Below are 55716 nucleotides of genomic sequence, written 5' to 3'. Positions count from 1 at the left end.
TCGTCGCCGAGCCGCTCTATCATTTGTTGTCGAGGTAAGCGGCGCTTATGCCCAAGGTCAAAGTTGACGGGATAGAGGTCGACGTCCCCGCCGGCGCCACGGTGCTCCAGGCGTGCGAGGCGGCCGGCAAGGAAATCCCGCGTTTCTGCTATCACGAGCGGCTGTCGATCGCCGGCAATTGCCGGATGTGCCTGGTCGAGGTGAAGCCGGGGCCGCCCAAGCCCCAGGCGTCGTGCGCGCTTCCCGCTGCCGACAATCAGGAGATTTTCACCAACACGCCGATGGTGAAGAACGCGCGCGAAGGCGTGATGGAATTCCTGCTGATCAACCACCCGCTCGATTGCCCGATCTGCGATCAGGGCGGCGAGTGCGACCTGCAGGATCAGTCGATCGCCTATGGGCGCGGCAACTCGCGCTACACCGAGAACAAGCGTGCGGTGACCGAGAAATATATGGGTCCGATCGTCAAGACGGTGATGACCCGCTGCATCCAGTGCACGCGCTGCATCCGCTTTGCCGAGGAAGTCGCCGGCGTCGAAGAGATCGGTGCGATCTATCGCGGCGAGGACATGCAGATCACCTCCTACCTCGAGCAGGCGGTGACGAGCGAGCTCAGCGGCAACGTGGTCGACCTGTGCCCGGTCGGCGCGCTGACGTCGAAGCCCTATGCCTTCGAGGCGCGGCCCTGGGAGCTCAAGAAGACGCTGGCGATCGACGTGATGGACGCGGTCGGCACCAACATCCGCCTCGACAGCCGCGGCCGCCAGGTGTTGCGCGCGCTGCCGCGCGTCAATGACGACGTCAACGAGGAATGGGCGACCGACAAGACTCGCCACGCGGTCGACGGCCTGGTCCGTCAGCGCCTCGACAAGCCCTATGTTCGCAAGCAGGGCAAGCTGGTCGCGGCGACCTGGGACGAGGCGTTCGCGGCGATCGCGGCAGTCAAGGCCGGCAAGAGCGTGGCGGCGATCGCCGGTGACCTGGTCGATTGCGAGACGATGTTCGCGGCCAAGGCGCTGGTCAGGGCGATGGGCGGCTCGCTGCTCGAAGGCCGCCAGACCGGCATGGATTACGACGTGTCGAACCTGGCCGCGGTCAATTTCAACACGACGATCGCGGGTGCCGAGACGGCCGACGCGGTGTTGCTGGTCGGCACCAATCTGCGCTGGGAAGCGCCGTTGGTGAACACCCGTATTCGCAAAGCCATCAAGAAGGGCGCCAAGGTCTTCGCGATTGGGCCCGAGACCGACCTGACCTACAAGCTCGAGTGGCTGGGCAACGATCTGTCGCTGCTCGGCAAGCTGCCCAAGGCCGCGGCTGATGCGTTCAAGGACGCGCAGCGCCCGATGATCATCGTCGGCGGTGCCGCGCTCAAGAATGGCCATGGTGCCGCGCTCGCGCTCGCCAGGACGCTTGGCGTGGTGAAGGACGGCTGGAACGGCTTCAACGTCCTCCATTTCTCCGCGGCGCGAATGGGCGGGCTGATGCTCGGCTATGCGCAAAAGGGCGGGATCGCTGACGTGGTCGCGGCAAATCCGAAGCTGGTCTTCTTGCTTGGTGCCGATGAGGTCGATTTCTCCAAGCTTTCGAAGAGCTTCAAGGTCTATATCGGCCATCATGGCGACAAGGGCGCGGCGGCGGCGGATGTCGTCCTGCCGGGCGCGAGCTATGCCGAAAAGGCCGGCACCTATGTCAATCTCGAAGGCCGCGTGCAGCGTGGCGAGCGGGCGGTGTTCCCGCCGGGCGATGCGCGTGAGGATTGGACCATCCTGCGCGCGCTGTCGGAAAAGCTCGGCCAGACGTTGCCGTTCGACACTTTCGAGGAATTGCGCGCGCAAATGGCGCTAGACGTTCCCGCGCTCGGCCAGACCGGTCTCGCCAGCTTCGACTGGAACCCGCCGTCGCTCGACGCCAAGGGATCGGGCGAAGTCGCCTATCCGATCAAGGACTTCTACCTGACCAACGCGATCTGCCGCGCCAGCCCGACGATGCAGCGATGCTCGTCGGAGTTGCTCCACGGCCAAGCCTTTGCGGAGGCGGCGGAGTGATGGATGCACGATATAATTGGCGCCGTTCTGGAATTTCTGGGCGATGCGGCAACGGCCGAGACGTCGAAGGGCGCGCCGCGCTGGATGCGTCGGCTGCATTGGGCCGTGCTGATCTTTTTGACGCTCTTTGCGCTTCTGGTCATTGGTCTGATTATCTTGTCGGGGTGACGGCATGACCTCCTGGTTCACCTATCTCGGCATGGACTATGGCTGGGCCTGGTTCGTCGCCACGATCATCGACATCCTGGTGATCGCGCTCCCGCTGATGCTCGCGGTGGCGATGATCATCTATGCCGACCGCAAGATCTGGGCGGCGATGGCGCTGCGCCGCGGTCCGAACGTGGTCGGCCCGCTGGGTCTGCTGCAGTCGTTCGCGGACGGCCTGAAGGTCTTCCTGCAGGAAACGATCATTCCCTCGGCGGCGAACAAGGGCCTGTTCCTGCTCGCGCCGATCATCACCTTCACGGTCGCCTTGATCGTCTGGGCGGTGGTGCCGTTCCAGGCCGGCGTGGTGCTCGCCAATATCAATGTCGGGCTGCTCTACGTCCTCGCGGCGTCGAGCCTGGGCGTCTACGGCATCATCATCGCCGGCTGGGCGTCGAACTCGAAATATCCCTTCTACTCGGCGCTCCGTGCCGCCGCGCAGATGGTGAGCTACGAAGTGTCGATCGGCTTCGTGCTGATCTCGGTCGTGCTGTGGGCGAACAGCTTCAACCTGACCGCGATCGTCGAGGCGCAGAAGGGCTTCGCCTGGGGCTGGGTGAACGGCAATTTCATCAACCCGCTGCTGTTCCCGATGTCGGTCGTGTTCTTCATCTCGTCGCTGGCTGAAACGCAGCGCGCGCCATTCGACCTGACCGAAGCGGAATCGGAGCTCGTCGCGGGCTATCAGACCGAATATTCGTCGATGAGCTTCGCGCTCTATTGGCTCGGCGAATATGCCAATGTGATCCTGATGTGCGCGCTCAACGCCATCCTGTTCTGGGGTGGCTATCTGCCGCCGCTCAACATCGGCTGGATGTACGCGGTGCCGGGGATCATCTGGCTGTTCATCAAGATCCTGGCGTTCTTCTTCCTATTCAGCTGGGTGAAGGCGACGGTGCCCAGGTACCGTTACGACCAGCTGATGCGGCTGGGCTGGAAGATCTTCCTGCCGCTGTCGCTGTTCTGGGTATTCCTCGTGTCGGGCTATCTGATGTTGACGCGTGTGGGGATTGGGTCGTGAGTGCCCTGTTTGCCCTGGCATTAGGTGGTCTAATGCAAGCGGGAACAGCCCCGCCGTCCCCTTCGCAGCGGTTCACGCTTGTCTGTGTGTTTCAAGAGGCAAGTTATGATGCGGCCAGTCGCGAGATTCGTCCGAACGCCAATGCTGAACAGCGGTCTATTACTGTTGCCTTCGATAAAGGTGCTTCGGCACAAATCGATCCCGCTAGCATAACGGTCGATGGCGATTCATCGGTGGTAGGGAAAGGCACGGCGAAGGAATTCACGTTTGCCAACGACATGAAGTTTGGGGTATTTTTTACTTATTCTGATGGCTCATTGCTGGGCTTGGTCGGGTCACCGACCCCACAAAAGAATTTCCGTACGACCGTCGTCCGTAAAGCAAGTGACGGACAAACGACCTATCCCATGGCTGGTCTTTGCGGTCTGACCCGTGGAGGCGATCAAACGTCTACGGGCGAAAGTACAAATAAGCTCGAAACGGAGCGCTCCAAATGAGCATCGCCCAGATCATCAAGTCGTTCACGCTGTGGGAGTTCGTCAAAGCCCACATCCTGACCTTCCGCTACATGTGGAAGCCCAAGGCGACGATCAATTATCCGTTCGAAAAGAACCCGATTTCGCCGCGTTTCCGCGGGGAACATGCGCTGCGCCGCTATCCCAATGGCGAAGAGCGCTGCATCGCGTGCAAATTGTGCGAGGCGATCTGTCCGGCGCTGGCGATCACGATCGAGGCCGAACCGCGCGACGACGGGAGCCGCCGCACGACGCGCTACGATATCGACATGACCAAGTGCATCTATTGCGGGCTGTGCCAGGAAGCCTGCCCGGTCGATGCCATCGTCGAGGGACCGAATTTCGAATTCGCCACCGAAACGCGCGAGGAGCTGATCTACGACAAGGCCAAGCTGCTCGACAACGGCGACCGCTGGGAGCGTGCGATCGCCGCGAACCTTGCCGCCGATGCACCGTACCGTTAAGCGCGCCGCAACAGTGGGACGCACCATGATTCACCCCCTTTCGGTCATCCCAGCGGAAGCTGGGATCTCAAGCGGCTCTTGTCCCGCGATTCTGCACGAGGCCCCAGCTTTCGCTGGGGCGACGGTGGAATAATGATCGCTGCAATCGCCTTTTACCTGTTCGCCGCCGTGGTGCTGCTGTCGGGTGCGATGACGATCACGTCGCGCAACCCGGTGCATTCGGTGCTGTGGCTGATCCTCGCGTTCTTCAACGCCGCGGGCCTGATGCTGCTGTGCGGCGCCGAGTTCATCGCCATGCTGTTGATCATCGTCTATGTCGGCGCGGTCGCGGTGCTGTTCCTGTTCGTCGTGATGATGCTCGACATCGACTTCGCCGAACTGCGCGCCGGTTTTGTGCGCTACGCGATGATCGGCCTTGCCTTTGCGGTTTTGCTGGCGGCTGAAGTAGTTATCGCCCTCCTGGGGTGGTCGGCCGGGGGCCTCAAGCTCGACCAGCGCATCGCGCCGACGCCCGACAAGATGTCCAATATCGAAGCGATCGGGCATCTGCTCTATTCGCATTATCTGTTCGTGTTCGAAGGCGCCGGCCTGGTGCTGCTCGTCGCGATGATCGGCGCGATCGTGCTGACGCATCGGGCGCGCGGCGGGGTCAAGGGCCAGAAGATCAGCCGTCAGGTCGCGCGCCGGCCGCAGGACGCGACGCGCAACATGCAGCCGCCGGTCGGCCAGGGGGTGGAATTGTGATCGGCCTCACGCATTATCTGGTCGTGGCCGCCATCCTGTTCGGGATGGGCGTGCTCGGCCTCATCGCCAACCGCAAGAATCTGATCATCATGCTGATGTCGATCGAGCTGATCCTGCTCGCGGTGAACCTCAACTTCGTCGCCTTCTCGGCCTATCTGCACGATCTGGTCGGTCAGGTGTTCGCGATGTTCGTGCTGACCGTCGCCGCGGGCGAAGCGGCCATCGGGCTCGCCATTCTGGTGATCTATTTCCGCGGGCGCGGGACCATCGCGGTCGACGATGCCAACCGGATGAAGGGGTGAGCGCGTGATCACGATCCAGCTCATCGTTTTCCTGCCGCTGCTGGCTGCCATCATTGCCGGCCTCGGCAATCGCGCGATCGGCAACGTGCCGGCCAAGGTGCTGACCACCGGCGCGTTGTTCGCGTCGTGCGCGCTCAGCTGGCCGATCTTCATCCACTATCTGACCGGCGGCGATCCCTATCCGGTGACCCAGGTGTTCACCTGGATGAAGTCGGGCGATCTCGACGTCTCCTGGGCTCTGCGCGTCGACGCGCTGACCGCGGTGATGCTGGTGGTGATCACCAGCGTCTCGGCGCTCGTCCACCTCTATTCCTGGGGGTATATGGACGAGGATCCCGATCAGCCGCGGTTCTTCGCCTATCTGTCGCTGTTCACCTTCGCGATGCTGATGCTGGTGACCGCCAACAACTTGGTCCAGATGTTCTTCGGCTGGGAAGGCGTCGGCCTCGCCAGCTATCTACTGATCGGCTTCTGGTTCAAGAAGCCGAGCGCCAATGCCGCGGCGATCAAGGCGTTCGTCGTCAACCGCGTCGGCGACCTCGGCTTCATGCTCGGCATTTTCGGCACGTTCCTGGTATTCGGCACCGTATCGATCCCGGAGATACTGGCCCAAGCGCCGCACATGGCGGGCTCGACGATCGGCTTTCTGGGCTATCGCTTCGACACGATGACGGTGCTGTGCCTGTGCCTGTTCGTCGGCGCGATGGGCAAATCGGCGCAGCTCGGCCTCCACACCTGGTTGCCCGACGCGATGGAAGGCCCGACCCCGGTGTCGGCGCTGATCCATGCCGCGACCATGGTGACCGCTGGCGTATTCATGGTCTGCCGCTTGTCGCCCATGTTCGAGACCAGCGAGGTCGCGCTCGACTTCGTCGTCTTCATCGGCGCTGCGACCTGCATCTTCGCGGCGACGATCGGCACGTGCCAGAACGACATCAAGCGCGTGATCGCCTATTCGACCTGCTCGCAGCTCGGCTACATGTTCTTTGCAGCCGGCAGCGGCGCGTACGGCGCGGCGATGTTCCACCTGTTCACGCACGCTTTCTTCAAGGCGCTGCTGTTCCTCGGCGCCGGCTCGGTGATCCATGCGATGCACCACGAGCAGGACATGCGTTTCTATGGGGGCCTTCGGAAGAAGATCCCGATCACTTTCTGGGTGATGCTGCTGGGCACGCTGGCGATCACCGGCGTCGGTATCCCGGGCATTTTCGGGATGCAGCCGATCGGGTTCGCCGGCTTCCATTCGAAGGACGGCATTCTCGAACTGGCTTATGCTTCGGGCCGCGGCACCGGCGCTTTCTGGGTCGGTATCCTGGCGGCGCTGCTGACCAGTTTCTATTCGTGGCGGCTCATGTTCCTGACCTTCTGGGGCAAACCGCGCTGGGCGCAGTCGGAGCATATCCAGCATTCGCTGCATGACGATCACGGCCACGGCCATGATGATCATGCCCATGCTCACGATGCTCATCACGACCATGCGCATGGCGACGGCACCGGCGGCTATCATCCGCACGAGAGCCCGTGGTCGATGCTGATCCCGCTGATTCTGCTGGCGACGGGCGCGGTGCTGGCGGGATTCGTCTTCCACGGCTGGTTCATCGAGCCGGATTCGGGCGAGCGGTTCTGGCGCGGCGCGATCGCGTTCAACGAGCATCTCTACCATTCGGCGCACGAAGTACCGGTATGGGTGAAGCTGTCGGCCTCGTTCGTGATGCTGCTCGGCCTCTTCGGTGCCTGGCTTGCCTATATCGTGCGCACCGATATCCCCGCGCGCTTCACGAGCACGTTCCGGCTGCTGTACGATTTCGTCTACAACAAATGGTATTTCGACGAGCTCTATAACCTGCTGTTCGTCCGTCCTGCTTTCGCGTTCGGCCGCCTGTTCTGGAAGGCCGGTGACGAGGGCCTGATCGACCGCTTCGGACCCAACGGCTCCGCCTGGGTCGTTGCCTTGGGCAGCCGCGTCACGGGCCGCCTGCAAACCGGATATGTCTACACTTATGCCTTCGTCATGCTGATCGGCCTGACCGCCGCCGTTACCTGGGCGATCGCGCAATGAGCGCTTGCATGTCCCATCTCTCCTCCGTTCGCCCTGAGCTTGTCGAAGGGCGTGAGACCCACCGTGCTTCGACAGGCTCAGCACGAACGGTGGGGGGCGCCCGATGAGCGGCATTCTTTCGCTGATGCTCGCCATTCCCGCCGTCGCGGCGGTGGCGTGCCTGTTCCTGAGCGCCAACGGAGCGCGCTGGCTGGCCTTGATCGCGACCCTGCTCGACCTGGTGCTCGGCGCGGTATTGTGGAGCCAGTTCCAGATCGGCGGCCCGCAATGGCAATTCGTCGAGAATGTGCCGTTGTTCGGCACGTTCAACTGGGCACTCGGCATCGACGGCTTCGCGCTGCTGCTGATCGAGCTGTCGGTGTTCCTGATGCCGATCTGCATCGGGGCGAGCTGGGAAGCGATCCAGAAGCGCGTGCCCGAGTACATGGCGGCGTTCCTGCTTACCGAAGTGCTGATGATCGGCACCTTCGCGGCACAGGACCTGTTCCTGTTCTACATCTTCTTCGAAGGTGGCCTGATCCCGATGTTCCTGATCATCGGTATCTGGGGCGGCGCCAATCGCATCTACGCCTCGTACAAATTCTTCCTCTACACGCTGCTCGGCTCGCTGCTGATGCTGGTGGCGATGCTGTGGATGGTCAACGAGGCGCACACGACCAGCATTCCGCTGCTGCTCAATCACGACTTCCCGGCCCATGCCCAGACCTGGTTGTGGCTTGCCTTCTTCGCGTCATTCGCGGTCAAGATGCCGATGTGGCCGGTCCATACCTGGCTTCCCGACGCGCACGTCCAGGCGCCGACCGCCGGGTCGGTCATCCTGGCCGGTGTGCTGCTGAAGCTCGGCGGTTACGGTTTCCTGCGCTTCTCGGTGCCGATGTTCCCGGAAGCGTCGTCGCAACTGACCTGGCTGGTGTTCGGCCTGTCGGCGGTAGCGGTGATCTATACCTCGCTGGTCGCGCTGGTGCAGTCCGACATGAAGAAGCTGATCGCTTATTCGTCGGTCGCGCACATGGCGATCGTGACGATCGGTCTGTTCGCCTTCAACCAGCAGGGCATCGAAGGCGGGATGATGGTGATGCTGGGCCATGGCCTGGTGTCGGGCGCGTTGTTCCTGTGCGTCGGCGTGATCTATGATCGGCTGCATACCCGCGAGATCGCGCGCTATGGCGGGCTCGCCAACAACATGCCGCGCTACGCGGTCCTGTTCATGCTGTTCACCATGGCGTCGGTCGGTCTTCCGGGCACGAGCAACTTCGTCGGCGAATTCCTCAGCCTGGCCGGCACCTACAAGGTGTCGACGACGATTACCTTGCTGTGCACCACCGGCATCATCCTGGGCGCGGCCTACATGCTGTACCTCTATCGCCGCGTCGTGTTCGGCGAGATCAAGTTCGATGACGTTCGGGCGATGACCGATCTGTCGCCGCGCGAACTAGCGTTGCTGGTGCCGATCGCCGCGGCGGTGTTGTGGATGGGCGTCTATCCCGAAAGCTTCCTCGCGCCGATGCGCGGCGACGTGAAGATCCTGCTCCAGCGGATCGACCGCGCCAAACCGGCCGGCGACGCCCTGCCGACGCCGCCCAAAAATCCTCAGGTCAAGGCCGGGGAGGGCCACGCGTAATGGATTGGATCGCTTCGCTTCAGGCGACGCTTCCCGAATTGGTCCTGTCGGTCGGCGCCCTGGCGCTGATGCTGGTTGCCGCCTGGGGCGGGCAGGGCTCGACCCGTGCGGTCAGCTGGACCGCGGTGGCGGTGCTGCTCGGCGCGGGCATCGCCCTCGCCGGGCCGGCTTCCTATGCCGGGGTGGTGTTCGACGGCCTGTATCGCGCCGATGCCTTTGCCGCGTTCGCCAAGGTGTTGATCTACGTCGCCGCCGCCGTCTCGATCGTGATCGCGCCGCGTTTCTTCGCGCGCGGCGACGGCGACAGTCTCCATCCCGAATATCCGGTGCTGATCCTGTTGTCGGCGGCGGGCATGGGGATGATGGTCTCGGCGGGCGACTTGCTGACGCTCTATGTCGGTCTCGAACTGCAGAGCCTCGCGGCCTATGTGCTCGCCAGCTTCATGCGCCGCGACCAGCGCTCGGCCGAAGCCGGCCTCAAATATTTCGTACTGGGCGCGCTCGCGTCGGGCATCCTGCTCTACGGCATCAGCCTGGTCTACGGTTTCTCGGGCACGACTCTCTTCACCGACATCGCCACCGCTTATGGCGCGGGTAAGTCGCTCGGTCTGACCTTCGGCTTGGTGTTCGTGTTTGCCGGCCTGGCGTTCAAGATGTCGGCGGTGCCGTTCCATATGTGGACGCCGGACGTTTACGAAGGCGCTCCCACCCCGGTAACCGCCTTCTTCGCCTCGGCGCCCAAGGTCGCCGCAGTGGCGCTCGCGGTTCGTGTGGCGATCGAGGCTATGGGCCCGGCGGTAGCCGAGTGGCGCCAGATCGTCATCTTTGCCAGCCTCGCCTCGATCATCTTCGGCGCGGTCGCCGCCATCGGTCAGAAGAACGTCAAGCGACTGCTGGCCTATTCGTCGATCAACAATGTCGGCTTCCTGCTCGTCGGCCTGGCCGCCGGGACTCAGGAAGGCGTGTCGTCGGTGCTGATCTACCTGACGATCTATGTCGCGATGACCTTGGGGGGCTTCCTGATCGTGCTCCAGATGCGCGACGCGGAAGGCAATCCGGTCGAGACGATCGACAGCTTGTCGGGCATGTCGGAAACGCGGCCCGGGCTTGCGGCGGCGATGGCGGTGTTCATGTTCTCGCTTGCCGGCATCCCGCCATTGCTCGGCTTCTTCGCCAAGCTGGCGGTATTCCAGGCAGCAGTCGATGCCGGCCTGTTCCCGCTCGCGGTTGTCGGCTTCGTCGCTTCGGTGATCGGCGCCTATTATTATCTCCGGATCGTCAAGGTAATGTATTTCGACAGCCCGGCGCCGGCATTCCAGCGCAGCAACGCGCTGGTCGAATATGGTCTGATCACCGTGCTGGCGCTCTTCATCTCGCCGGTTGGTTGGTTCGCGCTCAAGCCGCTGGGTGTCGCGACGATGGCGGCGGCGAAGGCGTTGTTCTGATCGCCGAGACCAGCGGCCGTATCCGCACCGTCGCTGAAACCGGCTCGACCAACGCCGACATGATCGCGCTGGCCGCGTCCGGGATGGACGAGGGCGTGTGGCTGCGGGCCGAGCGTCAGACCGGAGGGCGCGGCCGGCTGGGGCGTTCCTGGGTCTCACCGCCGGGCAATCTCTACGCCAGCACGCTCGTCCGCATTCGTCCGAGCGATCCGCCGGCGGCGACGCTCGCCTTGGTCGCGGCGGTTGCGCTCGAAGAAACCGTCTCGGCCTATGCCCCGGGCATGGCGCTGCTTAAATGGCCCAACGATGTGTTGATCGATGGCGCCAAAGTGTCGGGCATCCTGCTCGAGCGCGCGGGCGACGCCGTGGTGATCGGGATCGGGGTCAATCTGGCACATCACCCGACCGATATCGAGCGGCGGGCTACCAGCCTCGCTGCTCATAATTTCGTCGTCGCGCCGGAAGACTTTATCGAGACGCTGGCCGAGGCGTTCGCCCGCTGGGTCGAATGCTGGCGCGGCCCGGGCATGGATACGATCCGCCGCCGCTGGGTCGCCCACGCACATCCGATTGGCACGCCGCTCAACGCTCGTTTGCCCGATGAGGTGGCGTTCGATGGCTTGTTTGACGGGCTCGATCCCGACGGCGCGCTCATCCTTCGCTTGGCGGACGGCACGCGGCGTGTCATTCACGCGGGCGACGTGTTCCTGCTCTAGAGAGAGGCAAATCCATGCTGCTCGCGATTGACGCCGGCAACACCAATGTCGTTTTCGCGCTGCTCGACGGGCGCGAGGTGAAGGGACGATGGCGTATCGCCACCGACCCGCGCCGCACGGCGGACGAATATGCGGTGTGGCTGACACAACTGTTGAGCATCGAAGGCTATGACCGCAGCCAGGTCGATGGCGTGATCATCTCGACCGTCGTGCCGCGCGCGACGCACAATCTGCAGTGGCTGGCGGAGAAATATTTCAAGACGGACGCACTGATCGCCGGGCAGAAGCCGGTCGAATGGGGCATGGCGATCGACGTGCAGGAGCCGCAGAGCCTGGGCGCGGATCGCGCGGTCAACGCCATCGCCGCGCATGCGCTGCACGAAGGCGACCTGATCGTGATCGATTTCGGCACCGCCAGCACGATCGACTGGATCGACTTTCGGGGCGCCTATAAGGGTGGGATCATCGCTCCGGGGATCAATCTGTCGCTCGACGCGCTGGTCAGCGCCGCCGCCAAGCTGCCGCGGATCGCGATCGAGGCGCCGACCGATCCGACCGTGATCGGACGCGATACGGTCAGCCAGATGAACATCGGCATCTATTGGGGCTATATCGCGATGATCGAAGGGCTGGTCGCGCGGATGAAGGCGGAGATTGGCCGCCCGGCTAAAGTGATCGCGACGGGCGGTCTCGCGGTATTGTTCGAACAGCATACGGGCGTGTTCGACGCAATTGAGCCCGATCTGACCATCCAGGGGCTGGCCATGATGTGGGAACGGGCGCAGCGATAGCGGTCACCCCAGCGGAAGCTGGGGTCTCATGCGGCACGTTTCGCTCCATTGAGAAAGATCCCAGCTTTCGCTGGGGTGACGTTTAGGAATTGAAGTGACACCAGGTAAAGAACTGCTCTTCGTCGCGCTCGGCGGGTCGGGTGAAATCGGCATGAACGTCAACCTCTACGGTTGTCAGGGCAAATGGCTGATGGTCGACATGGGGGTGACCTTCGCCGACCCCGCATATCCGGGCGTCGAGATCATCCTGCCCGACCTGCAGTTCATCGAGGAACAACGCGCCAATCTGGTCGGTATCGTCCTGACCCATGGGCATGAGGACCATATCGGCGCCTTGCCCTATCTCGCCGACGATCTCCGCGCGCCGCTCTTCGCCAGCAAGTTCACCGCTGGCCTGATCCGCGGCAAGCTCGAGGAAGAAGGCGTCCAGGACCGCGTCGAGCTCAACGTGGTCGAGCCGAACAAGGTAATCGAGCTCGGGCCGTTCAAGTTCCGTTTCGTGCCGCTGGCGCATTCGATTCCCGAGGCAAGCGCGCTGCTGATCGAGAGTCCCTATGGCAAGGTCTTCCACACCGGCGACTGGAAGCTCGACAGCAGTGATGCGGTGCTCGGCACGCCGTCGACTCCCGAACAACTCACCGCGGTTGGCGACGAAGGCGTATTCGCGCTCGTCTGCGATTCGACCAACGTGTTCAATCCGCAAGCATCGGGTTCGGAAGCGAGCGTTCGCGACGGGCTGATCGGCGCGGTGAAGAAAGCGAAGGGCAGGGTGGTCGTCACCACCTTCGCGTCCAACGCGGCGCGCCTCCAAACGCTGGGTGAAGTGGCCAAGGCAACGAAGCGCAAGATCTGCGTTACCGGCCGCTCGCTGGATCGCATCCTGATGGTTGCGCGCGCCAACGGCTATCTCAAGAGCTTCCCCGATCCGATCTCGCCAGAAGCGGCGATGTCGATGCCGGGGCGCGATGTCCTGGTCGTGGCGACTGGCGGGCAAGGCGAACCGCGTGCGGCGCTCGGGCGCATCGCCGACGGCACGCACCCGATCAAGCTGGTTGCCGGCGACACTGTCGTCTTCTCGTCCAAGCAGATCCCGGGCAACGAACTCGCGATCGGCCGCATCCAGAACCAGCTCGCTGCCGCGGGCGTCGAAATGGTCACCGAGCGGCAGGAGCATGTCCACGTTTCCGGCCATCCGGGACGCCCCGAACTTGAGGCGATGTACGGCTGGATCCGTCCGCAATTGTTGGTGCCGGTCCATGGCGAGATGCGGCACATGATGGAGCAGGCGCGGTTCGGTCTGTCGAAGGGCATTCCCCAGGCGCTGGTACAGAGCGACGGCGACATCGTCCGCCTCGCGCCCGGCAAACCCGAAAAGCTCGGCCATGCGCCGGTTGGGCGCCTGATGCTGGATGGCGACGTCATCCTTCCCGCCGACGGTGCGACGATGAACGAGCGCCGCCGGGTCGCGACTTATGGCCAGATGTCGGTCGCGGTGGCGATCGATGGCAACAACCGCCTGGTCGGCGTGCCGCGGGTCGGCCTGCAGGGCATTCCGGTCGAAGAGGACCGCGAGGCATTCATCGACGAGGCGATCGATGCCGCCGCGGAGGTGGTGAAAAAGCATCGCGGCGATTTGCAGGTGTTGCGCGAAAGCCTGCGTCTCGGCGTCCGCCGCGTGGCGACTCGCTGGACCGGCAAGAAGCCGGTGGTTGATGTATTGGTCATCGAGGCCTGACATGCGTTGGACGTCACTGCTCGCAATCTATTTCCTGTGCTGGGCCTTTTCGGTCTTCCTCGTCCTGCCGTTTGGCGTGCGCACCACGCATGAGGTGGGAGGGGAATTTATCCCCGGCCAAGCCGAAAGCGCGCCCCACGAATTCAATATCAAGCGCGTCGCGATCCGCGTGACGATTGTCGCGACCATCGTCTGGGCCGCGTTCGTGCTGAATTATATCTACGGCTGGGTGACGCCCAACATGCTCGACTTTGTCGATGCGTCGAACAGCGTGGGTTGAAGCGACTCAGGTTCTGAGCCGCTCGATCGCCTGGGCCAGCGCGACATAAAGCTTGCCCATGTCCGACGACAGCAACGTCACCCCGATCGCCGCGCCGTCGCGTTGCGCCAGGATGGCGCGCAGCATCGCTTCGAAATCGTGGATGTAGCGATTTACCTGCTCGCGCACGGCGTCGTCATTGTCATAAGCCTCGAGCACCGCGCGCATTTCACCGGCGTCGAGCAGCTTGACCGCGCGCCGCGCGAACGCACCGCGATTACCCTTGAGATAGGCCAACCAGGACGAATCGGGGACTTCCGACGAATAGATGCTGGTGAGGTCGATCGCCGCCGAGTTGAGTGATTCGATCAACAGCGACACGCGCCGCGCGAAGCCGTTTGCTTCCTCGGTGTCCGCCAGCCGAGCCTCGATCAGGCTCGACGCCTCGGCGATCGCGAGCATCTGGCGATTGAGCTTGTCCGATGCGTCGGTCGCCGATGCCGCGGCCGTTTCGGTGGCTCTCGCGATCGTCGCCAAACCGCGCTCGACTGCTTGCGATGCCGCCGCCTCCAGCGCATCGGCGGCGTCGGGGGCGATCCTTGCCATCGCCTCGCGCGCATGCTCGGCGGCGGCATTGGCGGTGTCGCGAATGCGCATCAGCGTCTCGAGCAATTGCGGTGCCGCCTCTCCGGCGAAACGGTGCGCGGCGCCGCTGGTGTCGTCGATCGATCGGGTCAGCGCGTCGACCTGTTCCTGTCCCGCGGCAAGAGTCGCGGCAACGTGATTGGCCACTGCTTCGATGCCGGCGATGCGATCGGCCAGTGCGGTGGTGCTGTCGGTCGCGGTACGGTCGAGCGCGGCCTGGTTGGTGGAAAGCATCGCGAGCATGGCGTCGCCCTGCGCGGCGATGCCCTTGCGTGCCTCATCCACCGCGCTGGCGGTGCGATCGAGCAGGCCGTCGACCGCTTCGGACATCGCACTGGTGACCTGTTCGAGGCGGGTGCCCGCGGTTTCGCTGGTCGCTTCCATTCGCGCGATATGGGCGGACAGGCGTTCCGCGGCGCCGCTGGTATGATTGTCGACCTCGCGCGCACGCTCGCCGAGCGCGACGACCTGAGCATCGAGCGCCGCCGCGCGCTCGCTTGCCGTCAGGCCGATTTTTTCGACCTGATCGGCGAGTGTGGCAGTCTGGTCATGGGCGTGGGGAAGCGTCGCCAGCATGATCTGGAGATTGGCTTCCAGATTGGCCGCCGCCTTGTCGATGCGGGCAGCGTCGGTTTCGGCTTTCGAAAAGTGGCTGTCGAGCACCGACGATGCCTCGCTCAGGCGGTCCGACGCCGCGCTGGCCGTCGCCATCATCACCGTGACCTGATCGGCCAGCTTCTCGCGATTGGAGTCGATCGTGTGCGCCATGACGTCGATAACGGCCTGGAGATGCTCTGCCTCGGCGCGCATCGATCGTGCGGTGTCGTTGAATCGGCGTGCTTCGATCCGGCTCGACCGCCGCGCGACCAGCCACAGGACGGCGATGAGCGCCAACGGCGCGGTCAGCCCGGTAGCCAATTCAGCCAATACGGTCGGCGTGGGCGCGGCCTGCATGGCGGGCCACGCATACCAGGCGAAGAAGCCGATCCACGCTGCAGCCGACGCGAACGCCAGGCCAGCCAGGATGCGCCATTTCGTCGCGCCCGACCGCTCCTCAAGCTCCTCAGGTTGTTCGAAAACCTCGCCTTCGTAAGGCTCGGTCAGCTGCAACGGCTCATCCGCCGCGGCGTATTGAACGTCGCTGACGTGCAAGTCGATGATCTTAGACCCCCCGTTCATGACGCTTTGTTTACCATAAAACCGACCATTTCAAAGCGATTGCGCAACGTTCCGTTAAAGCCCTTAGGGCTAGGCTTGGGTCATGGCCTATGATCCCGGTGCAATCGATGCGACCCTCGCTGCGGCAGTCGGTGACGAACCGGGGCTGATTGCCGAACTGCGCGCAGCGTTCGTCGACAGCGCGGAAAAGACGATCGACGCAATCCAGGCAGCCGAAAACGACGAAGCCTGGCGCCTCGCTGCGGCGCGTCTCAAGGGATTGGCGGCAAGTTTCGGCGCGGTGCGTCTCATGAGCCTCGCGTCGGAAGCCGCGGGCACGCCCGGCAATGCCGATGTAGTGCGTACGCTGCGGCGCGCGGTGGCGCGGCTCTAGCCATACGGCCCGCCGGGGAATTCGGCGAGCAATCACGATCCTTGCGATAGGCGAGTGCGGGGCTTAACAGCCCCGGATGCTTGCCGGGCTCCTGTTCGCCACAGCCGACGCGTCCGACCGTCACGATACGCTGGCGGCGACGCTGCCGGTCGGGGGCGTGACGCTGATCGAATTCCAGGCGCGGCTGTTGATCGCCGCGGGGGCGTCGCAGATCATCGTCGTCGTTTCGCGCCTGACTCCCGAATTGCTCGGCGCGATCAATCGTCTCAGCCGACGCGGCATCGCGGTTGATGCGGTGCGCGGCCCGGCCGAGGTGCTCGCCAAGCTGCATCCTCTCGCGCGCGTGATGTGGCTGGCGGATGGGCTGATGACGACCAGCGTGATGATCGAAGCGATGCGCGATCGCGATCACGACACGTTGCTGGTCGCACAGACCGGGGACGAGCTCGAACGGATCGGTCCCGGGGCGGTATGGGCGGGAATCGCCACGATCGATCCCCAGCGCATCGCCGATGTCGTCAAGTTGCCGGCGGACTATGATTTCGCCTCGTCGCTGTTGCGGGTGATTGCCCAGCGCGGCGCCGAGCACCTGCCGCTGCCCGAAACCGCAGTGCGCGAAGGCCATGGCGTCCAGCGCGATTCGCACGCGCTGGCGGCGAAAGGCCGAGCCGCGCTGGTGGCGGCGCTGGGCACGCGAACCAATTGGGTCGATCGCTTCCTAGTCGCGCCGCTCGCCAAATTGGCGCTGCCGCCGCTGGTCGCGCGCGGCGTGCCTCCGATCGCGCTGGCAGGATTGGGTGGCATGTTCGGCGTAAGCGGGCTTGCCGCGATCGCGATTGGCTGGCTGGCGCCGGGTATGGCGGCGATCGTGTTGGCGCTCGCCTTTCTAGCGCTGGCCGATGTTCTGGCTTGGCTACGCGACGAGCGGGCGCTCGGCAGGGCATTGCGCTGGAGCACGCCGGCAGCGGTCGCGCTGGCGACGTTGCTGTTGGGTCAGCGGGTCGGGTTTCTTGCCGCCAGCGCGACGCCGCCGCTGCTGGCCTTGACGACGGTTCTGGCTGGAGCGCTGGCGGAACGTGCGGCGGGGGCGGTCACCCGGCCGTGGTGGTGGGCAGTTCCGGCCGCCTATCCGCTGATCCTGCTGCCGGCGGTGCTGATCGGATATCCGGTCTGGGGATTGGCAGCGGCGGCCAGCTATGCCGCCGTGACATTGGGCTTTGGCGTGGAAGCGTTGCGCGCGCGCATCGGTGGCTAGTTTGGTTTCAGCAAAGCTGAAACGGTTTGCGGTACCGGCTCGCACCCCCACCCGGCCTCCCATAGAATACGCTGTTGGGAGGCCGGGTGGGGGAGCGGGCCGGTACCGATTCAGCGAAGCTGACAAAGACTCCCGAAATCGGTGAGTTCTGGCTAACCTCGCTTTAACGACACAATCGTACAGCAGAACAATGTCGATCGACCAAGGCGATTGGGACGATGGCGCCCGTGCGAGCGCCAGCACGCTGCTTGCGCGCGCGGCGGCAGCGGTGCGTCATGTCGATCGCCGTCTGGCCGAAGCGATTGACGACTTCTTTCTCGCCGACGATTCGCGGCTCGACGACCGGACGCGCGCGGCGCTTGCGGCGACGCTGACCGCGATGGTCGCGGTTGTCGAACACGATCTCCGCCAGCGAGCCGCTACACATTTGTCCGGCGCGGATCCCGCATTGATCCGGCGGATCGAAAGCGGTGCACCGGTGCTCGACCGCCTGGTCGGCAGCGGTTTGTTGCGCGATCTCGACCTGATGCGCGAATTGATCGCGCGAACCCGGCAGGATCTGCTCGTCGACCTGTTGCCTGCGTTACCGCCCGACGAGATCGGCTCGGCCAGCCTGCTCGCGCGGTTGGCCGGAAGCGCCGACGCCTGGGTCGCGGACGCGGCCCTGGCCATGATGGCCGCCGAAAGCCGACGCCGCGGGCTGATCGACAGCAATCGGCTGGAGCGAACCGAGCTCCCGGCCGAGCTGCACCACAGATTGGTCTGGTGGGTAGCGGCGGCGATTCGCGAACAATTAGGGCCGAGCGTGGCAGATCGCATGATCGTCGAGGCGGCGCTACGCGCACTCGCCGACCATGACGAAGGTGATCGGCTGGAAAGCGCTGCGATGCGGCTTGCCGCCACGATCGATCCGCAACCCGCGGAACTGGCGACGGTGCTGAGACACGCGCTGGGGGATCGGCGCGTGGCGTTGGTCATCGCATTGCTCGGGCATGCCCTCGGCATCGATTACGCGACGATGCGGCAGATCGTACTGGATGGGGGCGCGCAATTATGGCTGGCGCTGCGCGGGGCTGGCCTCGACCGTGCGACGGTCGCCCGCATCGGGCTCAGCCTGTGCGAAGCCGATCCGCGGCACGATGTCGAAGCCTTTGCCGACCAACTGGAAGCGATCGCCGCTGTCACGCCCGACGAGGCGCGCGGCGCGCTTGCGCCGCTCCGGCTCCATCCCGATTTTCGTGCGGCCATGGCCGAGCTGGAGAAGCGTCGATGAGCGCGGTCGACGCGGCTTTGCCGCCTGTTCACGGCTTCGTTTACCGTGATGGCCGCCTGGTCGATGCCGGGCCGCGGCTCGACGACCTCAACACGCGCGCCGGCGGCGCAATCGGCGAGCCCTTTGCGGTGCCGCAGGTCGCCGTGCTCGCGCGGCTGGCGCAACGGCTGGGGATCACGGTCGCGCGTCACGTATCGGTCGCCGACGGACCTGATGAGGTCGAATTGTGGGTTCGCGCCGATCCGGTCGAGGACGGCGTGCGTCTGGAACTGAGTGGCTGGAAGTTGCGCGCGCCGTGGACGCCGCCCGTAGACCTAGCCCGACGCGACCGCGATTTGTTGCTGCAAGGCGCCGATTGGTGGTGGGAAACCGACGCGACCTTGCGGTTGACGGCGGTCGGCCCCGGGGCCGCACAGCACGGGGTGGCACCCGAAAGCGCGCTCGGCAAGCCGCTAGCATCGTTGTTCGCGCTAGAGATGGATGCGGAAGGCGCGATGCCGATGCTCGGCGTTTTGACCGTGCACCAGCCGTTCGAGAGGCAGGCGGCGACGGTGCGCGCGACGGGTCAGGCTGTGACCTTGTCCGCGAATCCCATGCTCAACGCGGAGGGCCTGTTCGCGGGCTATGTCGGTGCGGTCAGGGCCGAAACGCGTGAACTGCCGCAAGCGGCGGACAATCGTCCCAGCGATCCGCTCGACGCGTTCAGCGCCCGACTCGATCGCGCGTTGCGCGCACCACTGGGACGCATCATCGCCAATGCTGACAGCATCCACGCTCAGACGGAGGGGCCGATCCGGCGCGATTATGCCGATTATGCGTCGGACATCGCCGGCGCCGGCCGCCATCTGCTCGGGCTGGTCGACGATCTGGTCGATCTGCAAGCGGTCGAACGGCCCGACTTCGCCCCCTCGGCGGAACAGATCGACCTCGCCGATATCGGTCGCCGCGCCGCCGGCTTGCTCGGTGTCCGAGCGGCGGAACGCGGCGTCAAGATCGACGCGCCGCAGGACATCGACCGAGCGCCCGCGACCGGCGAGTTCAAGCGCGTGCTGCAGATCCTGGTCAATCTGATCGGCAATGCGGTGCGCTATTCGCCCGATGGTGGCATGGTCTGGATCCGCACGCATCGCGACCGCGGCACGGCGGTGATCATCGTCGCCGATCAAGGCAAGGGCATCGCGCCCGAGGATCAGGCGCGCATCTTCGAAAAATTCGAACGCGTCGATCCGAGCGAACCCGGCGGTAGCGGCCTCGGTCTCTACATCGCCCGCCGGCTGGCACGCGCGATGGGCGGCGACCTGACGGTCGATTCCGCGCTGGGGCAGGGTGCGCGTTTCATGCTGACCCTACCAGGAGTTGGGGTCTGACGCGCGAACGATTTGGCTCGCACGAAGCCACGAAGGCGCAAAGAAGAATGGTTTCGCGCAGAGGCGCAGAGAGCGCGGAGATTATGCGCGCGAACGCGCGCTTCCGTTTTACTTCACAGAAATGAAAGGCTGCTGACGCGGCCGAGCGATACGCCTCAGCGCCCTCTGCGCCTCTGCGCGAACCGAATCTTCGTGCCTTTGTGTCTTTGTGCGAGGACTTTTACCGACAAACTCCGGCGCATGACCCCAACAGTAGCGACTCTAGCGTCGCCCGATCCATACCAGCACGATGCCGCCGGCGGCGAGCAGTGCGCCCCACAGCGCCCAAATGCGCATGTCGAGCATGAAGCTCGATGCCGGCCAGTGGACCAGGCCGAGGCCCTGGCCCATCCATAGCAACCCCATCGCGATGCAAAGCGCACCGACGATCTGGAGCAGCAAGCGCATCAGCGCTGGCCGATCGGGGTGTAATCGCGCTGCGTCGGGCCGGTGTAGAGCTGGCGCGGGCGGCCGATCTTCTGCGCCGGATCGCTGATCATCTCGTTCCACTGCGCGACCCAGCCTACGGTGCGGGCTAGCGCGAACAAAGCGGTGAACATCGTCGTCGGGAAACCGATCGCCGACAGGATCACGCCCGAATAGAAATCGACGTTCGGGAACAGCTTCTTCTCGACGAAATAGGGGTCGTTGAGCGCCATATGCTCGAGCTGCAGCGCGACCTCGAACACCGGATCGCTGACCTTGAGCGCATCGAACACCTCACGCACGGTCTGCTGCATCACCGTCGCGCGGGGATCGTAATTCTTGTAGACGCGGTGGCCGAAGCCCATCAGGCGGAACGGGTCGTTCTTGTCCTTGGCACGGGCGATGAATTCGGGAATGCGATCGGGCGTCCCGATCTCGCGCAGCATGTTGAGCGCAGCCTCGTTGGCGCCGCCATGCGCCGGGCCCCACAGACAGGCGATGCCGGCCGCGATGCACGCGAACGGATTGGCGCCCGACGACCCGGCGAGGCGGACGGTCGAGGTCGAGGCATTCTGCTCGTGGTCGGCATGGAGGATGAAGATGCGGTCGAGCGCACGCTCGACGATCGGGTTCACATGATAGGGCTCGGCCGGCACGCCGAACGTCATGCGGAGGAAATTGCCGGTATAGCTCAGCGAGTTGTCGGGGTAGAGGAACGGCTGTCCGACGCTGTATTTGTACGCCATCGCGGCGATCGTCGGCATCTTGGCGATCAGCCGGTGCGACGCGATCATCCGCTGGCGCGGATCGTTGATGTCGGTCGAATCGTGGTAGAAAGCCGACAGCGCACCAACCACGCCGCACATGATCGCCATCGGATGCGCGTCGCGACGGAAGCCGCGATAGAAAGTCGCGAGCTGCTCGTGCAGCATCGTGTGGCGCGTGATCGTGTGGGTGAATTCGTCGAGCTCGCCCTTCGACGGCAGCTCGCCGTTCAACAGCAGGTAGCTGACTTCCATGAAGCTCGATTGCTCGGCGAGCTGGCCGATCGGATAGCCGCGGTGGAGCAGCACGCCCTCATCGCCATCGATATAGGTCAGCGCCGATTCGCAGCTGGCGGTCGACGTGAAGCCCGGGTCATAGGTGAACATCCCCGTTTCGCTGTACAGCTTGCGGATATCGACCACCTGGGGGCCGACCGACCCGGACATCACCGGATAGTCGTGATTCCCGAACTTGAGGGTGTTCGTGTCGGCCATATAACATTCCTTCGAATTCAGGCTGCCATCCGGTCGGATATGCGGCCCAGGCTTTCTTCGCGGCCGAGGACGGCGAGTACGTCGAAAATGCCGGGGGAAGTGCGCTTGCCGGTCAGCGCCGCGCGAAGCGGCTGCGCGACCTGGCCGAGCTTGACCCCGGCGTCTTCGGCGACGTGCCGAACCGCGTTTTCGAGCGCCTCCGTATCCCAGTTCGCGACGGCGTCAAGCGCCGCGTGGACGCGCCCGAGGAGCGCAGGGGCGTCGCCCGCCAGCAGCATTGCTGCATCTGCGTCCATCGGCAACGGGCGGGCGTGGAAAAGGAACATGCTGCCCTCGGCCAGCTCAACCAGATTCGCGGCGCGCGGCTTGAGGAACGGCATGGTGCGGCGCAACAGTTCGTGCTGTGGCGGGGTCAAGTCCAGGGGGATTCGCTGGACCACGAGATTGGTGAGGCGATCGTCATCGGCTTCCCGAATGTAATGACCGTTCAGGTTCTCGAGCTTCTTCAAATCGAACCGGCTTGGTGATTTTCCGACGCCGTCCAGATCGAACCATTCGATCGCCTGCTCACGGCTGATGATCTCGTCGTCGCCATGGCCCCAGCCGAGCCGCAATAGGTAATTGTCGACCGCCTCGGGCAGCAGGCCCATTTCGTCGCGATAGGCATCGACGCCCAACGCGCCGTGGCGCTTGGAAAGCTTCGCGCCATCGGCACCATGGATCAGTGGGATATGGGCGTAAATCGGCTCCGGCCAGCCCATCGCGCGATAGATGGGCAGCTGGCGGAACGCGTTGTTGAGGTGATCGTCACCGCGAATGACGTGGGTCACGCCCATGTCATGATCGTCGACCACGACGGCCAGCATATAGGTAGGTGTCCCGTCCGATCGCAGCAGGACGAGATCATCGATTTCGCTGTTCTGGACGGTGACCTCGCCCTGGACGCGATCATGGATCGTCGTCGCGCCTTCGGTCGGCGCCTTCAGCCGGATGACATGGGGTGCGTCGGGGTCGTTGGGGACACGATCGCGCCATGGCGAGCGAATGCGTAGCGGCTTCTTCGCGGCATCGGCCTCGGCGCGCATTTGCGCGAGTTCGTCCTGCGTCAAATAGCAGCGATAGGCGGCGCCTCTCTCCACCATCTCATAAGCGACCTCGGCATGGCGAGCGGCGCGTGAGAATTGATAGATTTCGGGCCCGTCCCATTCTAGGTCGAGCCAGCGCATTCCCGCCAAAATGGCGTCAATCGCGGGCTGCGTCGATCGCGCGCGATCGGTATCCTCGATGCGCAGGAGGAACTTGCCCCCGTGGTGTCGCGCGAACAGCAGATTGAACAACGCAGTGCGCGCGCCGCCAATATGCAGAAAGCCGGTCGGCGAAGGCGCGAACCGGGTGACGACGTTGGTGACGGGTGCGCCGGTTGCGGGCGCCCCGGAGTCAGAACTGGCGCTCAACCGCGCATGCTCCCAGGCTGGATGACTGATGGCGACCGTCGCCGCCGCGCGCCCTAGCACGCGGTTCCGGCCGCTTCAAACGCTGGCGGCACGATGTACGCGTGCACGCCTTGCACTCGAACATGGGTTGGAGGCGGAGCGCGATCAACTCCCGTTATGGCTGCCGGTAGCATTGGGCGGCGGCATCGCATTGTGGTTCGTGCTCGACGACCCGATGCAATGGATCGCCGCGATGCTCGCGATGGCCGGCATCGCGCTCGCGGCGATCGCGATCGGGCGAGGCGGGCGCGCCAGCCGTGCGGTGGCATTGGCCGCCGCCCTGGCGGCAATGGGACTTGGGCTGGCGTGGTTGCGTGCGTCCTATGTCGCGCAACCTGTCCTCGCGCGGCCGGCGATCGTCATGCTGACCGCAAGGGTCGAAAGTATCGAGCCGCTGCCGGCGCGGGACCTCGTGCGGGTGAGCTTGACGCCAATCTCGGCACAGGCGGTCGCTAGCCCGAAACGTCTGAATTGCGCCAAGGAACGCGGCTCGCCTTATGGCGCCGGAGGGCGGCGATGCGACGATCGACCCAGGCCGCCACTCGTGCTGCCGCCGCACGTGCGAGTGAATATCGCGAACACGGACGCGCCCGCCGGGCTTGGGCCGGGCGCGATCATCAAGCTGCAGACCCGGCTGATGCCGCCCAATGAGGCGACGGTGCCTGGCGCCTACGATTTTCGGCAAGTGGCGTGGTTCGCCGGGCTTGGCGCGACCGGCAAGGGAAATGCGCCGGTCAAGGTGATCGAGCCCGGCAAGGAATCGAATGGCCTCCGCGCGGCGCTGGCGGCGCATATCCAGAGCAAGGTCGAGGGCAGCGCGGGCGGGATCGCCGCCGCACTGGCGGCGGGCGACGAGGGCGCGATTTCGCTGGAGGATGCCGACGCTATGCGGCGGTCCGGGCTCGCTCATCTCTTGTCGGTAAGCGGGCTGCATATCACCGCCGTCGTCGTTGCGACGATCTGGGCGGTCACGCGGTTGCTCGCCTTGTGGCCATGGCTGGCACTGCGGGTGCGGATTCCGGTGATCGCGGCAGGGGCGGGCGCGGTTGCGGCGATCGGCTACACCTTGCTCACGGGCAGCCAGGTGCCGACCGCGCGCTCATGTATCGCGGCATTATTGGTATTGGCGGCGCTCGCGATGGGGCGCGAGGCGATCACCTTGCGGCTAGTGGCGGCGGGCGCCTTCATCGTGCTGCTGATCTGGCCCGAGGCGCTGGCGGGGCCGAGTTTCCAACTCAGCTTCGCGGCGGTCGGATCGCTCATCGCGTTCCACGAGCAACCGCGCATCAAGCAATTGTTCGAGAAACGCGACGAGGCATGGTGGCGTCGCGTCACGCGCGAAATCGGCTCGTTGCTGCTTACCGGCCTGGTCGTCGAAGCGGCACTGGCCCCGATCGCGCTCTATCACTTTCATAAGGAGGGCATGTACGGCGTCGTCGCCAATATCGTCGCGATCCCGCTGACCACCTTCGTCATCATGCCGGCCGAGGCACTGGCGTTGGCAGGCGACGCGATCGGTTTGGGTGCGCCCTTCTGGTGGGTGACCATGCACGCGCTCAACCTGTTGCTGTGGATCGCGCGTGCCGCGGCCAAAGCGCCGGGGTCGGTGGCGATGCTGCCCGGCATGCCGGCGGGCGCGTTCGGGCTGATGATCCTCGGATTGCTGTGGCTCATGCTGTGGCGCTCGCGGATGCGTTTTGCCGGACTCGTGCCGATGGCGATGGGCGTGGCCTGGGCCCTGGCGATCCCGGCCCCGGATTTGCTGATCTCGGGCGATGGCCAGCATCTCGCCGTGCGGACGCCCGACGGCGGAGTCGCGATCCTGCGCGACAAGGCAGGCGACTATACCCGTGACACGATGACCCAGAATGCCGGGGTGGATGGGGAGGCGCTGCTGCTGTCTGATCAGCCCTTCGCCAAATGCACGCCCGACGCGTGCCTCGCTTTGGTGCAATCGGGAGGACGGATATTCCGCGTGCTGGCGACGCGAAGCCTGTACCAATTGCCATCGGACCAACTGATCGCCGCATGCCGCGCGGCGGACATCGTCGTCAGCGACCGGCGGCTGCCGTCAGCGTGCCGACCGACTTGGCTGAAGCTCGATGCGCCGTTCCTGCGCCGTACGGGTGGAATGGCGATCAGCCTGGCGAGCGGACGGATCGTCACCGTCCGCCAGCCAGGCGATCGTCACCCCTGGGTAATGTCGGGTCCGCGCTCTAATCGTAGCGGCGCAACAGACCGGCTAGGCGGCCCTGGATACGCACCTGCTGGGGAGCGTAACGCTGCGGATCATAGGCCCGATTGGCCGGATCGAGCCGCACCATAGCGCCTTCGCGGCGGAAATATTTGAGCGTCGCTTCGCTTTCCTCGATCAGCGCCACGACGATCTCGCCGTCACGCGCCACATCGGTGCGGCGGATCAGCGCGTAATCGCCGTCGAGAATGCCCGCCTCGACCATCGAATCACCGGCGACTTCCAGTGCATAATGCTCGCCGCTGCCAAGCAAGGCAGCGGGGACGGGGAGCATCGACGATCCTTCGAACGCCTCGATCGGCACGCCGGCGGCGATCCGGCCGTGCAGCGGGATCTCGATCACGTCGTTGGCCGGTTCGGGGGCTGGGCGGAAATTGTTCGGTTTGGGCTGTGCGGCCGCCGGACGCTTGCTGTCGGCACGCTCGGGCATCTTCAGCACCTCGAGTGCGCGCGCGCGATTGGGCAGGCGCCGCAGGAACTGCCGCTCCTCAAGCGCCGAGATCAGGCGATGAACGCCGGACTTCGACTTGAGGTCGAGCGCCTCCTTCATCTCCTCGAACGACGGCGACACACCGGTTTCGTTCAAGCGATCGTTGATGAAGCAGATCAGCTCATGCTGCTTCTTGGTGAGCATCGACGTTCCTCCGTCCAGAACAGACGCGGAACTTTTACGGAACGTTGCGGATCAAGTCAAGCGAGCGGCAGGATGTCCACGGTACCGCCAATGGCGGCGGGCGGGGCGTGCGGCGGGCGGACGATCAGACACGTCGCGTGGGCGAGCGTCGCGAGCATCGAACTGTCCTGCAGCGCGGCGGCGGAGACGCGGCCATCGGCGATCGTTCCGCGCAGATAATCCTGGCGATGGTCGTTGGCGGGAAGGGGGGCGGCGAGTTCAGCGCGAAGCAGGCGCGGCAACGGATCGGCTGCGCCGGCCATCGCCGCAATCAGCGGGCGCAGGAACAAAGTGGCGGTAACGAACGCCGATACCGGGTTACCCGGCAGGCCCAGCACGATCGCGTCGCCGAGCCGGCCCGCGAGCATCGGCTTGCCGGGCCGGATCGCGATGCGCCAGAAATCCACCGTTCCACCCGCCGCTTCGAGCGCAGGACGGACCAGATCGTGATCGCCGACCGAGGCGCCGCCGGTCGTGACGACGATATCGGCATTGGCGCCGGAGAATGCCGCGACGAGCGCCTCGAGCCGGTCGGGGACGATCCCTGCCACCGTCACGTTGACGGGCAGGTCGGCGAGCATCGCCGCAAGCATCGCACTGTTGCCCTCGGGTAGCGCGAGCGGGTCGTCGCTGGCACTTCCGGGCGCGATGAGCTCGTCGCCCGTGGCCAGGACGGCGACTCGCAAGCGACGATTGACCTCGAGTTCCCCGTATCCGCCGGTGGCAGCGAGTGCGATCGCGGCAGGCGTGAGGCGAGCGCCGGCCGCGATCAGCACCGCGCCGCGATCGAAATCGAGTCCCTTGCGCCGAACGCTCGCGCCGCGGCGTGGTGGTCCCTCGCCGGTGAGGAACAGCGTATCGCCAGCGCGGTCGGTCTCCTCCTGAACGAGCACGCTGTCGGCACCCGGGGGCATCGCGGCGCCGGTGAAGATCCGCGCGGCCTCTCCGCGCCCGACCGAGCCGGGGAACGCGCGTCCCGCCGCACTCTCGCCGATCACGCGCCAAGGACCCGGCAAGTCGTCGAACCGGATCGCATAACCGTCCATGGACGACAGATCGGCGCCGGGCTGGGCGCGCATTGCGGCGACGGGTTCCGTGGCCCAGCGGCCCGCCGCGGCGGCCAATGGTACGCGCTCGCTCGCGACGCGGGGCGCCATCGCGAACAAGCGGGCCTGAGCATCGGCGACGGGGAGCAGCGGGGTCATCGCTTACGCCATGCCACAGCGCATCGCTCCACCGCTAGCAGTTCGCCGCGCGATGAACGTTGTCAGCCCGCCGGATGCGGCTTGACGCCCGACCAGGTCCAGGCCTTGATCTTCCAGCCCGTTTTGCCCTTTGACAGCACGAAGGTCATCTCGCCCTCTTCTGCGATCCGTGCGCCCTTTTCCTTGTAATTATAGACCGTCGGAATGATGACATAGGCCCTGACACCGTCGATTTCGCGGCGTGTTGGGGCGCCGTATTTGACCGATCCGTCAGATACGCCGGTCGCCTTCGCGTGCTTTTCGTAATCGGCCGCCCATAGTTGGGGTGCCTTGGGGCCAACCCAGAGGTGCGGCGCGAATTCGTCGATGATCGACACGTCGCCTTGGACATAAGCGGCATAAGCCGATTTGGTGTCGCCAGTGTTGAAGCCGTCGATGAACTGACGAATCGGCTTGGTCAGATCGCCATCGGCGGCGGGTGCCGCGGCCGTGACCGGCGCGATCAGCAATGCTGCCAGCGGCAGCAGAAACAGTTTTTTCATCAGCATCCTCCCCTCGGAATGCACTGAAGCGTGAGCTTGGGCAGACGAGTGGTCAACGCATGCCAGACAAGATGCTGTGATCTTCCGGAATAGTCCGATCGATCAAGGAGCCCGCCAGTCTCCCGACTTGCCGCCAGTCTTCGAGAGCAGGCGGACCGAGCCGATCGTCATCGCCTTGTCGATCGCTTTCGCCATGTCGTAGATCGTCAGCAGCGCGACCGAGACGGCGGTCATCGCTTCCATCTCGACCCCAGTGCGTCCGGTCGTGGTGATCGTCGCGGTCGCCGTTACGCCCTCGCCGTCGACAGAAAGGTCGATCGCGGCGCTGGCGATCGGCAGCGGATGGCACAGCGGGATCAACTCGCCGGTGCGCTTGGCGGCCATGATGCCGGCGATCCGTGCGGCCGCGAGGACGTCGCCCTTGGGGACGTTGTTCGCGCCGATCGCGGCCGCCGCTTCATGAGACATCGATATGCGTCCGGTCGCGATCGCGCGCCGTTCGGTTTCCAGCTTGCCGGAGACGTCGACCATCCGGGCTGCACCGGCGTCGTCGAGGTGGGTCAGATTCGGTTGATTGGCCATCCGCCCAAACTACTCCGTTCGCCCTGAGCTTGTCGAAGGGCAGTGTGGGGCGGATAGGTGTGCTTCGACAAGCTCAGCACGAACGGGCTATTAGGCCCGATGCTATCGGCCCTATTGGCCCAGCAACTCCCGGGTCGCCGCCGCGATATTCTCCGCGCGCATCAGGCTCTCGCCGACCAGGAAGCAGTTCACACCATGCGCGCGCATCGCGTCGAGATCGGCGCGGCTGCTCAGTCCGCTTTCGGCCACGAACGTGCACCCGGCCGGCGCCTTGCCGACCAGCTCGTACGTCCGATCGAAGCTCACCGAGAAATCGCGCAGGTCGCGATTGTTGACCCCGATCAGCCGCGACTTGAGCTTGAGCGCGCGATCGAGCTCTTTCTCGTCATGCACCTCGACCAGCACGTCGAGCCCGCAATCGATCGCCGCCGCCTCGATTTCGGCCATTCGCGCATCGTCGAGCGCGGCGACGATGATCAGGATGGCGTCGGCGCCCAGTGCGCGGCTCTCATGCGCTTGCCACGGATCGATCATGAAATCCTTGCGCAATAGCGGCAGCGGCACGGTGTCATGGATCAGCGCCAGGTAGGAATCGTCGCCCTGGAAATATTGCTCGTCGGTCAGCACGGACAGGCAAGCGGCACCTCCCTTGAGATAAGCGAGCGCATGCGCCGGTGGGTCGAAATCCTCGCGGATCACGCCTTTGGACGGGCTCGCTTTCTTGACCTCGGCGATCAATGCCGGGCCGCTCTTGGCCTTTTTGTCGAGCGCCTTTCTGAACCCGCGCGGCGTGTCGCGGCGGGTGATCATCGCTTCGAGACTGGCGAGCGACGTCGTCGCCTTCTTCGCGGCGACTTCGGCGCGCTTGGTTTCGAGGATACGGTCGAGGATATTGGTCATTTATAGGCGATCCAGCAATCGAGCAGCGCGTTGGCAAGACCCTTGTCGATCGTTTCCGCAGCTTCCTCGGCGCCTTCGGTGAGCGTGTCGGCGGCGCCCGCGACGACCAGGGCGGCGGCGGCGTTGATCAGCACCGCGTCGCGATACGCGCCATGCTCGCCCTGTAGCAGCCGGCGCAGGGCCGCGGCGTTATAGGCGGGGTCGCCGCCATGGATCGCGGCGATCGGATGGCGCGGCAGGCCGGCGTCCTCCGGGGTGATATGATCGGGCAGTGATAGCCGGCCGACGCTGACCGCGACGGTCGGACCCGCGCCGGACACCTCATCCAGCCCTTCCTCGCCCGAGACGACCAATGCGGCTTCGGTGCCGAGTTGCTCGAGCGCCTCGGCATAGGTCGCTGTATAGTCAGGCCGCGCGATGCCGATCAGCTGACGCGTGACGTGCGCGGGGTTGGCGAGCGGACCCATCAGGTTGAAGATCGTGCGGCGGCCGATCCTGCGGCGGATCGGGGTGATCCGCTTCATCGCCGGATGATGGTTGGCCGCGAACAGGAAGCAGATGCCGAGATCGTTGAGCGTCGCCTGGGCGAGCGCGCCGGCGCGTTCCATGTCGAGCCCCAGCGCTTCCAGCGTATCGGCGGCACCGGCTTTCGAACTCGCGGCACGATTGCCGTGCTTGGCGACCGGCACCCCGCTCGCCGCGACCACCAGGCTGACCGCGGTCGAGACGTTGAGCGTGTGGTGGCCATCGCCGCCGGTGCCGCAGACGTCGATCGCGTTGGCCGGCGCGTCAATCGGGATCAGCCTCTCGCGCAGCGCCCGCGCGGCTTCGGCGATCTCGATGCTGGTCTCGCCGCGGTTGGTCAGCGCGATCAGGAATTCGGCGATCGCCTCCTCGGATGTCTTGGCGTCGAGGATGTCGGCGAACGCCTGCCGCGCCGATTCGCGCGACAGGGGAGTCGAGGGATCGGGCAGCGGCGCAAAGCTGGTCACGCCAGCGCCTTCGCCTTCAGCCCGGCGAGCTCGAGGAAGTTCGCGAGCAACTGATGCCCGTGTTCGGTGGCGATGCTCTCGGGGTGGAATTGCACGCCGTGGATGGGCAGGGTCGCGTGGCGGAAACCCATGACGAATCCGTCCTCGGCGCGAGCATTGACGATCAGCTCGGCAGGAACATCCTCGACCACCAGCGAATGATAACGCGTCGCCTGAAACGGCGAGGGGACGCCCTTGAACAAGCCGGTGCCGTCATGGGTGATCGCTGACGTCTTGCCGTGCATCAGCCCGCCGCGCACGACATGGCCGCCGAAATGCTGGCCGATCGACTGATGACCCAGGCACACGCCGAGCAGCGGCCGGCCGGCATCGGCGGCGGCGGCGACCAGGTCCAGGCTGACCCCGGCTTCGTTCGGCGTGCAGGGGCCGGGCGAAATCAGGAACGCCTCGGCATTGCTCGCCAGGGCGTCGCGCGCGGTCAGCGCGTCGTTTCGCACGACCTGCACGTCCTGCCCGAGCTCCATCAGATAATGGACCAGGTTCCAGGTAAAGCTGTCGTAATTGTCGATGACCAAAATCATTGCGGCCCCGCTAGCGCGTTCGCTGCACCGCGACAATCGTCGTTGCGCCCTCGTTTTGCCGCGTTTCGGCCTGCCAAGCGCTGGAATGATACGGGATCGATCCTATCTAGGGCCCGTTCAAGTGCCCAAGGAAAGGTCGCACCGATGATTCGCACTGCGTTTGCCGCTTTGGCTCTACTGACCGTCCCCGTCGGTGCGATGGCACAGGATAAGACCGATAAGCAGACCGATACCGGACAGCCCGTCAAGCGAATCCGGTCCGTGATCGTCGAGCCCGATCAGAAATGCCCGCCATCCACTGGCGACGAAATCGTCGTGTGCACGACCGTGGACGATCCCTATCGTATCCCGAAGGCACTGCGCGGCGCCGGCCCGATCCCGCCCGCACGGCAAAGCTGGGTCAATCGCGTCGCGGCCGACGAACAGACCAGCCGAGAGGCTGCGGGGCTTCCCGATACTTGCTCACCAGTGGGATCGGGCGGCCAGACCGGCTGCGCGCGCTCGGCGGCGCGGGCCTGGGCGGCTGAGCGCCGCGCCAAGGCCAACGGTCAGTCGGACGACCAGTAAAGCCTATTGCCCAAAGCGAGCGTCGCCCGCTCGGGCGATCGCTTCGCGGGCGGCGGCGAGCAGTGCGCCCGCTTTCGCCTCGCACTCGCGCTGTTCGTAGACGGGATCGCTATCGGCAACGATGCCGGCGCCGGCCTGGACGTGCATGACGCCGTCTTTGACCACCGCCGTTCTCAACACGATGCACGAATCCATCGATCCGTCGGGCGAGAAATAGCCGACCCCGCCGGCATAGGCGCCGCGCGCCTCGGGCTCCAGTTCGGCGATGACCTGGCAAGCGCGGACCTTGGGCGCGCCTGACACCGTCCCCGCGGGAAACCCGGCGAACAGCGCATCGATCGCGTCCTTGCTGCCATCGAGTTCGGCAACCACGTTCGAGACGATATGCATCACATGGCTGTACATCTCGATCGTATAGCTGTCGGTGACTTTGACCGAGCCGGGGGCGGCGACGCGGCCGGCGTCGTTGCGGCCCAGATCGAGCAGCATCAGATGCTCGGCGCGTTCCTTGGGGTCGGCGAGCAGCGAACGCCGATTCTCTTCGTCCTCGGTCGCCGATTTGCCGCGTGGGCGGGTGCCCGCGATCGGGCGGATCGTCACTTCGCCATCGCGCACGCGCACGAGGATCTCGGGGCTGGAGCCCGATAGTGCGAAGTCGGGCAAATCGAGGAAATAGAGGAACGGCGAGGGGTTTACGCGCCGCAGTGCGCGATAGAGCTCGATCGGCGGCAGCGCGAAGGGCGCAGTGAAACGCTGCGCCAGGACGACCTGAAAGATATCGCCGGCTGCGATATAGTCCTTCGCCTTCAACACCATCTCGCGATACGCGCCATCCGGCAGCACCGGAGCCAGTGCGATGTCACTCGGGTCGCCGCGCGGCGCCGCCGGGATCGGGGCGCTTGCCAGCCTGGCGGCGACGCCGTCGATGCGTTCTTCGGCCAGCGCCAGGGCTGCCTCGGGGGCGAGCCCGCTATCGGGCCAGAGCGGGGCAACCAGAAACAATTGATCGGCCAGCCGGTCGAAGATCAGCACTGTCGTCGGCCGCACGAAGATCATGTCGGGCAGGCCTAGGCCGGGATCCGCGGGGCGCGGTAGATCCTCGACCAACCCGACCGTCTCATAGCCGAAATAGCCGACCAGACAGGCGAGCGCGCGCGGCAATTCGGGCGGAACGTCGTCCATCCGGCACGAAGCGACGAGCGACCGGAACGCCGTTAGCGTGGGCTCAGTGCACGGCTCGAACGCGGTGCGATCGGTCAGCCAATGACGGTTGATCATGGCGTCCGCGCCCTGCGCCCGGAACACGAGATCGGGCGCGAGTCCCAACAGGCTGTGACGCCCGCGCACCGCGCCGCCTTCGACCGATTCGAGCAGGAAATCGCCGCGCTCCGGCTCGATCAACTTCAGTGCCGCGGCGACCGGCGTCTCGGTATCCGCGACCTGGCGCCGCCAGACGAGTGCCGGACGTCCGGCCGCGAGCGCGGTCAGCGCGGCGTCGGCTCCTTCGATCATCGCGTTACTGAGGCTGATCGCTGCCGTCACCGCCCTGACCGAGCAGGTCGCGGCGCAGCGCGGCGATCGCGTCGTCGTTTTTCTTCACGCCGACCTTGTCGCGCACCGCGCGGGCGAATTGCTGGCGATATTCGTCGCCCATGCTCGCACCCAGATCGCCGCGCATCTTGTCGACCAATTGCGCATTGCCGGCGGCATTGCCCTTCTCGATCGAGTCGACGACGATGACGAACCAGCCGCCCTTATACGGCGCCTCGACCAGCGACGCGCTGCCCTTGGGCTTGCTGAACAGCAAGACGAGCGGGGCGGGCGGCTGCTTGGTCGCGAACAGCTGGGCGCGGTTGGCCGACATCGGCTTGGTCGCATCGAGCTTGATACCCGATTCGGCCATCGCCTGGGCGAGCGGAATGCCCTTGTTGACCTTGCCGGTGATGGCGTTGGCGACGTCACGCGCCGCCTTGACCTGGCGATCGATGACGACGTCCTTCTTCACCTGGTCGGCAATCGTCGCGAACGGCCGTGCCGCTGCCGGGATCACCTTGTCGAGCTTGGCCACCGCGAAACTCCCGTCCTGGCCGTAAGGCACCAGCTGGGGGTCGTCATCGGCTTCGGACTGGAAGGCGAGCTGATAGAGCGCCGTCTGGTTGGGATCGGGCTTGACCGGCGTCGCCGCAGTCGGATCCGTGCCGTTGGCGGTCAGCGGCGTCGTCGTCTGGACAGTCACGTTGAGCTTGGCAGCGATCTGATCGAGCGTCTGGCGATTGGTGATCGCATCCTCGATCTGATCGCGCAGCGTCTGCGCGATGACTGCCAGTTTCTGGTCGGTGAGTTCCTTGGTCAGCTCGGGCTTGGCTTGATCGAGCGTCTTGCCCGCGACCTTGGTGATCTTGTCGAGATGCGCGACCACCCAGCCGAGCGGCGTCTTGACCGGACCGATCACCGCACCCTGCGCGGCGCCGAACACCTGATCGGCCAATGCGGGCGTTGCCTGGCCGGCATAAGCGGTCTTGTTGACGTCGTTGATCGCCGCTGCCTCGAGCCCGAGCGCCTTGGCCGCGGCTTCGATGGCGGTGCCGCCGCGGACTTTCGCGGCGAGGTCGGTGGCGGCTTTCTGGTCCTGCAGCACGACCTGCTTGAGCGAACGATTCTCGCCCGCGTCGAACTTCGCCTTTTGCGCCTGATAGGCCTTGGCGATCTCATCGTCGGTCGGGGTTGCGCGCTTCTTGAGCTCGTCGAGCGTGATCAGTGCGTAGCGTGCCGAGCGGCGTTCCGGGATCGTATAGCGCGCGACGTTGCGGGTGTAATAAGCGTTCGCCTCGGCGTCGGTGACCGGCGCGCCGGCGGGCATCTTCTTGGTATCGACGAACGCCACGGTGCCGTTGCGCTTTTCGAGCAGCATCGAGGCGTAGGAGGTCGCGACGCCTGCCGGGCCCTTGAGCTTGTCGGTCGCGTTCCCCGCGATCGGGCCGAGCATCAACTGGGTCATCAGGTCGCGGCCCATTTGATCGTGAAATTGCTGGTCGTTGGACTTCAGCATCGCCAGCAGGCGATTGTAATTGTCCTTGTCGAACTTGCCGTCGAGCCCCCGGACACCGGGAATGTTCGCGATCTGGTTATCGATCAACGATTTGCCGACGCGGATGCCCTGGCTGTGGCCGAATTGTTCCATCGCCATCGAGGTCAGCCGGCTTTCGAGCGGGCCGTCGAACCCACCGCGGCTGATGAATTCCGCCATGGTGAGCTGCGGTGCCTGATTGCGATACATGTTGAGCATGCCGTCGGTGGCATTGCGCAGATCGGTGACGGAGACGGTGTCGTTGCCCACGGTCGCGGCGGTCGCGGCGCTCTGCCCGCCCAGCGAGTTTGACCTCAGGCCGGTGACGTCGCCCAACCCGAACGCCACGCCGATCAGGCCGACGACGATCAGCGTGACGAGCGCGCCGATGCGCGAAAAGATGATCTTGCGAAAGAAAGTGAGCATGGGGCCCGATCGTTGGTCCTGAAAAACGAGCCGACGCTTTAGGGTCCGTGCTCGATTACGGCAATGCCCCGAGCACATGCGCGGAGCCCGTGTGGCGCGATACCCGGTGCACGACGCTTGCGCACACTCTCATGACCGCTATCGGGGACGGAGAAAAAAAGGGAGGACACATGACACGGCGCAAGCTGATCGCGGGCAACTGGAAGATGAACGGCAGCCTGGCGGCGCTCGCCGAGCTCGACGGCATCGCGGCGGCCGCCGCTGCGGCGCCGGGTGTGGACGTGGCGGTTGCCGTTCCGGCGACGCTGATCGCGCCGGCGCATGCACGCGTACCGTCGCTCGCGATCGGGGCAGAGGATGTGCACGAGGCCGACAGCGGCGCGCATACCGGCTGCATCTCAGCGCCAATGGTCAAGGAAGCCGGCGCCGTCTTCACCATTGTCGGCCACTCCGAGCGCCGCGGCGACCAGCACGAGACCAGCCACGACGCCTATATGAAATCGTCGGCGGCGCATCGTCATGGACTGACCGTGATCCTGTGCGTCGGGGAGACGCAGGCCGAGCGTGATGCGGGTCGGGCCGAACGCGTGGTCCAGGCGCAGATCGAGAAATCCTTGCCCGACGATGCTCGTGCTGACTGGCTGACGCTTGCCTATGAACCGCGTTGGGCGATCGGCACGGGCCGCACCCCGACGATGGAGGAAATCGCGGCGATGCACGCGATCGCGCGCGCCAAGCTGCATCAGATGATCGGCGACACCGCGATCGACGTGCGGATTCTTTACGGCGGATCGGTGACCGGAGCGAACGCCGCCGAAATCCTGGCGGTCGAGAATGTCGACGGCGCGCTGGTCGGGGGCGCCAGCCTGACGGCGGACAAGTTCGTCCCGATCATCCAGGCAGCCAAGGCGCTGGCCGCATGACCGACACGCCGCTGCCAGCCCCGCGCCGCGTCGTCACCGCGATCGACGCAGAGGGCCGGTCATACATTGCCGAGGATGGCGTTAGTCCGGCCGAGTTCGTTCTGCCGGGCTCGACCTATCGCAGCACGAATATGTGGCGCACGCATGCAGCGCCCGGCGCGATCGAGGCGCCGGACGACATCGCCGAGCACCGTGGCGTACTGCCGCCGAGCCGCGGCACCGTCCTGCGCGTGATCGACTTCCCGCCCATCGGCGACGCGACGCCGCAAGAACGCGCGGCGATGGTCAAGGCGGTGTTCGCCGCGCTCTACCCCGATGCCGATCACCACGAAGGCAGCGAGCGCTCGGCGAGCATGCACACGACCGATACCGTGGATTACGCGATCGTGCTGGAAGGCGAGATCGTCGCGGTAATGGACCACGACGAGACGATCTTGCGCGCGGGCGACATCCTGATTCAACGCGGGACGCCGCATGGGTGGGAAAACAGGTCGGACCACCTCGCGCGCATTGCTTTCGTGTTGATCGACGCGGTACGCTCGGCCGCCGCCTGATCGCGGTCGGTTTGCGTCGGAATCGAACTAGCAGCTTGGCCTTCCTCTTCAGGAGTCGCGGCGATGGATATTCTCGGACAGCTTTTACAGCAGGCGACCGGCGCAACTGGCGGTGATGCCGGCGCGACGCCGCAAGTCGATGTCGGCGCGCTCGCGCAGCAGTTCGGACTGACGCCCGATCAGGCCAATGCCGCGGTCGGCGCGTTGCTGCCGGCGGTCCTCGGGGGATTGAAGAAGGTCGAGCAAGGCGGCGGTCTCGGTTCCGTTGCCGACATTGCCGGCACGACCACATCGCCGGCGACCGACACCGATGCCGGCAACGCCGTGCTTGGTCAGATTTTCGGGTCGAAGGATGTCAGCCGCTCGGTCGCCACCGCCGCCTCGGCGCAGACCGGGATCAGCGACACGATCATGAAGGCGATGCTGCCGATCGTCGCAGGCCTGGTCGCGCAACAGGTATCGAAGAAGATGGGCGGCGGCATGATGGGCGGAATCGCCGCGAGCGTGCTGACGTCGATGATCGCAGGCGGCGGCGTGAGTGCGGCTCCTGCCGCACCGGCAGCGGTACCCGCAGCGGGGCCGGCAGGTGGCATCTTCGGCAGTCTCGGCGGGCTGGCATCGATGCTCGACGCCAATCACGACGGCAACCCGCTCGACGATATCCTGGGGATGGTGCGCGGCGGCGGTCGGTCGGCCTGAAGAACTCGACGGGCTTCGCAAAATACGCTTCCCGGCGTAGAAGAGGAGGCTCAGCCGCCGTAGCGTTTCCGCAGCATCGCCCAGGCGGCGCGCAAGCCCAGGGCATCGCCACCCTTGGGTCGTCCCGGCTTGGCATTGGGGCGCCAGGCGAAGGTGTCGAGATGCGCCCAGGGCACGCCCTCGGGCGCAAAACGGCGCAGGAACAAGGCGGCGGTGACCGCGCCGGCATAGCCATTGTCGGGCGCGTTGATCAGATCGGCGATGTCAGACTTCAGATAATCGTCATAGCCATCCCATAACGGCAGCCGCCACAACGGGTCGTGGACCGTCGTGCCCGCCTCGATCAGATCGGCGGCGAGCGCTTCGTCGCTGACGAAGGTCGCGGGCAGATCGGGGCCGAGCGCGACCCGCGCCGCGCCGGTCAGCGTGGCGTAATCGATCACCAGTTCGGCCTTGGTCCCATCGGCACCTTCGCCCGCTTTGGTCAGCGCGTCGCCCAGCACCAGCCGCCCTTCGGCGTCGGTATTGGTGTTCTCGACCGTCAGTCCCTTGCGCGTCTTGAGCACATCACCCGGGCGGAAGGCGTCAGCCGAAATAGCATTCTCGACCGCGGGGATCAGCACATGCAGCCGGATCGGCAAGCGCGCCCCCATGATCAGATGGGCGAGGGCCAACGCGTGCGCGGCGCCGCCCATATCCTTTTTCATCAGCCGCATGCCGCTCGCCGGCTTGATGTCCAGGCCTCCCGAATCGAAACAGACGCCCTTGCCGAGCAATGCGACGCGCGGATGTTTGGGATTGCCCCATTCGATCTCGATCAGCCGCGGCGCGCGATGCTTCGCGGCGGCACGGCCGACCGCGTCGATCATCGGATAGCCTGTCGCCAGCGCATCGCCGCGCGTGACCGTCAGCGTCGCGTCGAACGTCTTGGCGAGCTTCTCCGCCTCGGCTTCGAGTTCGGCCGGGCCCATGTCGGACGAGCCGAGATTGACCATGTCGCGGACCAACGCGGTCGCTTGCGCCAGCCTGACGGTCTCGTCGATCCCGGCCGGATCGTTGGTCAGCAGCACGCGCGGGCCGCCATTCTTGTCCGGCTTGGTGTAGCGTTCGAAGCGATGCTGCGCGAGCAGCCAGCCCAGGCCTGCCGTGCCGAGATCCCCGCTCTTCAACCTGTACATGCCCTCGGGCAGGAAATCGGGTTGCGACGCGATGCGCCATGGCGAACTGGCGGCTTCGTCGCAGACGTGCAGCACCGACCAGTCTTCGGCGCCATCACCAGGAAGGATCGCCTTGTTGCCGGCCTTGCCGGTCACACGGGCGGCGGCGACCATCGCCCGCACACGCGGCGGTTGCGTGGCCAACCAGTCGGCGAACCCGTCGGGATGGACGACCTCGATCGCGCGCGCGGATTGCCCGCGATCAGGCTGGAGAAGGGCGGCGAAGTCGGTCATGCGATTGTCTCGTCGGATAAGCGGATTATTTGGTAGAGAGCGTCGGTCACTCGGCCGGCATCACGATGAACTGTTCGTAGCGCCCGGCACCATCGGGTTCGGCATAGGTCACCACGGCCAGCTTGGTGCCGTTCGCATAGGTGACGGTGTAGTTGCGGTTGACGAACCCGCCGCGCAGTCGCGCGGGCCGCGTCAGGGTGAACGATGCCGGGTCGCCGAGCTTGGCCAGGCTGTCGCGATAGTCGCCGATCGCGGTGCCATCGAAATAGTAATTGGCATCCTCGGTCATCGTCGCGCGATCGAGCTTGCCCGTCCGCAACTGGTCGAAGATCGCGCGCGCCTGCGCGGTCTTCGCCGTTTCGGCGTCGCCGGGCGCCGCGGCCCCGGTGGCAGGCGGCAGGATCAGCTCGGAAATCTGGCTCGCAATGCCGGTAAAGGCATCGGAAAAGTCCGAATTGACCAGCACGACGACGGCAGCCTTGTCGTCCGGATAGACGATGTTCTCGGACAGGAAGCCGACCGCTTCGCCGGTATGTTCGACGTAGCGATGTCCCTTGGCGGTGCCCGTGAAGACCCCCAGGCCGTAATTGGTCGACTTGCCATTGGTCAGCAGGATCGGCGTCTCCTGCGTCTGCCAGTCATCAGCCGGCATCACGCTGCGGTTGAGCCGGGCGATATCCCATTTGGCGAGGTTGCTGGCCGACATGGCGAGTTCGCCCGCCGCGAACAGCCAGCCGCGCGCCGCAGGCTTCTCTACCCGCACGGGACCGAGCGCGTAGCGATGATAGCCTTGCGGAAAGCCCTTGCCGACCGCCAGATCCTGGTCGATCACCTTCATGCCCAGCGGCTTGAACACCTTCTCCTGCAGATAGGCGAGCAGCGGCTTGCCCGCCGCCTTTTCGACGATCATCCCGGCGACGACATAGCCGGTGTTCGAATATTGCCATTGCGTGCCCGGCGCGAAATCGAGCGGCTTCTTTGCCCAGCGATCGATGATCTGCTGCGGTGTGACCGGCTTTTCCATCGCCGCGAAGCTGTAGTCCTGCGGCCAATAATCCTGCAGGCCCGACGTGTGGCTGAGCAACTGCCGGATGGTGATCTTGTCGCCATCGGTGATGCCGGGCACCCATTTGGCGACATTGTCGTCCAGGCTCAATTTGCCCTCATCCTTGAGCAGCAGGATGGCGGCGGCGGTGAATTGCTTGGAGACCGAGGCGATCTGATAGGGTGCATCGGCGCGCGGTGTCGCGATTGTCTCAGACTGTTTGCCATAGGCCTTGGCGAACACGATCTTGCCGTCGCGCACGATCGCGACCGACGCCGAGGGCACGCCGTTGCGCGCCAGGGTGTCGGTCACGATCGAATCGACCTTGGCGGTTTCGGCTGGGGTCAGATCCTGCGCGAGGGCAGGGGTGGCGACGAGAAGCAAGGCAAGCGGCAGAAAGCGCATCGGCGGGTCGCTCCGAAAGAGTGGCCCGCTCGCTATAGGCCGCCGTTCGCAGCGCGCAATCAGCGCGCTAGCGGTACGCCGGGCATGAGCGCCAGGCGGGGGGCGTAGTGCCAGGTTTCGGCGCGGAGCGTGCGCACCGAGCCGCCGCTCAGCGACAGAGCTGGCGGAGCGCCGGGCGAACTCGCGGGGAGCATCAGTAGATAGCGTCCCGGTGCTCCGTCGAGGCCACGATACCAGGTCGCGCCTCGCAACGGCCGAGCGGCGATGCCGGCCTCGAACGTGGCTATTTCATCCGCAGCGATCGCATAGACGTGGAGATATGCCCTCGGTCGTCGCTGTTCGAGCGGCGTCGCGCGGCTCGCCTCGCGCCACAATTCCCAACCTTCGTCGCCGATCGCGGAGACATAGGGCCCTGCATTGGCGCGGAAGTCGGCACCATCCCCCTTGGGATCGGGACGACCCGCAAGGCCGTCGGGCGTCGTCCCGAACGTCCCGTCGACAAAGGCGCCCGCGCGATCGCCGTTCGTCACATACCAGGCGAACCAGGCGAGCTTGTCGGCATGAGCCGCATGCCAGCGCAGATGCTGACGATAGCCGGCTTCGAACGCGGCTCGGTCCTTCACCGTGTAAGCATAGAGATGCGCGGTGCCGCCCGATTGCGCGGCCGCAACGGCCGGAACGACGATCGGCAGGCAGGCGAGCAACAGTCGGACGAGCATCGGATTTCTCCTTCTCTCGCGGTGTAGACTTGCGCCGGTAATTCCGTAATTCGAAAGATCAGAGATAATCGTTAGGTAGGACAGAATGTTTGAGGGCGCGGACCTGCGGCGGGCGGCCATATTCCACGCGGTCGCGCGCGCCGGCGGGATTGCCGCAGCGGCGCGGGCGATCGGCAAATCGGCGCCCGCGGTCCATGCCGACCTTCGCCGGTTCGAGCGTGATGTCGGCGTCACGCTGATGGAGCGATCGGGGAGGGCGCTGCGACTCACGCCGCAGGGAAGGGTGCTGTTCGATACGATCGGCCGCGCGCTCGACGAGATCGACCGGGTACGCGTTTATCTCAATCGCGACGACGGGTTCGTCACGCCGCTCAGGATCGGCGCGGTAACCGGGTTCGGCCGCTACCGTCTCGCGCCGGCTCTGTTCGCGACAATGCCGGGTGCGCGGCCGATCCTGTTTCGCACCGGCTCCCACGACGATCTGCTCGCGGCGTTGCTGGCCGGGGAGATCGACCTGGCCGTCACTTATCGCGCGGTGACGGCGGTGCCGGTCGAATCGGTCGAGCTGGCGGGCGAAGAAGCGGTGCTGGTGGGCGCCATCGGTGACGTCGGCAGTCTCGAGGCGATCGAGCGGCTTCGCTTCGTCACCTATGACGAATATGATTATGTGTTCGGCCATTGGTTCGACCGCGTGTTCGGCCGCCAGCCCGCGTCGCTGATCCGTCACGACCATTGCACCGAACTGGAAGAGGCGCTGATCAGTGTCCGCGCCGGGCGCGGGGTGACTATTGCGCCGCTCGATGCATGCCTCGCGGCTGAGCTCGAGCCCGCGAAGGCGGGAGGGGCGCCCAACACGCTGTATCTCTGCGGAATTGGGGGAGCGCTGGCCTCGCCCGAGGCGGCGATGATTCGCGACTTGCTCGCCTAACGACGCTTCTTGCGCTTGACGGGTGCTTGCGGACGGACTGGCGGCGCCGGCGGCCGCAGCGCGATGCCTTCGATAGGCGCGCAGCGGGCCATCACCGTGCCGATCATCGCGAGCAGCCGGGACCGCGCATTGCCGAGCCCCATCGGGTCGGTGCCGCGATCCTGCGTCTCCAGATTCACGTAAGGCAGGCCGCGGAACAATGCGTAGTTGGAGAGCGACCCGTCGCTGGTCACGACATGCTCGAACATGATGTTCATGTCGGCATCCGACAAAGGCCGCGCGCAATAGCTGCTCGCGGGGCTGCGGTCGCCGAGATAGGAGATGATCGCGACGCTGTCGGTATCATCATACGGCCAGGCGGCGCGGATCGAAGGGCGCGGCGAATAGAGGTCGCTGCAAAGCAGTACCGAGATTTCGCCCCTGCCGGTATAGCCGGCATTGGGCGGCGTGCAGGTCGATTCCGAGGCGTCGTAACCGGCCTCATTGGTATGGAGAGCCACGATAAGCCGCGGCGGACCGCCCAAATCCGCGAGGATCGTCGCGGCGTAATTGGGCGTGTCGTCGCGAAAGTTGCGGTTGGGGTCGATCAACCTGCCATAAGCGACGTCGGGGTTCATCCGGCTGTCCGGCCCGTCGATCGACCGTGCTTCCTCGATCGCGATCACCACACCACCGTACGATCGCACCGCGAAAACCGCCGCCTGGAACGCGGCATTCTCGTTGTCGTGCGGCACGAACCAGAGCGGGCCGGCGGGATGGCGCAGGTTGACGATGCGATAGAGGCGCCAGAAGGCGCGATCCTCACGGAATTCGATGCGATTGATCGACAGACCGTCCCAGATCGCGGGATTGGCCAAACGTGTGAAGTCGTCGGTCGCCATTACCATTGGGTCGACCGGGGTGACGATCTTCTGCAGCGGCGCCGACACGATTTGCGCCGATGCGGCGGGCGCGATCAGCGCCACGACCAGCCCCACCAGGATCGCCCACATCTTCATGACGCCACTCTGTTAGGTGGCGCGGCCCATCTGGCAATAGCGCTGTCCGAGATCGGGACAGATCAGGCTGGCACGCCGTACAAATCGTGCTCGTCGGCGTCTTCGATCAGCACAGGCGTGATATCGCCGACCGTCAAGTGACCGGCGTCGCGCAGGAATACCTCGCCATCGATCTCGGGCGCGTCGGCCTGGCTGCGCCCGGTGGCGCCGCCGTCTTCGTCCACGGCGTCGATGATCACCGGCAAGGTGCGGCCGATTTTGGCCTGGAGCTTGGCCGCGCTGATCGCCGCGGTTTTCTCCATGATCCGGGCGTAGCGCTCTTCCTTGACCTCTTCGGGGACATGGTTTGGCAAGGCATTCGCCGCCGCGCCCTCGACTGGTTCGAACCGGAACGCGCCGACGCGGTCGAGCTGCGCCTCGTCGAGCCAGTCGAGCAGATAGTCGAAATCCTCCTCGGTCTCGCCGGGGAAGCCCACGACGAAGGTCGAGCGGATCGCGATGTCGGGCGCGATGGTGCGCCACGACTTGATGCGCTCGAGCACCTTTGCCTCATTGGCAGGGCGGCGCATCAGCTTGAGCACGTTGCGGCTGGCGTGCTGGAACGGAATGTCGAGATAGGGAAGCACCAGTCCCTCGGCCATCAGCGGGATGACCTGATCGACATGGGGGTAGGGATAGACATAGTGCAGCCGCACCCAGGGCGCGATCTTGCCGAGTTCACGTGCCAGGTCGGTCATGTGCGCGCGGACTTCCTGGCCATGCCACATGCGCGGATGGTGCTTGATGTCGACCCCGTATGCCGACGTGTCCTGGCTGATGACCAGCAGCTCTTTCGTGCCAGCCTCGACCAGCTTCTCCGCCTCGCGCAGGATCGCGTCGGGGCGGCGGCTGACTAGGTCGCCGCGCAAGCTCGGGATGATGCAGAACGAGCAGCGATGGTTGCAGCCCTCCGAAATCTTCAGATAGCTGTAATGACGCGGGGTCAGCTTGAGCCCGCTTTCGGGCACCAGGTTGAGAAAGGCGTTGGGCGGCATCGGCGCCGCATCGTGCACCGCGCCGACGACCTGCTCATATTCGTGCGCGCCGGTGATCGCCAGCACGGAGGGGAAGCGGTCGCGGATGACCTCGGCTTCCTTGCCCATGCAGCCGGTGACGATGACGCGGCCATTCTCGGCGATCGCCTCGCCAATCGCCTCGAGGCTCTCCTCCTTGGCGGAATCGAGGAAGCCGCAGGTATTGACCAGCACGACGTCGGCGCCGGCATAATCGGGCGACAGCTGATAGCCGTCCGACCGCAGCTTGGTCAGGATGCGCTCGCTGTCGACCAGGTTCTTGGGACAGCCCAAGGACACCATACCCACGCGGGGCGGTTCGGGAAGTTTGGTTGCCATGATTGCGCGCGCACATAAGCGTTTTGGTGCCGCTTGAACAGGGCAGGGCCGTACGCCTATCTTTCACCGTCATGCACTATTGAGGGAGAGGGGGCGATTTGCCCGATTATTGGCTACGGCCGCATCCCGACTTCAAGAGCGCGGCGCTGACCGCGATCAACGTCGCGATCGCCCGTGACGGTGCCCGCCTGTCATTGCGCTATTCGGTCGAAGGCGCGCTCGACCGTGTGCTTTGGCCCGAACCGATGGCGTCCGCGCGGACCGATGAATTGTGGAAACACACCTGTTTCGAAGCATTCGTCCAACCGGCGGGGGAGGCAGCCTATACTGAGCTCAACCTTTCCCCGTCGGGACGCTGGGCGACCTATCAGTTCAACGGGCACCGCATGGGCATGCGCAACGCTGCGGAGGTTCCCAGTCTGTCGTGGCAATCGCCGGTGCTCACCGCCAGGATCGAACTGGGCGAGATCGCCGACGCCGACTGGCGGCTCGGGCTGACGGTCGTGGTCGAGGCGGTCGACGGGTCGAAAAGCTTCTGGGCGCTCGAACACCCCGCCGGACCGCCCGATTTCCACAACGCGGATTGCTTTGTCGCGCGGCTCCCGGCACCTGATCGCGCATGAAATTCGGTATCGACCGGCTCCTGAGCGAGCCAGACCTGCGGAAACCGCTCGAGGGCAAGCGTGTCGCGTTGCTCGCGCACCCCGCCTCGGTCACCGCGGACCTGACGCATTCGATCGACGCACTGGTTGCGACGGGGCTCAATGTCTCCGCGGTGTTCGGCCCGCAGCATGGCGTGCGCGGCGACCTGCAGGACAATATGATGGAGTCGCCCGACTTCACCGATCCGACCTACGGCATGCCGGTGTTCAGCCTGTATGGCGAAGTCCGGAGGCCGACCGGTCAGTCGATGGGCACGTTCGATACGATCCTGATCGATCTTCAGGACGTCGGCTGCCGCATCTACACTTTCGTCACGACCCTGCTCTACGTGCTCGAAGCGGCGGCAGAGCACGGCAAATCGGTGTGGGTGCTCGATCGACCCAATCCGGCGGGCCGCCCGGTCGAGGGACTCACCCTTCGTCCCGGTTGGGAAAGCTTTGTCGGCGCGGGACCGATGCCGATGCGGCACGGCATGACGCTGGGCGAGATGGGCCATTGGTTCATCGATCATTACAAGCTCGACGTCGACTATCGCGTGATCGCGATGGAGGGCTGGCAGCCCGATGCGGCGCCTGGCTTCGGCTGGCCGCCCGAACGCCCCTGGATCAATCCCAGCCCTAATGCCGCCAACGTCAATATGGCGCGCGCTTATGCCGGGACGGTGATGCTCGAAGGCACGAATTTGAGCGAAGGGCGAGGGACGACGCGACCGCTCGAATTGTTCGGCGCGCCCGATATCGACGCGCGCGCGGTCATCGCCGAAATGCGCCGGATCGCGCCGCAATGGCTGACCGGCTGCACGCTCCGCGATCTCTGGTTCCAGCCGACTTTCCACAAACATGTCGGGCGCTTGTGCAACGGCGTGTTCATCCATGCCGAGGGTGCCGCCTATGACCATGAGGCGTTTCGCCCGTGGCGGCTTCAAGCGCTGGCGTTCAAGGCGATCCGCGCGCTCTACGGCGATTACGATCTGTGGCGCGATTTCGCGTATGAATATGTCTTCGACAAACTGGCGATCGACGTCATCAACGGCGGCCCGGATCTGCGAGAATGGGTCGATGATGGGGCGGCTCTGCCGGGCGATCTCGATTCGCTGACCGTTCCCGATGAGGCGGTTTGGGCCGAGGTCCGGCGGCCGTATCTGCTCTATTGACCGCTGGATTGGTCGAAAACGACGCGAAAACCGCATTCTATCGCGAGTCGCTCCCCTTTGATCCCAAAACGGGTGCATCGAGTCATCAGCATGACATGGTCTGTGGATAACCGAATCGCGGGGATCGGGGTCGCACCTATGGAATCAGATATTCGTTTTTACGCGCGCCGGGTTGCACAGGAGCGCATCGCCGCGAAGAACGCCGTGACCGCGGAAGCGCGCGCACGACGGCTTGAGCTCGCCGAGAAGTTCCAGGAAAAACTCACGCAGCTCGAAGCGTGCTGAAGCTCGAATTCTTCTAGGGTTCGACCCTCACCTTTTGCGCGTCAGTTCACGCATCGCATCGTCCAACCCCGCGAGCGTCAGCGGGTACATGCGATCGTTCATCAGCTCGCGCACGATCTTGATCGATTGCGAATAGCCCCATTGCTCTTCCTTGATCGGGTTGAGCCACACCGCCGCTGGGTAGGTGTTGGTCAGACGGTGCATCCACACCGCGCCGGATTCCTCGTTGAAATGCTCGACCGAGCCGCCGGGATGGGTAATCTCGTACGGGCTCATCGACCCGTCGCCGACGATCACCAATTTGTAATCGTGACCGAATTTGTGGAGCACATCCCACATTGGCGTGCGCTCGGTGAAGCGGCGGCGATTGTCCTTCCACACACCCTCATACGGGCAGTTGTGAAAGTAGAAGAACTCCATGTTCTTGAACTCTGACGTCGCCGCCGAGAACAATTCCTCGCAAAGCTTGACCCAAGGGTCCATCGACCCGCCAACGTCGAGAAACAGCAGTAATTTGACCGCATTGTGCCGCTCGGGCCGCATATGGATGTCGAGCCAGCCCTGGCGCGCGGTGCCCTCGATCGTCGCATCGAGATCGAGTTCATCAGCCGAGCCCTCGCGTGCGAAGCGGCGCAGGCGGCGGAGCGCGATCTTGATGTTGCGCGTGCCGAGTTCGCGCGTGCTGTCGAGATTCTTGAACTCGCGCTGGTCCCACACCTTGACCGCGCGGCCATGCTTGGACTCGCCGCCGATCCGCACGCCCTCGGGATTATAGCCCGAATTGCCATAGGGACTGGTGCCGCCGGTGCCGATCCACTTGTTGCCGCCCTGGTGGCGCTTTTCCTGTTCTTCCAGACGCTTCTTCAGCGTCTCCATGATCTCGTCCCATGAGCCGAGTGACTTGATCTGCTCCATTTCCTCGGGCGACAGATATTTCTCGGCGATCGCTTTCAGCCAATCGGCGGGAATCTCCGCCGGCTGGGCGCCATAGGTCGTCGCGATGCCCTTGAAGACCTTGGCAAAGACCTGGTCGAAGCGATCGAGCAGGCCTTCATCCTTCACGTAGACCGCGCGGCTCAGATAATAGAAATCCTCAGGCGTGCGATCGATCACGTTCTTGTCGAGCGCCTCGAGCAGGATGAGATGCTCCTTCATGCTCGCGGGAATGCCGGCGGCGCGAAGCTCGTCGAGGAAGTTCAGAAACATGGGTACGCTCTTAACGCACCCAAATGATCAGCGATAGGCGTCGATCAGCGCACCCACATAATCGGGATCGCGGCCGGTCAACTCCGGCGCCGCCTTCACTTTTCCACCGTCGGTCGCGACGGGATAGATGAAACCGTAGAGCGGAAAGCTGGTCGATCCGAGCCCCTCGGCGTCGCGATACCAGACGCGCACTTCACTCCAGTCGTTGTCGGGGCTGACGTCGGTCAGCGTGACGTCCTGTTCGGCATGGCCGCGCTCGCCGTTCATCCGCGACCAATTGGCATGGGTGACCATCGCCACCCGGTTGTCGACCACGCGGCTGATCACCGCGACATGGCCGAGCGGCAAGCGCGCGGTCTTGCGGAAGACGACGACCGCTCCAGCGCGCGGGGTCTGGCCGCGGCGATATCGACCCTCGGCCTGATCCCACCAGGTCCAGGCATCGCCATAGATCTGGATGCCGGATGCCGCTCGTGCGAACGGCACGCACTGCCCGACATAGTCGAGCAATGTTCCGGCGCGCGCTGGGGCGGCTACGCCCGCCAACAGGGCAAGAGCAGCCGCCAGCACGCGGAGATGGGGGGGGTATCTCCTCATGCCCGACCGCCATAGGGAGAGTAGGCTGACCGGATAGTTGGCGGATGGGGTTAATTAGCTGGTGACTGTAAACTCATTTGTCGATCGTCATGATGGATCAGCGAGACCATCACGACCGAGATGATCATCAACAGATACCAGGAGCCGAGTTTGGCGGGGCTCACCATCGCCCAGCCATGGCGCTGATTGGGATATGACCAGGCATGGGCGAAGGTCCCGATATTCTCGGCAAACCAGATGAACAGCGCCACGAGGAAAAAGCCAAGCAGGATCGGCATCCAGCGTTCGTGGCGGAAGGGCGTGAAAAAGAAGCGCGACCGCCAGAACATCAGCACGATAACGGCGAACAGCGGCCAGCGTATGTCGGGCAGCCAATGGTGCGCGAAGAAGTTGACGTAGATCGCGGTAGCGAGCGCGATAAGCTGCCAGCGCGAAGGCCAATGTGTCATGTGGATGCCGAAGATCCGCCAGATGCGCGCGATATAGCTGCCAACCGCGGCGTACATGAAGCCGGAATAAAGCGGTACGAGGCCGATATGGAGCACGCCCCCCACGTCATAATTCCACGACCCGGCGCGCGTTTTGAACTGCTCCATGATCGTGCCGGTGACGTGGAAGGCGAGGATGATTTTCGCCTCCTCCCAATTCTCCAGCCGGAACGCGAGCATGCCGATCTGAATCGCGACTGCTGCGAGTGTCAGGAAGTCGTTGCGGGCGAGCCAGGCATGTTCGGGATATAGAAAATGCGTGCCGAGCAATAACCCGAGCATCAGCGCGCCGAACAGGCACGCCCAGCCTTGCTTGAACCCGAAAAGCAGGAATTCGTAGACCCACGATCGCCACCCGCTAGTCGGTTGCACTGCTTCCAGCCGCGCGCGGACGCGGGCAAAGCGCGTGGCGCCACGCGGCGAGGAGGTGTCGGTCATCGGCACGTCATGCCAGCGTGAGCCGGCATCTCAAGAGGCTTGAGACCCCAGCTTGCGCTGGGGTGAGGCTATTTGATTGGCCACCGCTTGCGTTCGTAGCGAGCCTGTAGGGCCGCCGCCGCCGTCAGCGCGGACCGCCGCCTTGCTGGCGCTTGGCCATGAACGCCAGCCGTTCGAACAGCATCACGTCCTGCTCGTTCTTGAGCAGCGCGCCGTGGAGCGGCGGGATTGCCTTGGTCGGGTCGCGGTTCTGCAGCACTTCGAGCGGCATGTCCTCATGCAGCAACAGCTTCAGCCAATCGAGCAATTCGCTGGTCGACGGCTTCTTCTTGAGACCGGGGACGTCGCGGACGTCGTAAAAGATGTCCATCGCCTTCGACACCAGGATCTTCTGGATGCCGGGGAAGTGCACGTCGACGATCGCCTGCATCGTGTCGCGGTCGGGGAATTTGATATAGTGGAAGAAACAGCGGCGCAGGAACGCGTCGGGCAATTCCTTCTCGTTATTCGAGGTGATGACGACGATCGGCCGTTCGGCCGCGCGCACCGTCTCCTTGGTCTCGTAGACATGGAATTCCATGCGATCGAGTTCCTGGAGCAGGTCGTTGGGGAATTCGATATCGGCCTTGTCGATCTCGTCGATCAGCAGGACGGGCACCTGAGGCATGGTGAATGCCTCCCAAAGCTTCCCCTTGCGGATATAGTTCGAGATGTCGTGGACGCGCTCGTCGCCTAACTGGCCGTCGCGCAGACGGGCGACCGCGTCATATTCGTACAGGCCCTGCTGCGCCTTGGTGGTCGACTTGACGTTCCACTCGATCAGCGGCGCATTGACCGCCTTGGCGATCTCATAGGCCAGGACGGTTTTGCCGGTGCCGGGCTCACCCTTGACCAGCAACGGACGACGAAGCGTCACCGCCGCATTGACCGCGACCTTCAGGTCCTCGGTCGCGACATAGCTTTGGGTGCCCTCGAAGCGAATCATTACTGTCCCCGAATTTTTCGAAACTCGGGTTTGCTTAGAACTGCCCAAAGGGAAAACGCAAGCTCAGCTCCGGTCGCGCGCGCTCTTGCGGGCTTCGGCCAGGTCCCATAGCGCGCGATGCTGCGCGAGCAGCTGTTGCGCGCCAAAGCTCATCGCGCGCTCGACCGGCGCCTCGGCGGCCAGCGTCACGGCAATCGTCTGCGTCTCGGCGTCGATCGGCAGATTGGACGGCAGCGGCGCGAACCCGGCGCGGTCGGCGGCGGCACTCATCAGCGCACGCACCGCATGCCAGTCGAGCACCAGGGCAATCGAGGCGCCCACCGCGCACCCGGCGCGGTCGGACTGAGCCAGCATGTCGAGCGCGTGGCGCTGCGCGTTGACGGCGGCTTCCGATTCGGCCTGGCCGGGCGTGGAGGGGATCGGTCCCGCCGCCGCGGTCAGCCGTGCAAGCCAGGCGCGTTCATCGGCAAATGCTTCGGCCGCGGCTTCGAGCCACGGCTCGGCGGTCTGGCTGGACCGATGCCCGAACGCATGGTCGATCACCCCAGGATGACGTCCGTGCAGCGCGCAGAGCAAGTGGATCGCATCGGCGAGGTCGCGCGTCGCGGCGCCCGGCGCGCACATCGCGCGGATGAACGGGTGGCGTGCGCTGCCATCGGCATCGGCGAGCGCGGCAAGCACGCTCCACCCGCCACCGCGGCGATCAAATGATAGTGTTTCGACTGACATGGTTCCCCAATGCCCAATGTGGCTCCGCGCACTCTGGGGCAAAGGGTTATACCGAACCACGTAAAGACGCGGTTTACGCGCTCTTAAGTATGTCACAACCGCCGCACGAGCGGGGCGCTTCGGCGCAACCCCTGGTCGGCGCGCATTCTTGCCGGTCTCGCCGGTCGCCTGTAGCTACCGCATCGATACGGGGGAGGATGCCATGACGAGATGGTGGGCGGCGCTGATCGCCCTGGCCGGTGCTGTAATCCTGGCGATCGTGGCGACGACACCGCCAGGTCCGGTGTCCGCCGATGCTCCGGCAACGGATTTCTCGGCGGTGCGCGCCATGGCGGACATACGCGTGGTCGGCCGTGCGCCGCATCCGACCGGCAGCGTCCAGGACGCGCGGGTCCGCGCCTATCTGATCGCGCGGCTCAAGGGCCTGGGGCTCGAGGTTGCGACGGCAACGGGAACGATGAGTCCGCAGGCCAAGAAGCGCCTCGACGGCTGGCGCAAGACGATCGAGCCGGCACCGCCGCTCACCAATATCGTGGCGATTCTGCCCGGGCGCGATCGCACGCAACCCGCCGTCCTGCTGATGGCGCATCACGACAGCGTGTGGGGATCGCCGGCCGCAGCCGATGATGGCGCGGGCCTGGCGTCGGTGCTGGAGACGATTCGCGCGATCAAGGCAGGCGGGCAGCCGCGCCGCGACCTGATGGTGCTGCTGACCGATGGCGAGGAACTGGGGCTGGAGGGCGCAAATGCGTTTTTCGCCACCGATCCGCGCCGCGCGCATATCGGTGTGATCGTCAACCTGGAGACCCGCGGCGGCGGCGGCCGGGCGACGATGTTCGAGACCGGCAGCGACAATGGCGCGATGATGGACCTATTCGGCAGAGCCGTACGCCGGCCGGTTTCCACCTCGCTCAGCGTGTTCATCTACAAGAAACTGCCCAATTCGACCGACCTGACGGTGGCCAAGAAACTCGGCTATCCCGGGTTCAACTTCGCGTTCATCGGCCGCGCGGGCCTGTATCATTCGCCGCTGGCGACTCCGGAGGCGCTCGATCAGGGTGCGCTGCAGGACATGGGACGCCAGACGCTCGATTTGACGCGCGCGCTGGCCGACGCGCCGACGCTGCCGGGCAGGGCGGCCGATCGCACGTTCTTCGATGCTTATGGTCTGGCCTTCGTCAGCTATCCAGCGGCGTTGGGCTGGCTGTTCCTGGTGCTCGGCGCGTTGAGCTACGCCGCGGCGACGTGGCGCCGCGCGACGGTTGGTGAGGTCGCGAAAGGAGCGGGCATGCTGCTCGCGCTGATTGTCGTCGCGATGGCGGGACTCTACATCGTCAACGGGATTTCGGGCGGCTGGGGCAAGGTCAATTATTATGACCGGCTTGCGGCAATTCCCCGGCTCCAGATCCAGGCATTGCTCGTCTGCCTCGCCGCCTTCCTGACGATCCGCCGCTGGCTGCCGTCGCGAGTCGGGAGCATCGCCGGCGCGGCGATCCCGTTGCTGGTGCTGGGCGTTGTCATGCAGGTTGCCGCGCCGACCGCGTCCTATCCTTTCGCGATACCGTTGATGCTCGGCGGCGTTGCGCTGGCGATCGATCGTTACGCGGGAAGGAGCGTCGGGATCGCCGCGACGATCGTCGCCGCGATGCTCGGCGTCGGCTATATGCTCGGCTTCGCGTTCTTCCTGCTTCAGGCGGTCGGCCCGGGCATGCCGATGGTCGCCGCGATCCCGCTGGCGATCAGCGCGGTGCTGCTCCTGCCGCTGATGCCCGCATCGCGGCGCGCGCTGATGGTGGCAAGCGCATTGCTTGTCGTGGCGACGGGGATCGCCTTGTGGGTCTTGCTCGATCCTGTGGCGCCAAGCGCTGCGACGTATAACGACACGAAGAAGTAGGCGGGCGAAAAAGGTAGAAGCGTTTTTCGTTCGGCGATCGTCAATCTCTTGCCGTCCAAACGGCGTTGACTTGCAACCGGCGAGGAATAGGCTGGCAATCCGTCGCGGCGAATTCGAAAGCGTGCAGCGGTCGTGGGTTGCGTTTGGAGGGTTGCTCGACCGTGTCTCTGATCCATCGCGCTGGTGTTCTTGGCTTCGCGGCAAGCTGCTTATTTCTCTCCACTGCCGCATCGGCGAAGCTCGGGGGTTCGGTTTCCAGCGTTACCGCTGACCGCGGGCGGATGGCCGTCAGCATGAACTCGGTCGCGATGGGTCGCTACATGCGCCACGACCTGAAGCGCCCGAACGGCGGCTCGGTGCGTGAGTTCACCAACGCTGCCGGCACGGTCTTCGCGGTAACCTGGTCCGGACCGGGCAAGCCCGATCTCAGGACCCTGCTCGGACCCTATTTCTCGACCTTCCAGGCGAACAGCGTCGCAACCGCGCGACAGATGCACTCGCTGCGCCGTCCCCCACAAGTCGCGCAGCGCGACCTTCAGATCCAGGCCGGCGGCCATATGGGCTGGTTCCACGGCGTGGCGTACATCCCTTCGCTGGCGCCCGCCGGATTCTCGATTGACGATCTGGCGGCGCAACCATGAACGTTCGCAAGCACCTCGGCGGGCTGATGATCGCATTGGCGCTCGCCGGGTGTGGCGGCGGCGGTACCGGCTCCTCGGCGCCGATCGCCGCGCCCGCGCCGACGCCAACCCCCGCCCCGACACCAACGCCAACGCCGACCCCCACGCCGACACCGACCCCCACGGCCAACACGGCCACAATCACACTGGATGCGGGGCCGGCCGCGCTCAATACCGGGGCCGGCGCCTATACCGCCTTCAACGAGCCCTATGTGTCGGTCACCCTCTGTGCGCCGGGTTCGACCATCAATTGCCAGACGATCGACCATGTCATTCTCGACACCGGCTCGGTCGGCTTGCGCATCATCAAGCCCGTGCTGAACGCAGGCCTGCTCGCCGCGCTGCCGACCGAGAGCGACGCGTCGAACAATCCGGTCGGCGAATGCTATCAATATGTGAATTCCTATGCGTTCGGATCGGTGCGGACCGCCGACTTCTCGATCGCGGGGGAGAAGGTCGCAAACATGCCGTTCCAGGCGATCGGCGACAGCGGCACCTTCGCTACCGTGCCCTCGAGCTGCTCCTCGGGCGGCGGCACCGCGATTCAGACGGTGCAGGATTTCGGCGCCAACGGGATCATCGGCGTCGGTACGACGACCACCGATTGCGGCAGCTTCTGCACGGTAAATGGCGGTTCCTCGGGTGCGATCTATTACGATTGCCCGAGCACCGGCTGCAGCAGCATCATCGCCCGCGCCGCCAACGCCGCCGCACCCTTCCAGCAATTGCCCAATCCGGTCGCGGCCTTCGCCACCGACAATAACGGAACGATCGTGTCGCTGCCGGCGGTGGCGCAGCCCGGCGTGACGTCGCTGACCGGCACCGTCACGTTCGGCATCGGCACGCAGGCCGATAACAGCCTGAGCGCGGCCAATATACTGCCGGTGACGACGTCGACCAGCCGGCTAGGGCCGGGATCGCTCACCGCGACCTACAATGGCAAGCAGCTGACACAGAGCTTTCTCGATAGCGGCAGCAACGATTATTATTTCATCGATACCAGCCTGAACCCCCGTACCGACGCCAGCCTGATCGCCTTCTATTGCCCGCCAATGGCGACGCCGCTCTCGCCTTTGCTGACGGCGACCAACGGCGTGACGGCCAGTGGGGCGTTCGAGCTGTACAGCCCGTTGAACGTGTCCGGCTCGTCGACCGTCGCACCGGGGCTCGGCGTCAACCCGACGCTCGTCACGCCGCCCTTGCCGTTCGCCAACAGCTTCGATTTCGGGGTGCCGTTCTTCTTCGGACGGACGGTGTTCACTGCGATCGAGGGCCGACCCGCCGGGGGCGTTGGCGGACCGTACGTGGCATTCTGAAAGCGGGCGCGATCGCGACAATGTGGGCTGGTTGCGCATCAGCGATCGATCCATTCGAACCGCAAGATCGGTCGAGCAGGCCATCGCCATGAGCGACTAGCTGGCGCCGCCACGGAGGAAGACGATGAAGGCGGCGCTTCGGAATTATCGGGACCGGATGCAGCGAGTGCTGGATTATATCGACCAGCATCTCGACGATGATCTCGATCTGGAAACGGTAAGCCGCGTCGCGGCTTTCTCGAAATTCCATTTCCACCGGCAGTTCACGGCGACGTTCGAACTGTCCGTGCACCGTTATGTCCAGCTTGCCCGCATGAAGCGAGCGTCGCACCAGCTAGCCCATTGCACCGCCCACAGCGTCACGGACATCGCGATGGACGCCGGTTACGACGCGCCCGATGCTTTTGCCCGGGCCTTTCGGCAGCGGTTCGGGCAATCGCCGTCGTCCTTCCGGAAATCTCCCGACTGGGAACCGTGGCTTGCGGCCTTCGGGCCTCTCGACAATGCGAGGAGCAAGCTCATGCAACATGCATTTACCCATGACGACGTGACGATCCGCGATGTGCCGCCGATGCCGGTGGCGATCATGGAGCATAGGGGCGACCGGGCGACGCTGGGTGATACGATCCAGCGGTTCATCGCCTGGCGCAAGGCCGCTGGCCTGTCGCCCGCGACCAGCCCGACCATCAACGTCTTCCGGTCCGAGCGAACCCCCGCGGTCGCCGCCGATTACAGCATGGACCTGTGTGTCGGAACCGACCAGCCGATCGCGGCGAACGAAGAGGGGATGAAGGCCGGCGTGATCCCCGGGGGACGCTGCGCGGTGTTGCGCGTGGTTGGTGCCAGCAACAATATGGAGCCAGCTGCGCTCTTTCTCTATCGTGACTGGCTACCGGCGAGCGGCGAGGAAGTGCGCGATTTCCCGATTTATTGCCGGCGGTATCTTACCTTCTCCCCGGAGGAGCCGGTCCATGACGCGGTCGCCGAACTGTTCCTGCCGTTGAAATAGTGCGGTCGGCTGCGGGCTTGGTGGTAGCGTCAATAGAAGCCCTCTCCCGTTTACGGGAGAGGGTTGGGTGAGGGTCTTCTTTCTTCTTCCGAGCAAGGAAAGCCGAAGAAGAAAGAAGACCCTCACCCTCCCGCCGCT

55 protein-coding genes (1 of these 55 only partly in view) are annotated in these 55716 nt (G+C 64.9%); 32 read left to right on the top strand and 23 right to left on the bottom strand.

What is annotated here, in order from left to right; genetic code table 11:
• The 15 genes from SMA01S_RS16720 to SMA01S_RS16660 form a co-directional block, all read left to right on the top strand.
• Window positions 1–38, top strand: the 3' end of a protein-coding gene (locus SMA01S_RS16720; RefSeq protein ID WP_066824951.1) for a hypothetical protein. It extends 550 nt beyond the left edge of the window; the window shows 38 of its 588 coding nt (coding positions 551–588); its start codon lies off the left edge, out of view; it ends in the stop codon at window positions 36–38.
• A 9-nt stretch (window positions 39–47) separates the two neighbouring features.
• Window positions 48–2048: an NADH-quinone oxidoreductase subunit NuoG gene (gene nuoG / locus SMA01S_RS16715; protein ID WP_066824949.1), complete on the top strand. Its 2001-nt coding sequence runs from the start codon at window positions 48–50 to the stop codon at window positions 2046–2048.
• Window positions 2049–2051: 3 nt separating this feature from the next.
• Window positions 2052–2216: a hypothetical protein gene (locus tag SMA01S_RS24650; protein WP_157093997.1), complete on the top strand. Its 165-nt coding sequence runs from the start codon at window positions 2052–2054 to the stop codon at window positions 2214–2216.
• A 4-nt stretch (window positions 2217–2220) separates the two neighbouring features.
• Window positions 2221–3273, top strand: coding sequence for an NADH-quinone oxidoreductase subunit NuoH (gene nuoH, locus SMA01S_RS16710; RefSeq protein ID WP_066824946.1), 1053 nt, complete (start codon window positions 2221–2223; stop codon window positions 3271–3273).
• Complete coding sequence (locus tag SMA01S_RS24645; RefSeq protein WP_157093996.1) at window positions 3270–3770, top strand: hypothetical protein; 501 nt, start codon at window positions 3270–3272, stop codon at window positions 3768–3770. The genes nuoH and SMA01S_RS24645 overlap by 4 nt, the downstream gene beginning before the upstream one ends.
• The gene (nuoI, locus tag SMA01S_RS16705) at window positions 3767–4252 is read left to right on the top strand and encodes an NADH-quinone oxidoreductase subunit NuoI (protein ID WP_066824943.1); all 486 of its coding nucleotides are present in this window, start codon (window positions 3767–3769) and stop codon (window positions 4250–4252) included. Before SMA01S_RS24645 ends, nuoI begins: the two co-directional genes overlap by 4 nt.
• Before the next feature lie 132 nt (window positions 4253–4384).
• Window positions 4385–4996, top strand: coding sequence for an NADH-quinone oxidoreductase subunit J (locus SMA01S_RS16700; protein WP_066824930.1), 612 nt, complete (start codon window positions 4385–4387; stop codon window positions 4994–4996).
• On the top strand, window positions 4993–5298 hold the full coding sequence (gene nuoK, locus SMA01S_RS16695; RefSeq protein ID WP_066592512.1) for an NADH-quinone oxidoreductase subunit NuoK: 306 nt from the start codon (window positions 4993–4995) through the stop codon (window positions 5296–5298). Before SMA01S_RS16700 ends, nuoK begins: the two co-directional genes overlap by 4 nt.
• Before the next feature lie 4 nt (window positions 5299–5302).
• On the top strand, window positions 5303–7357 hold the full coding sequence (nuoL, locus tag SMA01S_RS16690; RefSeq protein ID WP_066824927.1) for an NADH-quinone oxidoreductase subunit L: 2055 nt from the start codon (window positions 5303–5305) through the stop codon (window positions 7355–7357).
• A gap of 103 nt (window positions 7358–7460) precedes the next feature.
• Entirely contained in the window at window positions 7461–8978 is a 1518-nt protein-coding gene (locus SMA01S_RS16685; RefSeq protein WP_066824924.1) for an NADH-quinone oxidoreductase subunit M, read from the top strand.
• Window positions 8978–10423, top strand: coding sequence for an NADH-quinone oxidoreductase subunit NuoN (gene nuoN, locus SMA01S_RS16680; protein WP_066824912.1), 1446 nt, complete (start codon window positions 8978–8980; stop codon window positions 10421–10423). Before SMA01S_RS16685 ends, nuoN begins: the two co-directional genes overlap by 1 nt.
• A gap of 59 nt (window positions 10424–10482) precedes the next feature.
• Entirely contained in the window at window positions 10483–11139 is a 657-nt protein-coding gene (locus SMA01S_RS16675) for a biotin--[acetyl-CoA-carboxylase] ligase (protein ID WP_066824980.1), read from the top strand.
• 14 nt (window positions 11140–11153) lie between these two features.
• Complete coding sequence (locus tag SMA01S_RS16670; RefSeq protein WP_066824909.1) at window positions 11154–11930, top strand: type III pantothenate kinase; 777 nt, start codon at window positions 11154–11156, stop codon at window positions 11928–11930.
• Between the two features lie 94 nt (window positions 11931–12024).
• A complete protein-coding gene (locus tag SMA01S_RS16665) occupies window positions 12025–13665 on the top strand; it encodes a ribonuclease J (RefSeq protein ID WP_066824905.1) in 1641 nt (546 codons plus the stop codon).
• A 1-nt stretch (window position 13666) separates the two neighbouring features.
• Window positions 13667–13945, top strand: a complete 279-nt coding sequence (locus SMA01S_RS16660) for a DUF1467 family protein (RefSeq protein WP_066824902.1) — start codon at window positions 13667–13669, stop codon at window positions 13943–13945.
• Between the two features lie 6 nt (window positions 13946–13951).
• Here the strand turns inward: SMA01S_RS16660 and SMA01S_RS16655 are convergent, their stop codons facing one another.
• The gene (locus SMA01S_RS16655) at window positions 13952–15748 is read right to left on the bottom strand and encodes a coiled-coil domain-containing protein (RefSeq protein ID WP_066824899.1); all 1797 of its coding nucleotides are present in this window, start codon (window positions 15746–15748) and stop codon (window positions 13952–13954) included.
• A gap of 82 nt (window positions 15749–15830) precedes the next feature.
• On the opposite strand from SMA01S_RS16655, the gene SMA01S_RS16650 reads away from it, so the two are divergent.
• The 4 genes from SMA01S_RS16650 to SMA01S_RS16635 all read left to right on the top strand — a co-directional run bounded on the left by SMA01S_RS16650 (window position 15831) and on the right by SMA01S_RS16635 (window position 20016).
• Window positions 15831–16121, top strand: coding sequence for an Hpt domain-containing protein (locus SMA01S_RS16650; protein ID WP_066824896.1), 291 nt, complete (start codon window positions 15831–15833; stop codon window positions 16119–16121).
• 76 nt (window positions 16122–16197) lie between these two features.
• On the top strand, window positions 16198–17376 hold the full coding sequence (locus tag SMA01S_RS16645; protein WP_066824893.1) for a hypothetical protein: 1179 nt from the start codon (window positions 16198–16200) through the stop codon (window positions 17374–17376).
• A gap of 190 nt (window positions 17377–17566) precedes the next feature.
• Window positions 17567–18649 carry a DUF2336 domain-containing protein gene (locus SMA01S_RS16640; protein ID WP_066824891.1) on the top strand — a complete coding sequence of 361 codons (1083 nt, stop codon included), beginning with the start codon at window positions 17567–17569 and terminating at the stop codon, window positions 18647–18649.
• Window positions 18646–20016 carry a PAS domain-containing sensor histidine kinase gene (locus tag SMA01S_RS16635; protein ID WP_066824889.1) on the top strand — a complete coding sequence of 457 codons (1371 nt, stop codon included), beginning with the start codon at window positions 18646–18648 and terminating at the stop codon, window positions 20014–20016. The genes SMA01S_RS16640 and SMA01S_RS16635 overlap by 4 nt, the downstream gene beginning before the upstream one ends.
• Window positions 20017–20277: 261 nt before the next feature.
• Here SMA01S_RS16635 and SMA01S_RS16630 read toward each other — a convergent pair whose 3' ends face one another.
• The 3 genes from SMA01S_RS16630 to gltX are packed head-to-tail and all read right to left on the bottom strand — an operon-like array spanning window position 20278 to window position 23194.
• On the bottom strand, window positions 20278–20463 hold the full coding sequence (locus SMA01S_RS16630; protein ID WP_066824886.1) for a hypothetical protein: 186 nt from the start codon (window positions 20461–20463) through the stop codon (window positions 20278–20280).
• Window positions 20463–21740, bottom strand: coding sequence for a citrate synthase (locus tag SMA01S_RS16625; protein WP_066824883.1), 1278 nt, complete (start codon window positions 21738–21740; stop codon window positions 20463–20465). The genes SMA01S_RS16630 and SMA01S_RS16625 overlap by 1 nt, the downstream gene beginning before the upstream one ends.
• A 17-nt stretch (window positions 21741–21757) precedes the next feature.
• A complete protein-coding gene (gene gltX / locus SMA01S_RS16620; RefSeq protein ID WP_066824979.1) occupies window positions 21758–23194 on the bottom strand; it encodes a glutamate--tRNA ligase in 1437 nt (478 codons plus the stop codon).
• A 28-nt stretch (window positions 23195–23222) separates the two neighbouring features.
• On the opposite strand from gltX, the gene SMA01S_RS16615 reads away from it, so the two are divergent.
• Entirely contained in the window at window positions 23223–25559 is a 2337-nt protein-coding gene (locus tag SMA01S_RS16615) for a ComEC/Rec2 family competence protein (RefSeq protein WP_084250381.1), read from the top strand.
• Here the strand turns inward: SMA01S_RS16615 and lexA are convergent.
• The 7 genes from lexA to SMA01S_RS16580 form a co-directional block, all read right to left on the bottom strand.
• Window positions 25450–26121, bottom strand: a complete 672-nt coding sequence (gene lexA / locus SMA01S_RS16610; protein WP_066824877.1) for a transcriptional repressor LexA — start codon at window positions 26119–26121, stop codon at window positions 25450–25452. The genes SMA01S_RS16615 and lexA overlap by 110 nt on opposite strands.
• A gap of 56 nt (window positions 26122–26177) precedes the next feature.
• Complete coding sequence (locus tag SMA01S_RS16605; RefSeq protein WP_066824873.1) at window positions 26178–27365, bottom strand: molybdopterin molybdotransferase MoeA; 1188 nt, start codon at window positions 27363–27365, stop codon at window positions 26178–26180.
• 62 nt (window positions 27366–27427) lie between these two features.
• Entirely contained in the window at window positions 27428–27907 is a 480-nt protein-coding gene (locus SMA01S_RS16600; protein ID WP_157093995.1) for a hypothetical protein, read from the bottom strand.
• Window positions 27908–28009: 102 nt separating this feature from the next.
• Entirely contained in the window at window positions 28010–28489 is a 480-nt protein-coding gene (moaC, locus tag SMA01S_RS16595; protein ID WP_066824867.1) for a cyclic pyranopterin monophosphate synthase MoaC, read from the bottom strand.
• Between the two features lie 111 nt (window positions 28490–28600).
• On the bottom strand, window positions 28601–29389 hold the full coding sequence (gene trpC / locus SMA01S_RS16590; protein ID WP_066824866.1) for an indole-3-glycerol phosphate synthase TrpC: 789 nt from the start codon (window positions 29387–29389) through the stop codon (window positions 28601–28603).
• The gene (trpD, locus tag SMA01S_RS16585) at window positions 29386–30381 is read right to left on the bottom strand and encodes an anthranilate phosphoribosyltransferase (protein WP_066824864.1); all 996 of its coding nucleotides are present in this window, start codon (window positions 30379–30381) and stop codon (window positions 29386–29388) included. The genes trpC and trpD overlap by 4 nt, the downstream gene beginning before the upstream one ends.
• Entirely contained in the window at window positions 30378–30962 is a 585-nt protein-coding gene (locus SMA01S_RS16580; protein ID WP_066824862.1) for an anthranilate synthase component II, read from the bottom strand. The genes trpD and SMA01S_RS16580 overlap by 4 nt, the downstream gene beginning before the upstream one ends.
• A 144-nt stretch (window positions 30963–31106) precedes the next feature.
• Here SMA01S_RS16580 and SMA01S_RS16575 point away from each other — a divergent pair, with 144 nt between their 5' ends.
• Window positions 31107–31529 (top strand): hypothetical protein, encoded by a 423-nt coding sequence (locus tag SMA01S_RS16575; RefSeq protein WP_066824860.1) that lies wholly within the window; start codon window positions 31107–31109, stop codon window positions 31527–31529.
• 3 nt (window positions 31530–31532) lie between these two features.
• Here the strand turns inward: SMA01S_RS16575 and SMA01S_RS16570 are convergent, their stop codons facing one another.
• Both SMA01S_RS16570 and SMA01S_RS16565 read right to left on the bottom strand, forming a co-directional pair.
• On the bottom strand, window positions 31533–33041 hold the full coding sequence (locus tag SMA01S_RS16570; protein ID WP_066824978.1) for an anthranilate synthase component I family protein: 1509 nt from the start codon (window positions 33039–33041) through the stop codon (window positions 31533–31535).
• A 4-nt stretch (window positions 33042–33045) separates the two neighbouring features.
• The gene (locus SMA01S_RS16565) at window positions 33046–35022 is read right to left on the bottom strand and encodes a peptidylprolyl isomerase (RefSeq protein WP_066824858.1); all 1977 of its coding nucleotides are present in this window, start codon (window positions 35020–35022) and stop codon (window positions 33046–33048) included.
• Window positions 35023–35192: 170 nt separating this feature from the next.
• On the opposite strand from SMA01S_RS16565, the gene tpiA reads away from it, so the two are divergent.
• The 3 genes from tpiA to SMA01S_RS16550 all read left to right on the top strand — a co-directional run bounded on the left by tpiA (window position 35193) and on the right by SMA01S_RS16550 (window position 37198).
• Complete coding sequence (gene tpiA / locus SMA01S_RS16560; protein WP_066824856.1) at window positions 35193–35945, top strand: triose-phosphate isomerase; 753 nt, start codon at window positions 35193–35195, stop codon at window positions 35943–35945.
• A complete protein-coding gene (locus SMA01S_RS16555; protein WP_066824854.1) occupies window positions 35942–36499 on the top strand; it encodes a cupin domain-containing protein in 558 nt (185 codons plus the stop codon). Before tpiA ends, SMA01S_RS16555 begins: the two co-directional genes overlap by 4 nt.
• A gap of 63 nt (window positions 36500–36562) precedes the next feature.
• On the top strand, window positions 36563–37198 hold the full coding sequence (locus SMA01S_RS16550; protein WP_066824852.1) for a DUF937 domain-containing protein: 636 nt from the start codon (window positions 36563–36565) through the stop codon (window positions 37196–37198).
• A gap of 50 nt (window positions 37199–37248) precedes the next feature.
• On the opposite strand, the gene SMA01S_RS16545 is transcribed toward SMA01S_RS16550, so the two are convergent.
• Genes SMA01S_RS16545 through SMA01S_RS16535 form a run of 3 tightly spaced genes read right to left on the bottom strand, consistent with a single transcriptional unit; the run spans window position 37249 to window position 40818 of the window.
• A complete protein-coding gene (locus SMA01S_RS16545) occupies window positions 37249–38649 on the bottom strand; it encodes a leucyl aminopeptidase family protein (RefSeq protein WP_066824851.1) in 1401 nt (466 codons plus the stop codon).
• Between the two features lie 46 nt (window positions 38650–38695).
• Complete coding sequence (locus tag SMA01S_RS16540; protein WP_066824848.1) at window positions 38696–40099, bottom strand: serine hydrolase domain-containing protein; 1404 nt, start codon at window positions 40097–40099, stop codon at window positions 38696–38698.
• Between the two features lie 59 nt (window positions 40100–40158).
• A complete protein-coding gene (locus tag SMA01S_RS16535) occupies window positions 40159–40818 on the bottom strand; it encodes a hypothetical protein (protein WP_066824845.1) in 660 nt (219 codons plus the stop codon).
• Between the two features lie 85 nt (window positions 40819–40903).
• Between SMA01S_RS16535 and SMA01S_RS16530 the strand changes: the two genes are divergently transcribed.
• Complete coding sequence (locus SMA01S_RS16530; RefSeq protein ID WP_066824841.1) at window positions 40904–41746, top strand: LysR family transcriptional regulator; 843 nt, start codon at window positions 40904–40906, stop codon at window positions 41744–41746.
• On the opposite strand, the gene SMA01S_RS16525 is transcribed toward SMA01S_RS16530, so the two are convergent.
• Window positions 41743–42744, bottom strand: coding sequence for a hypothetical protein (locus SMA01S_RS16525; protein ID WP_066824838.1), 1002 nt, complete (start codon window positions 42742–42744; stop codon window positions 41743–41745). The two genes, SMA01S_RS16530 and SMA01S_RS16525, sit on opposite strands and share 4 nt — an antisense overlap.
• A gap of 62 nt (window positions 42745–42806) precedes the next feature.
• Window positions 42807–44135, bottom strand: coding sequence for a 30S ribosomal protein S12 methylthiotransferase RimO (gene rimO, locus SMA01S_RS16520; RefSeq protein WP_066824836.1), 1329 nt, complete (start codon window positions 44133–44135; stop codon window positions 42807–42809).
• A 98-nt stretch (window positions 44136–44233) separates the two neighbouring features.
• Between rimO and SMA01S_RS16515 the strand changes: the two genes are divergently transcribed.
• The 3 genes from SMA01S_RS16515 to SMA01S_RS24640 all read left to right on the top strand — a co-directional run bounded on the left by SMA01S_RS16515 (window position 44234) and on the right by SMA01S_RS24640 (window position 46236).
• Window positions 44234–44758, top strand: a complete 525-nt coding sequence (locus SMA01S_RS16515) for a DOMON-like domain-containing protein (protein ID WP_066824833.1) — start codon at window positions 44234–44236, stop codon at window positions 44756–44758.
• Window positions 44755–45951 carry an exo-beta-N-acetylmuramidase NamZ family protein gene (locus tag SMA01S_RS16510; RefSeq protein WP_066824830.1) on the top strand — a complete coding sequence of 399 codons (1197 nt, stop codon included), beginning with the start codon at window positions 44755–44757 and terminating at the stop codon, window positions 45949–45951. Before SMA01S_RS16515 ends, SMA01S_RS16510 begins: the two co-directional genes overlap by 4 nt.
• 72 nt (window positions 45952–46023) lie before the next feature.
• Window positions 46024–46236, top strand: coding sequence for a hypothetical protein (locus tag SMA01S_RS24640; RefSeq protein WP_218016915.1), 213 nt, complete (start codon window positions 46024–46026; stop codon window positions 46234–46236).
• 27 nt (window positions 46237–46263) lie between these two features.
• Here the strand turns inward: SMA01S_RS24640 and SMA01S_RS16505 are convergent, their stop codons facing one another.
• From SMA01S_RS16505 to SMA01S_RS16485, 5 genes are all read right to left on the bottom strand, one after another.
• Window positions 46264–47442: a vWA domain-containing protein gene (locus SMA01S_RS16505; protein ID WP_066824826.1), complete on the bottom strand. Its 1179-nt coding sequence runs from the start codon at window positions 47440–47442 to the stop codon at window positions 46264–46266.
• Between the two features lie 27 nt (window positions 47443–47469).
• Window positions 47470–48039 carry a CHAP domain-containing protein gene (locus SMA01S_RS16500; protein ID WP_066824824.1) on the bottom strand — a complete coding sequence of 190 codons (570 nt, stop codon included), beginning with the start codon at window positions 48037–48039 and terminating at the stop codon, window positions 47470–47472.
• A gap of 50 nt (window positions 48040–48089) precedes the next feature.
• Window positions 48090–48965, bottom strand: coding sequence for a DUF817 domain-containing protein (locus SMA01S_RS16495; RefSeq protein ID WP_066824822.1), 876 nt, complete (start codon window positions 48963–48965; stop codon window positions 48090–48092).
• A gap of 124 nt (window positions 48966–49089) precedes the next feature.
• Window positions 49090–49947, bottom strand: coding sequence for an AAA family ATPase (locus tag SMA01S_RS16490; protein WP_066824975.1), 858 nt, complete (start codon window positions 49945–49947; stop codon window positions 49090–49092).
• Between the two features lie 66 nt (window positions 49948–50013).
• Window positions 50014–50679 carry a DUF6975 family protein gene (locus SMA01S_RS16485; protein WP_066824819.1) on the bottom strand — a complete coding sequence of 222 codons (666 nt, stop codon included), beginning with the start codon at window positions 50677–50679 and terminating at the stop codon, window positions 50014–50016.
• A 202-nt stretch (window positions 50680–50881) separates the two neighbouring features.
• Between SMA01S_RS16485 and SMA01S_RS16480 the strand changes: the two genes are divergently transcribed.
• The 4 genes from SMA01S_RS16480 (at window position 50882) to SMA01S_RS16465 (ending at window position 55578) form a co-directional block, all read left to right on the top strand.
• Window positions 50882–52573: a M28 family peptidase gene (locus tag SMA01S_RS16480; RefSeq protein WP_066824817.1), complete on the top strand. Its 1692-nt coding sequence runs from the start codon at window positions 50882–50884 to the stop codon at window positions 52571–52573.
• 161 nt (window positions 52574–52734) lie between these two features.
• Window positions 52735–53214 (top strand): DUF2844 domain-containing protein, encoded by a 480-nt coding sequence (locus tag SMA01S_RS24260; RefSeq protein ID WP_169804257.1) that lies wholly within the window; start codon window positions 52735–52737, stop codon window positions 53212–53214.
• Window positions 53211–54569: a DUF3443 family protein gene (locus SMA01S_RS16470; RefSeq protein ID WP_066824811.1), complete on the top strand. Its 1359-nt coding sequence runs from the start codon at window positions 53211–53213 to the stop codon at window positions 54567–54569. Before SMA01S_RS24260 ends, SMA01S_RS16470 begins: the two co-directional genes overlap by 4 nt.
• 157 nt (window positions 54570–54726) lie before the next feature.
• Window positions 54727–55578 carry an AraC family transcriptional regulator gene (locus SMA01S_RS16465; protein ID WP_245649311.1) on the top strand — a complete coding sequence of 284 codons (852 nt, stop codon included), beginning with the start codon at window positions 54727–54729 and terminating at the stop codon, window positions 55576–55578.
• Window positions 55579–55716 lie beyond the last annotated feature (138 nt).

This window comes from Sphingomonas mali NBRC 15500 (genome assembly GCF_001598415.1).
In the GTDB taxonomy this organism is placed as follows: domain Bacteria; phylum Pseudomonadota; class Alphaproteobacteria; order Sphingomonadales; family Sphingomonadaceae; genus Sphingomonas; species Sphingomonas mali.
Note: the sequence above shows the minus strand (reverse complement) of the source record. Positions and strands in the feature narration are given on the sequence as shown.

What these genes read in the sequence shown, in the direction of transcription:
- tpiA (WP_066824856.1), top strand. Translation starts at nt 35,193, where the DNA reads ATGACACGGCGCAAGCTGATCGCGGGCAACTGGAAGATGAACGGCAGC.
- nuoN (WP_066824912.1), top strand. Translation starts at nt 8,978, where the DNA reads ATGGATTGGATCGCTTCGCTTCAGGCGACGCTTCCCGAATTGGTCCTG.
- SMA01S_RS16605 (WP_066824873.1), bottom strand. Translation starts at nt 27,365, where the DNA reads ATGACCCCGCTGCTCCCCGTCGCCGATGCTCAGGCCCGCTTGTTCGCG.
- SMA01S_RS16495 (WP_066824822.1), bottom strand. Translation starts at nt 48,965, where the DNA reads ATGACCGACACCTCCTCGCCGCGTGGCGCCACGCGCTTTGCCCGCGTC.
- SMA01S_RS16530 (WP_066824841.1), top strand. Translation starts at nt 40,904, where the DNA reads ATGTTTGAGGGCGCGGACCTGCGGCGGGCGGCCATATTCCACGCGGTC.
- SMA01S_RS16675 (WP_066824980.1), top strand. Translation starts at nt 10,483, where the DNA reads ATGATCGCGCTGGCCGCGTCCGGGATGGACGAGGGCGTGTGGCTGCGG.
- SMA01S_RS16485 (WP_066824819.1), bottom strand. Translation starts at nt 50,679, where the DNA reads ATGTCAGTCGAAACACTATCATTTGATCGCCGCGGTGGCGGGTGGAGC.
- SMA01S_RS16545 (WP_066824851.1), bottom strand. Translation starts at nt 38,649, where the DNA reads ATGACCGACTTCGCCGCCCTTCTCCAGCCTGATCGCGGGCAATCCGCG.
- SMA01S_RS16650 (WP_066824896.1), top strand. Translation starts at nt 15,831, where the DNA reads ATGGCCTATGATCCCGGTGCAATCGATGCGACCCTCGCTGCGGCAGTC.
- SMA01S_RS16555 (WP_066824854.1), top strand. Translation starts at nt 35,942, where the DNA reads ATGACCGACACGCCGCTGCCAGCCCCGCGCCGCGTCGTCACCGCGATC.
- SMA01S_RS16525 (WP_066824838.1), bottom strand. Translation starts at nt 42,744, where the DNA reads ATGAAGATGTGGGCGATCCTGGTGGGGCTGGTCGTGGCGCTGATCGCG.
- SMA01S_RS16480 (WP_066824817.1), top strand. Translation starts at nt 50,882, where the DNA reads ATGACGAGATGGTGGGCGGCGCTGATCGCCCTGGCCGGTGCTGTAATC.
- SMA01S_RS16540 (WP_066824848.1), bottom strand. Translation starts at nt 40,099, where the DNA reads ATGCGCTTTCTGCCGCTTGCCTTGCTTCTCGTCGCCACCCCTGCCCTC.
- SMA01S_RS16570 (WP_066824978.1), bottom strand. Translation starts at nt 33,041, where the DNA reads ATGATCGAAGGAGCCGACGCCGCGCTGACCGCGCTCGCGGCCGGACGT.
- SMA01S_RS16685 (WP_066824924.1), top strand. Translation starts at nt 7,461, where the DNA reads ATGAGCGGCATTCTTTCGCTGATGCTCGCCATTCCCGCCGTCGCGGCG.
- SMA01S_RS16645 (WP_066824893.1), top strand. Translation starts at nt 16,198, where the DNA reads ATGCTTGCCGGGCTCCTGTTCGCCACAGCCGACGCGTCCGACCGTCAC.
- SMA01S_RS16660 (WP_066824902.1), top strand. Translation starts at nt 13,667, where the DNA reads ATGCGTTGGACGTCACTGCTCGCAATCTATTTCCTGTGCTGGGCCTTT.
- SMA01S_RS16600 (WP_157093995.1), bottom strand. Translation starts at nt 27,907, where the DNA reads ATGAAAAAACTGTTTCTGCTGCCGCTGGCAGCATTGCTGATCGCGCCG.
- SMA01S_RS16535 (WP_066824845.1), bottom strand. Translation starts at nt 40,818, where the DNA reads ATGCTCGTCCGACTGTTGCTCGCCTGCCTGCCGATCGTCGTTCCGGCC.
- SMA01S_RS16510 (WP_066824830.1), top strand. Translation starts at nt 44,755, where the DNA reads ATGAAATTCGGTATCGACCGGCTCCTGAGCGAGCCAGACCTGCGGAAA.
- nuoH (WP_066824946.1), top strand. Translation starts at nt 2,221, where the DNA reads ATGACCTCCTGGTTCACCTATCTCGGCATGGACTATGGCTGGGCCTGG.
- SMA01S_RS24650 (WP_157093997.1), top strand. Translation starts at nt 2,052, where the DNA reads ATGCACGATATAATTGGCGCCGTTCTGGAATTTCTGGGCGATGCGGCA.
- SMA01S_RS16465 (WP_245649311.1), top strand. Translation starts at nt 54,727, where the DNA reads ATGCAGCGAGTGCTGGATTATATCGACCAGCATCTCGACGATGATCTC.
- SMA01S_RS16640 (WP_066824891.1), top strand. Translation starts at nt 17,567, where the DNA reads ATGTCGATCGACCAAGGCGATTGGGACGATGGCGCCCGTGCGAGCGCC.
- trpC (WP_066824866.1), bottom strand. Translation starts at nt 29,389, where the DNA reads ATGACCAATATCCTCGACCGTATCCTCGAAACCAAGCGCGCCGAAGTC.
- SMA01S_RS16630 (WP_066824886.1), bottom strand. Translation starts at nt 20,463, where the DNA reads ATGCGCTTGCTGCTCCAGATCGTCGGTGCGCTTTGCATCGCGATGGGG.
- rimO (WP_066824836.1), bottom strand. Translation starts at nt 44,135, where the DNA reads ATGGCAACCAAACTTCCCGAACCGCCCCGCGTGGGTATGGTGTCCTTG.
- lexA (WP_066824877.1), bottom strand. Translation starts at nt 26,121, where the DNA reads ATGCTCACCAAGAAGCAGCATGAGCTGATCTGCTTCATCAACGATCGC.
- SMA01S_RS16700 (WP_066824930.1), top strand. Translation starts at nt 4,385, where the DNA reads ATGATCGCTGCAATCGCCTTTTACCTGTTCGCCGCCGTGGTGCTGCTG.
- SMA01S_RS16670 (WP_066824909.1), top strand. Translation starts at nt 11,154, where the DNA reads ATGCTGCTCGCGATTGACGCCGGCAACACCAATGTCGTTTTCGCGCTG.
- nuoG (WP_066824949.1), top strand. Translation starts at nt 48, where the DNA reads ATGCCCAAGGTCAAAGTTGACGGGATAGAGGTCGACGTCCCCGCCGGC.
- SMA01S_RS16580 (WP_066824862.1), bottom strand. Translation starts at nt 30,962, where the DNA reads ATGATTTTGGTCATCGACAATTACGACAGCTTTACCTGGAACCTGGTC.
- SMA01S_RS16550 (WP_066824852.1), top strand. Translation starts at nt 36,563, where the DNA reads ATGGATATTCTCGGACAGCTTTTACAGCAGGCGACCGGCGCAACTGGC.
- SMA01S_RS16615 (WP_084250381.1), top strand. Translation starts at nt 23,223, where the DNA reads ATGGCGACCGTCGCCGCCGCGCGCCCTAGCACGCGGTTCCGGCCGCTT.
- SMA01S_RS16655 (WP_066824899.1), bottom strand. Translation starts at nt 15,748, where the DNA reads ATGAACGGGGGGTCTAAGATCATCGACTTGCACGTCAGCGACGTTCAA.
- nuoI (WP_066824943.1), top strand. Translation starts at nt 3,767, where the DNA reads ATGAGCATCGCCCAGATCATCAAGTCGTTCACGCTGTGGGAGTTCGTC.
- SMA01S_RS16625 (WP_066824883.1), bottom strand. Translation starts at nt 21,740, where the DNA reads ATGGCCGACACGAACACCCTCAAGTTCGGGAATCACGACTATCCGGTG.
- moaC (WP_066824867.1), bottom strand. Translation starts at nt 28,489, where the DNA reads ATGGCCAATCAACCGAATCTGACCCACCTCGACGACGCCGGTGCAGCC.
- SMA01S_RS16470 (WP_066824811.1), top strand. Translation starts at nt 53,211, where the DNA reads ATGAACGTTCGCAAGCACCTCGGCGGGCTGATGATCGCATTGGCGCTC.
- SMA01S_RS16500 (WP_066824824.1), bottom strand. Translation starts at nt 48,039, where the DNA reads ATGAGGAGATACCCCCCCCATCTCCGCGTGCTGGCGGCTGCTCTTGCC.
- SMA01S_RS16505 (WP_066824826.1), bottom strand. Translation starts at nt 47,442, where the DNA reads ATGTTTCTGAACTTCCTCGACGAGCTTCGCGCCGCCGGCATTCCCGCG.
- SMA01S_RS16575 (WP_066824860.1), top strand. Translation starts at nt 31,107, where the DNA reads ATGATTCGCACTGCGTTTGCCGCTTTGGCTCTACTGACCGTCCCCGTC.
- SMA01S_RS16565 (WP_066824858.1), bottom strand. Translation starts at nt 35,022, where the DNA reads ATGCTCACTTTCTTTCGCAAGATCATCTTTTCGCGCATCGGCGCGCTC.
- SMA01S_RS16635 (WP_066824889.1), top strand. Translation starts at nt 18,646, where the DNA reads ATGAGCGCGGTCGACGCGGCTTTGCCGCCTGTTCACGGCTTCGTTTAC.